The organism is Pseudomonas sp. NPDC089758 (genome assembly GCF_044748705.1).
GTDB classification, from domain to species: domain Bacteria; phylum Pseudomonadota; class Gammaproteobacteria; order Pseudomonadales; family Pseudomonadaceae; genus Aquipseudomonas; species Aquipseudomonas putida_X.
Map to the genome: position 1 here is coordinate 1 of NZ_JBIVGN010000011.1, position 57,113 is coordinate 57,113.

General features: G+C 63.5%; 48 protein-coding genes and 2 pseudogenes (1 of these 50 running past the window's edge). 36 read left to right on the plus strand and 14 right to left on the minus strand.

Going from position 1 to position 57,113, the window contains the following annotated elements; all coding sequences use genetic code 11:
- Nucleotides 1–185: 185 nt before the first annotated feature.
- On the minus strand, nt 186–1,679 hold the full coding sequence (locus ACIPZH_RS15890; RefSeq protein WP_241806144.1) for a CoA-acylating methylmalonate-semialdehyde dehydrogenase: 1,494 nt from the start codon (nt 1,677–1,679) through the stop codon (nt 186–188).
- Between the two features lie 73 nt (nt 1,680–1,752).
- On the minus strand, nt 1,753–3,099 hold the full coding sequence (locus tag ACIPZH_RS15895; RefSeq protein WP_267818938.1) for an aspartate aminotransferase family protein: 1,347 nt from the start codon (nt 3,097–3,099) through the stop codon (nt 1,753–1,755).
- A gap of 118 nt (nt 3,100–3,217) precedes the next feature.
- On the opposite strand from ACIPZH_RS15895, the gene ACIPZH_RS15900 reads away from it, so the two are divergent.
- The 5 genes from ACIPZH_RS15900 to ACIPZH_RS15920 all read left to right on the plus strand — a co-directional run bounded on the left by ACIPZH_RS15900 (nt 3,218) and on the right by ACIPZH_RS15920 (nt 7,585).
- Nucleotides 3,218–4,135, plus strand: a complete 918-nt coding sequence (locus ACIPZH_RS15900) for a LysR family transcriptional regulator (protein WP_267818940.1) — start codon at nt 3,218–3,220, stop codon at nt 4,133–4,135.
- 90 nt (nt 4,136–4,225) lie between these two features.
- On the plus strand, nt 4,226–4,888 hold the full coding sequence (locus ACIPZH_RS15905; protein WP_241806147.1) for a TetR/AcrR family transcriptional regulator: 663 nt from the start codon (nt 4,226–4,228) through the stop codon (nt 4,886–4,888).
- A 9-nt stretch (nt 4,889–4,897) separates the two neighbouring features.
- Nucleotides 4,898–5,482 carry an IMPACT family protein gene (locus ACIPZH_RS15910; RefSeq protein WP_400636843.1) on the plus strand — a complete coding sequence of 195 codons (585 nt, stop codon included), beginning with the start codon at nt 4,898–4,900 and terminating at the stop codon, nt 5,480–5,482.
- A 362-nt stretch (nt 5,483–5,844) separates the two neighbouring features.
- A complete protein-coding gene (locus ACIPZH_RS15915; RefSeq protein WP_400636844.1) occupies nt 5,845–6,531 on the plus strand; it encodes an SDR family oxidoreductase in 687 nt (228 codons plus the stop codon).
- Nucleotides 6,532–6,637: 106 nt separating this feature from the next.
- Complete coding sequence (locus ACIPZH_RS15920; protein WP_267818949.1) at nt 6,638–7,585, plus strand: adenosine deaminase; 948 nt, start codon at nt 6,638–6,640, stop codon at nt 7,583–7,585.
- An 18-nt stretch (nt 7,586–7,603) separates the two neighbouring features.
- On the opposite strand, the gene ACIPZH_RS15925 is transcribed toward ACIPZH_RS15920, so the two are convergent.
- Nucleotides 7,604–8,311, minus strand: a complete 708-nt coding sequence (locus tag ACIPZH_RS15925; RefSeq protein ID WP_241806151.1) for a helix-turn-helix transcriptional regulator — start codon at nt 8,309–8,311, stop codon at nt 7,604–7,606.
- A gap of 489 nt (nt 8,312–8,800) precedes the next feature.
- Here ACIPZH_RS15925 and ACIPZH_RS15930 point away from each other — a divergent pair, with 489 nt between their 5' ends.
- Complete coding sequence (locus ACIPZH_RS15930) at nt 8,801–8,998, plus strand: hypothetical protein (RefSeq protein ID WP_267818953.1); 198 nt, start codon at nt 8,801–8,803, stop codon at nt 8,996–8,998.
- Here the strand turns inward: ACIPZH_RS15930 and ACIPZH_RS15935 are convergent.
- Both ACIPZH_RS15935 and ACIPZH_RS15940 read right to left on the minus strand, forming a co-directional pair.
- Entirely contained in the window at nt 8,949–10,130 is a 1,182-nt protein-coding gene (locus ACIPZH_RS15935) for a multidrug effflux MFS transporter (RefSeq protein ID WP_267818956.1), read from the minus strand. The genes ACIPZH_RS15930 and ACIPZH_RS15935 overlap by 50 nt on opposite strands.
- Before the next feature lie 108 nt (nt 10,131–10,238).
- Nucleotides 10,239–10,436 carry a heavy-metal-associated domain-containing protein gene (locus ACIPZH_RS15940; RefSeq protein WP_241806154.1) on the minus strand — a complete coding sequence of 66 codons (198 nt, stop codon included), beginning with the start codon at nt 10,434–10,436 and terminating at the stop codon, nt 10,239–10,241.
- A gap of 144 nt (nt 10,437–10,580) precedes the next feature.
- On the opposite strand from ACIPZH_RS15940, the gene ACIPZH_RS15945 reads away from it, so the two are divergent.
- From ACIPZH_RS15945 to ACIPZH_RS15965, 5 genes and pseudogenes are all read left to right on the plus strand, one after another.
- Nucleotides 10,581–10,967 carry a hypothetical protein gene (locus ACIPZH_RS15945; protein WP_400636845.1) on the plus strand — a complete coding sequence of 129 codons (387 nt, stop codon included), beginning with the start codon at nt 10,581–10,583 and terminating at the stop codon, nt 10,965–10,967.
- Between the two features lie 52 nt (nt 10,968–11,019).
- Entirely contained in the window at nt 11,020–13,419 is a 2,400-nt protein-coding gene (locus tag ACIPZH_RS15950) for a heavy metal translocating P-type ATPase (protein WP_400636847.1), read from the plus strand.
- Nucleotides 13,416–13,820 carry a Cu(I)-responsive transcriptional regulator gene (cueR, locus tag ACIPZH_RS15955; RefSeq protein ID WP_241806157.1) on the plus strand — a complete coding sequence of 135 codons (405 nt, stop codon included), beginning with the start codon at nt 13,416–13,418 and terminating at the stop codon, nt 13,818–13,820. Before ACIPZH_RS15950 ends, cueR begins: the two co-directional genes overlap by 4 nt.
- Before the next feature lie 318 nt (nt 13,821–14,138).
- Nucleotides 14,139–15,071: pseudogene (locus tag ACIPZH_RS15960) on the plus strand (sensor histidine kinase); the annotation flags it as partial.
- A 129-nt stretch (nt 15,072–15,200) separates the two neighbouring features.
- Nucleotides 15,201–15,929 (plus strand): methyl-accepting chemotaxis protein, encoded by a 729-nt coding sequence (locus ACIPZH_RS15965; RefSeq protein ID WP_400629869.1) that lies wholly within the window; start codon nt 15,201–15,203, stop codon nt 15,927–15,929.
- Between the two features lie 55 nt (nt 15,930–15,984).
- Here the strand turns inward: ACIPZH_RS15965 and ACIPZH_RS15970 are convergent, their stop codons facing one another.
- Both ACIPZH_RS15970 and ACIPZH_RS15975 read right to left on the minus strand, forming a co-directional pair.
- The gene (locus ACIPZH_RS15970) at nt 15,985–16,764 is read right to left on the minus strand and encodes a helix-turn-helix transcriptional regulator (protein ID WP_241806159.1); all 780 of its coding nucleotides are present in this window, start codon (nt 16,762–16,764) and stop codon (nt 15,985–15,987) included.
- A 70-nt stretch (nt 16,765–16,834) separates the two neighbouring features.
- Entirely contained in the window at nt 16,835–18,112 is a 1,278-nt protein-coding gene (locus ACIPZH_RS15975; RefSeq protein ID WP_400629802.1) for an acetyl-CoA C-acetyltransferase, read from the minus strand.
- A gap of 118 nt (nt 18,113–18,230) precedes the next feature.
- On the opposite strand from ACIPZH_RS15975, the gene ACIPZH_RS15980 reads away from it, so the two are divergent.
- From ACIPZH_RS15980 to ACIPZH_RS16020, 9 genes and pseudogenes are all read left to right on the plus strand, one after another.
- Nucleotides 18,231–19,583: a 3-oxoacyl-ACP reductase gene (locus tag ACIPZH_RS15980; protein ID WP_400636849.1), complete on the plus strand. Its 1,353-nt coding sequence runs from the start codon at nt 18,231–18,233 to the stop codon at nt 19,581–19,583.
- Between the two features lie 2 nt (nt 19,584–19,585).
- Nucleotides 19,586–20,437, plus strand: coding sequence for a MaoC/PaaZ C-terminal domain-containing protein (locus ACIPZH_RS15985; RefSeq protein WP_241806162.1), 852 nt, complete (start codon nt 19,586–19,588; stop codon nt 20,435–20,437).
- Nucleotides 20,438–20,520: 83 nt separating this feature from the next.
- Complete coding sequence (locus ACIPZH_RS15990; RefSeq protein WP_241806163.1) at nt 20,521–20,826, plus strand: MazG-like family protein; 306 nt, start codon at nt 20,521–20,523, stop codon at nt 20,824–20,826.
- A gap of 15 nt (nt 20,827–20,841) precedes the next feature.
- Nucleotides 20,842–20,955 (plus strand): annotated as a pseudogene (locus tag ACIPZH_RS15995) (hypothetical protein); the annotation flags it as partial.
- Nucleotides 20,907–21,572 (plus strand): methyltransferase, encoded by a 666-nt coding sequence (locus ACIPZH_RS16000; protein ID WP_400629808.1) that lies wholly within the window; start codon nt 20,907–20,909, stop codon nt 21,570–21,572. The pseudogene ACIPZH_RS15995 and the gene ACIPZH_RS16000, both read left to right, overlap by 49 nt.
- A 21-nt stretch (nt 21,573–21,593) precedes the next feature.
- On the plus strand, nt 21,594–22,229 hold the full coding sequence (locus ACIPZH_RS16005; RefSeq protein ID WP_400636851.1) for a DUF4136 domain-containing protein: 636 nt from the start codon (nt 21,594–21,596) through the stop codon (nt 22,227–22,229).
- Nucleotides 22,230–22,248: 19 nt separating this feature from the next.
- On the plus strand, nt 22,249–22,818 hold the full coding sequence (locus ACIPZH_RS16010; protein ID WP_400629812.1) for a DUF4136 domain-containing protein: 570 nt from the start codon (nt 22,249–22,251) through the stop codon (nt 22,816–22,818).
- Between the two features lie 94 nt (nt 22,819–22,912).
- Nucleotides 22,913–23,383, plus strand: a complete 471-nt coding sequence (locus tag ACIPZH_RS16015; protein WP_241806167.1) for an A24 family peptidase — start codon at nt 22,913–22,915, stop codon at nt 23,381–23,383.
- A gap of 113 nt (nt 23,384–23,496) precedes the next feature.
- Nucleotides 23,497–24,279, plus strand: a complete 783-nt coding sequence (locus ACIPZH_RS16020; RefSeq protein ID WP_400629814.1) for a response regulator — start codon at nt 23,497–23,499, stop codon at nt 24,277–24,279.
- Nucleotides 24,280–24,341: 62 nt separating this feature from the next.
- Here ACIPZH_RS16020 and ACIPZH_RS16025 read toward each other — a convergent pair whose 3' ends face one another.
- Nucleotides 24,342–26,000, minus strand: a complete 1,659-nt coding sequence (locus tag ACIPZH_RS16025; RefSeq protein ID WP_400636853.1) for a ShlB/FhaC/HecB family hemolysin secretion/activation protein — start codon at nt 25,998–26,000, stop codon at nt 24,342–24,344.
- 92 nt (nt 26,001–26,092) lie between these two features.
- Nucleotides 26,093–28,447, minus strand: coding sequence for a peptidoglycan glycosyltransferase PbpC (gene pbpC, locus ACIPZH_RS16030; protein ID WP_400636854.1), 2,355 nt, complete (start codon nt 28,445–28,447; stop codon nt 26,093–26,095).
- Nucleotides 28,448–28,524: 77 nt separating this feature from the next.
- On the opposite strand from pbpC, the gene ACIPZH_RS16035 reads away from it, so the two are divergent.
- Nucleotides 28,525–28,818 (plus strand): hypothetical protein, encoded by a 294-nt coding sequence (locus ACIPZH_RS16035; protein ID WP_241806171.1) that lies wholly within the window; start codon nt 28,525–28,527, stop codon nt 28,816–28,818.
- 129 nt (nt 28,819–28,947) lie between these two features.
- Here the strand turns inward: ACIPZH_RS16035 and ACIPZH_RS16040 are convergent, their stop codons facing one another.
- Nucleotides 28,948–33,849 (minus strand): alpha-2-macroglobulin family protein, encoded by a 4,902-nt coding sequence (locus tag ACIPZH_RS16040; protein ID WP_400636855.1) that lies wholly within the window; start codon nt 33,847–33,849, stop codon nt 28,948–28,950.
- 132 nt (nt 33,850–33,981) lie between these two features.
- On the opposite strand from ACIPZH_RS16040, the gene ACIPZH_RS16045 reads away from it, so the two are divergent.
- The gene (locus ACIPZH_RS16045) at nt 33,982–35,319 is read left to right on the plus strand and encodes an MATE family efflux transporter (protein WP_400636857.1); all 1,338 of its coding nucleotides are present in this window, start codon (nt 33,982–33,984) and stop codon (nt 35,317–35,319) included.
- A gap of 43 nt (nt 35,320–35,362) precedes the next feature.
- Here ACIPZH_RS16045 and speA read toward each other — a convergent pair whose 3' ends face one another.
- Together speA and ACIPZH_RS16055 are read right to left on the minus strand one after the other, a co-directional pair.
- Nucleotides 35,363–37,276: an arginine decarboxylase gene (speA, locus tag ACIPZH_RS16050; protein ID WP_241806174.1), complete on the minus strand. Its 1,914-nt coding sequence runs from the start codon at nt 37,274–37,276 to the stop codon at nt 35,363–35,365.
- A 149-nt stretch (nt 37,277–37,425) separates the two neighbouring features.
- Complete coding sequence (locus ACIPZH_RS16055; protein ID WP_241806175.1) at nt 37,426–37,797, minus strand: translation initiation factor Sui1; 372 nt, start codon at nt 37,795–37,797, stop codon at nt 37,426–37,428.
- A 243-nt stretch (nt 37,798–38,040) separates the two neighbouring features.
- Between ACIPZH_RS16055 and ACIPZH_RS16060 the strand changes: the two genes are divergently transcribed.
- On the plus strand, nt 38,041–38,652 hold the full coding sequence (locus tag ACIPZH_RS16060; protein ID WP_400636858.1) for a transferase: 612 nt from the start codon (nt 38,041–38,043) through the stop codon (nt 38,650–38,652).
- On the opposite strand, the gene ACIPZH_RS16065 is transcribed toward ACIPZH_RS16060, so the two are convergent.
- Together ACIPZH_RS16065 and ACIPZH_RS16070 are read right to left on the minus strand one after the other, a co-directional pair.
- Nucleotides 38,643–39,179: an NUDIX hydrolase gene (locus ACIPZH_RS16065; protein ID WP_241806177.1), complete on the minus strand. Its 537-nt coding sequence runs from the start codon at nt 39,177–39,179 to the stop codon at nt 38,643–38,645. The genes ACIPZH_RS16060 and ACIPZH_RS16065 overlap by 10 nt on opposite strands.
- Nucleotides 39,180–39,181: 2 nt before the next feature.
- Entirely contained in the window at nt 39,182–40,249 is a 1,068-nt protein-coding gene (locus ACIPZH_RS16070; protein WP_400636859.1) for a DUF2333 family protein, read from the minus strand.
- Nucleotides 40,250–40,494: 245 nt separating this feature from the next.
- Here ACIPZH_RS16070 and ACIPZH_RS16075 point away from each other — a divergent pair, with 245 nt between their 5' ends.
- The 13 genes from ACIPZH_RS16075 to ACIPZH_RS16135 form a co-directional block, all read left to right on the plus strand.
- Nucleotides 40,495–41,874 carry a diguanylate cyclase gene (locus tag ACIPZH_RS16075; RefSeq protein ID WP_400629829.1) on the plus strand — a complete coding sequence of 460 codons (1,380 nt, stop codon included), beginning with the start codon at nt 40,495–40,497 and terminating at the stop codon, nt 41,872–41,874.
- A gap of 227 nt (nt 41,875–42,101) precedes the next feature.
- Entirely contained in the window at nt 42,102–43,949 is a 1,848-nt protein-coding gene (locus ACIPZH_RS16080) for a methyl-accepting chemotaxis protein (protein ID WP_400636945.1), read from the plus strand.
- Between the two features lie 76 nt (nt 43,950–44,025).
- Entirely contained in the window at nt 44,026–45,807 is a 1,782-nt protein-coding gene (locus ACIPZH_RS16085) for a protein-disulfide reductase DsbD (protein ID WP_400636861.1), read from the plus strand.
- A 179-nt stretch (nt 45,808–45,986) separates the two neighbouring features.
- A complete protein-coding gene (aroQ, locus tag ACIPZH_RS16090) occupies nt 45,987–46,439 on the plus strand; it encodes a type II 3-dehydroquinate dehydratase (RefSeq protein ID WP_241806182.1) in 453 nt (150 codons plus the stop codon).
- Between the two features lie 101 nt (nt 46,440–46,540).
- Nucleotides 46,541–47,002: an acetyl-CoA carboxylase biotin carboxyl carrier protein gene (accB, locus tag ACIPZH_RS16095; protein WP_241806183.1), complete on the plus strand. Its 462-nt coding sequence runs from the start codon at nt 46,541–46,543 to the stop codon at nt 47,000–47,002.
- 17 nt (nt 47,003–47,019) lie between these two features.
- Nucleotides 47,020–48,375 (plus strand): acetyl-CoA carboxylase biotin carboxylase subunit, encoded by a 1,356-nt coding sequence (gene accC, locus ACIPZH_RS16100; protein WP_241806184.1) that lies wholly within the window; start codon nt 47,020–47,022, stop codon nt 48,373–48,375.
- A 293-nt stretch (nt 48,376–48,668) separates the two neighbouring features.
- The gene (gene prmA, locus ACIPZH_RS16105) at nt 48,669–49,547 is read left to right on the plus strand and encodes a 50S ribosomal protein L11 methyltransferase (RefSeq protein WP_267819006.1); all 879 of its coding nucleotides are present in this window, start codon (nt 48,669–48,671) and stop codon (nt 49,545–49,547) included.
- Between the two features lie 42 nt (nt 49,548–49,589).
- A complete protein-coding gene (locus ACIPZH_RS16110; RefSeq protein ID WP_400636863.1) occupies nt 49,590–50,918 on the plus strand; it encodes a DUF3426 domain-containing protein in 1,329 nt (442 codons plus the stop codon).
- A 206-nt stretch (nt 50,919–51,124) separates the two neighbouring features.
- On the plus strand, nt 51,125–52,138 hold the full coding sequence (gene dusB, locus ACIPZH_RS16115) for a tRNA dihydrouridine synthase DusB (protein ID WP_241806187.1): 1,014 nt from the start codon (nt 51,125–51,127) through the stop codon (nt 52,136–52,138).
- A complete protein-coding gene (gene fis / locus ACIPZH_RS16120) occupies nt 52,135–52,455 on the plus strand; it encodes a DNA-binding transcriptional regulator Fis (protein WP_008093076.1) in 321 nt (106 codons plus the stop codon). The genes dusB and fis overlap by 4 nt, the downstream gene beginning before the upstream one ends.
- A gap of 81 nt (nt 52,456–52,536) precedes the next feature.
- On the plus strand, nt 52,537–54,144 hold the full coding sequence (purH, locus tag ACIPZH_RS16125) for a bifunctional phosphoribosylaminoimidazolecarboxamide formyltransferase/IMP cyclohydrolase (protein WP_241806188.1): 1,608 nt from the start codon (nt 52,537–52,539) through the stop codon (nt 54,142–54,144).
- A 167-nt stretch (nt 54,145–54,311) separates the two neighbouring features.
- Nucleotides 54,312–55,607: a phosphoribosylamine--glycine ligase gene (gene purD / locus ACIPZH_RS16130; RefSeq protein ID WP_400636865.1), complete on the plus strand. Its 1,296-nt coding sequence runs from the start codon at nt 54,312–54,314 to the stop codon at nt 55,605–55,607.
- Nucleotides 55,608–55,742: 135 nt separating this feature from the next.
- A protein-coding gene (locus ACIPZH_RS16135) for a response regulator (protein WP_400636867.1) crosses the window boundary here: on the plus strand, nt 55,743–57,113 show its beginning. The gene runs 1,401 nt beyond the window's last position; only the first 1,371 of its 2,772 coding nucleotides appear in the window; the start codon lies at nt 55,743–55,745; its stop codon lies off the right edge, out of view.

Genomic DNA, 57,113 nt, shown 5'->3' on the forward strand with positions numbered 1-57,113 from the left:
TCCAGCACTACCTGGATTAAGCAACTCATTGAATTTCAAGGAGTTTCTCGTTCCGACTACGCTGGAAGTGGGGCGCATTATAAGGGGATTCGAGAACGCGTCAAGGCTTAATTCCAATAAACTTCACAATCGCTGCAAAACAAAGCGGGGAGGCCTGCCGGCCTCCCCGCTGCGCTTCTCACACCTTAAAGGCTAGGGAAGGCAAATTGCGATGCCTCGTGGCTCGCACGTTGCGGCCACCGCTGGGTAATCGCCTTGCGACGGGTATAGAAGCGTACGCCATCCGGCCCATAAGCATGCAGGTCGCCAAACAGCGAGCGCTTCCAGCCGCCAAAGCTGTGGTAGGCCACCGGCACCGGCAGCGGCACGTTAACGCCAACCATACCCACTTCGATCTCATCACAGAACAGGCGTGCCGCTTCACCATCACGGGTGAAGATGCAGGTCCCGTTACCATACTCGTGGTCGTTGATCAGTTGCATGGCCTGCTCCAGGCTGTTCACGCGCACCACGCACAGCACTGGGCCGAAGATCTCTTCTTTATAGATGCGCATTTCTGGCGTCACCTTGTCGAACAGAGTGCCGCCCACGAAGTAGCCATCTTCATTACCCGCCACACGCAAACCACGGCCATCCACCACCAGCCTGGCGCCAGCAGCAACACCCTCATCGATGTAGCCCACTACCTTGTCACGGGCTGCGGCAGTCACCAGCGGCCCCATGTCCAGGCCACAAGAGGTGCCAGCACCGATCTTCAGCGCCTTGATCTGCGGCTCCAGCTTGGCGATCAGCGCATCGGCAACCTGGTCGCCCACACACACCGCCACCGAAATAGCCATGCAACGCTCGCCGCACGAACCGTAGGCCGCGCCCATCAGTGCGCTGACCGCGTTGTCCAGGTCGGCATCGGGCATCAGCACTGCATGGTTCTTCGCCCCGCCCAGTGCCTGGACGCGCTTGCCGCGCTTGGTACCTTCGGCATAAATGTACTCGGCGATCGGGGTCGAACCGACAAAGCTCAGCGCTTTAACTTCCGGCGCCTCGATCAGCGCGTCCACGGCTTCCTTGTCACCGTGCACCACGTTGAGGATGCCCTTGGGCAGGCCGGCCTCCAGCAGCAACTGGGCGATGTACAGGGTGGAACTTGGGTCACGCTCGGACGGTTTGAGGATAAAGGCGTTACCGCAAGCGATGGCCAACGGGTACATCCACAGGGGGACCATGGCCGGGAAGTTGAACGGCGTAATACCGGCGACCACACCCAGCGGCTGGAAGTCGGACCAGGCGTCGATGTTCGGGCCGACGTTACGGCTGTATTCACCCTTGAGCACCTCAGGTGCCGCACAGGCGAACTCGACGTTCTCGATACCGCGCTTCAGTTCGCCCGCAGCGTCTTCCAGTGTCTTGCCATGCTCTTCGCTGATCATCTGCGAGATGCGTGCCTCGTTCTGCTCCAGCAGCTGCTTGAAACGGAACATCACCTGGGCGCGCTTGGCCGGGGGGGTGTTGCGCCAGGCAGGGAAGGCTGCCTTGGCAGAGTCGATCGCTTCCTGCACGGTCGCGCGGCTGGCCAGTTCGACCTTGCGCACGGCCTGGCCGGTGGACGGGTTGAAGACATCGGCGGTGCGCTCGCCCTTGGAAACCAGCTCGCCGTGGATCAGGTGCTGAACAATGCTCATGCAAAACTCCAGATAAAGAAGGTTGATGCTGGCGCGCTAACAGCTCGCGCGCCTTACGTCAGAATCAGAAAGATCAGTCGATCTTGTTCAGCGCTTCACCGACCGCGTCGAACAGGCGGTCCAGTTCCTGCGGCTGGGTATTGAAGGTTGGGCCGAACTGCAGGGTATCGCCGCCGAAGCGTACATAGAAGCCGGCTTGCCACAGCTTCATCGCGGCTTCATACGGACGCACAATGGCATCGCCATCCCGGGCCGCGATCTGGATCGCGCCGGCCAAGCCGTAGTTGCGGATGTCGACGATGTTCTTGGTGCCCTTGACGCCGTGCAGCAGCTTCTCGAAGTGCGGTGCCAGTTCGGCGGCCGACTGCACCAGATTTTCCCTTTGCAGCAGATCGAGCGCGGCGATACCCGCAGCACAGGCAACCGGGTGGGCCGAGTAGGTGTAGCCGTGGGGGAATTCCACAGCATATTCCGGGGTCGGCTGGTTCATGAAGGTCTGGTAGATCTCGCTGCTGGCGATCACTGCGCCCATCGGAATGGCGCCATTGGTGACCTGCTTGGCGATGCACATCAGGTCAGGGGTCACGCCAAAGGCCTCGGACCCGGTCATGGCGCCCATACGGCCGAAGCCGGTGATCACTTCGTCGAAGATCAGCAGAATATTGTGCTGGGTGCAGATTTCACGCAGGCGCTTCAGGTAGCCCTTAGGCGGCGGCAGAACACCCGCCGAACCTGCAAGCGGCTCGACAATCACAGCTGCGATGTTCGAAGCATCGTGCAGTTCGATCAGCTTGAGCATCTCATCTGCCAGGGCAATGCCGCCCTCTTCCGGCAGGCCTTTGGAGAAGGCATTGACCGGCAGCACAGTGTGCGGCAAATGGTCGACGTCCAGCAGTTGGCCAAACATCTTGCGGTTGCCGTTTACGCCACCCAGGCTGGTACCGGCGATGTTCACGCCATGGTAACCGCGGGCTCGGCCAATGATTTTGGTCTTGGTGGCCTGGCCCTTCAGGCGCCAGTAGGCACGGACCATCTTCAGCGCGGTATCGGCGCACTCGGAACCGGAGTTGGTATAGAAGACGTGATTCAGGTCGCCAGGGGTCAGCGCGGTGATCTTCTCGGCCAGCTGGAACGACAGTGGATGACCGAACTGGAAAGCAGGCGAGTAATCCAGCGTTCCAAGCTGACGCGCCACCGCCTCGGTGATTTCCTTGCGGGTATGCCCGGCACCGCAGGTCCAAAGGCCCGACAAGGCATCGAAGATCCTGCGCCCTTTGTCATCGACCAGATAATTACCTTCGGCCGCCACGATCAGGCGTGGGTCGCGATGGAAATTGCGGTTGGCGGTGTAAGGCATCCAGTGCGCATCCAGCTTGAGCTGGCTTGCGATACCGGCAGGGGCGGTTTCGGGCATGTTCATCGGCGGTTCCTCGAAAAACGAATAGGCAACGATGGATGTTGTTGCAGCTAAATTCGCACGTGGATAAAGTCTGAAAAAGACTACTTTTCTAATCTTCAGGTAGCGCAAGACTAAACTTATGAGCCGACGCCCCGACCCACTCGCCCAAGTCAGCGATTTCGACATCCGCCTGCTGAAAATCTACCGCAGCGTAGTAGAGTGCGGCGGCTTCTCGGCAGCCGAAAACGTGCTTGGCATTGGCCGCTCAGCCATCAGCCAGCAGATGAACGACCTCGAACAGCGTTTGGGCCTGCGCCTGTGCCAGCGTGGCCGCGCCGGCTTTTCGCTGACCGAGGAAGGCCGCGAGGTCTACCACTCGGCGCTGCAACTGCTCAGCGCCCTGGAAACCTTCCGCACCGAAGTCAACGGCCTGCACCAGCACCTGCGCGGAGAACTGAACATCGGCCTGACCGATAACCTGGTGACCCTGCCGCACATGCGCATCACCCATGCGTTGGCCGAGCTCAAGGATCGCGGCCCCGAGGTACGCATCCAGATCCGCATGATCGCCCCAAGCCAGGTCGAGCAGGGTGTGCTCGATGGCAGCCTGCATGTCGGCGTGGTGCCGCAAACCAGCCCGCTATCGGGCCTTGAGTACCAGCCGCTGTACAGCGAACGCTCGCTGCTCTATTGCGCGGTCGGCCACCCGCTGTTCTATGCCGACGATCAGCAGATCGATGAAGCCCGCCTCAACAGCCAGGAGGCGATCGCTCCGACCTTCCGTTTACCCGCCGAAATCCAGGCGCTTTATCAGGCCCTGAACTGCACCGCCAGCGCCTCGGACCGTGAGGGCATGGCATTTCTGATCCTTACCGGCCGCTACATCGGCTACCTGCCCGACCACTACGCCACGTTCTGGGTCCAGCAAGGCCGGCTGCGCGCCCTCAAGCCCTCACAGCGCTTCTATGACCTGAGCCTGAGCTGGGTAACCCGTAAAGGGCGACGGCCGAATCTTGTGCTGGAAAGCTTCCTCGAGAGCCTGGCTGCGACACGCTGATGCCTGCTTGTGACGCTAATGCTTGTTACTTGAGCGCAGGAAGGTAATCTTGTCCGACATCCGTTGCCACAGACCTGTACGGAATCGTCCATGACCCTAGAAGTCCCTGCGCATCGCCTTTCCGCCTCGGGCAAGCCCGCCGGCCGCATCCGCCAGAAGAACGAACAGGCCATCATCCAGGCCGCCGAAGACGAGTTCGCCCGCCATGGCTTCAAGGGCACTAGCATGAATACCATTGCGCTCAAAGCCGGCTTGCCCAAGGCCAATCTGCATTACTACTTCACCAACAAGCTCGGCCTGTACATTGCCGTGTTGAGCAACATCATCGAGCTCTGGGACAGCACCTTCAACGCCTTGAGCGTCGATGACGATCCAGGCGTTGCGTTGAGCCATTACATCCGCACCAAGATGGAGTTCTCCCGGCGCAACCCGCAAGCTTCCCGGATATTCGCCATGGAGGTGATCAGCGGCGGCAGTTGTCTGACCGAGTACTTCAGCGCCGACTACCGCGAGTGGTTCCGTGGCCGGGCGGCGGTATTCGAGGCGTGGATCGCAGCAGGCAAGATGGACCCGGTAGACCCGGTTCATCTGATATTCCTGCTCTGGGGCAGCACCCAGCACTATGCCGACTTCGCCACCCAGATCTGCCAGGTTACCGGCCGCAGCCGCCTGACCAAGCAAGACATGGAAGATGCGAGCAACAACCTTATCCACATCATCCTCAAGGGGTGCGGCATCACGCCGAGTGCCTGACATCTACTTATGCCTTCTACCCTGCTCGACCTCTGCGAGTTTCGCGAGGAAATCCGCAAGAGCCGCTTCATCACCCTCGCCGGCCCGATATCCAGCGCCTCCGAGGCGATGAGCTTCATCGAACGCCACAGCGACTTGGCTGCCACCCACAACTGCTGGGCCTGGAAGCTGGGCGGGCAGTACCGCAGCAGCGATGATGGCGAACCTGGCGGCACGGCCGGCAGGCCAATCCTGGCTGCCATAGAAGCCCAGGACTGTGACCAGGTCGTGGTATTGGTGATCCGCTGGTACGGGGGCATCCAGCTAGGCACCGGCGGCCTGGCCCGGGCGTATGGTGGCGGTGCCAACAAGTGCTTGCAGCAGGCGCCGAAAAGGCTGCTGGTGCAACGAAGCGAGTACAGCTGCAGTTGCAGCTTCAGCGAACTGGCCCTGGTCAAACTGCGCCTGGCCGAAGTCGACGGTCTCGTGCTGGAAGAGCGGTTCACCGCCAATGGGGTCGACCTGCACATTGCGGTCGGCGAGGCGCACACCGGCGCGCTGCAACAGCAACTGGCCGACCTCAGCCGCGGGCGCATCCTCTTGGAAGCCCACTGACCTTTGCCCACAACAACTGTGGGCCTGCCTGTGGATAAGCTTGGGGCACTCCGATGCAGGCCACGCCCTTCATGGCCTGCAGAGCATTGAGCATTTTTTGATCATAGTACGATAAAAGGCTCGGTGGGCTGAGCTTGGGTGAGTTATCCCCAGTCATGAACCCTCTATAACCAAGGCCGCCTGGCATCTTGCGCACATTAACTGTGGAACAGCCTGTGGATAACCCGTTAGCCAACGAGCGAAGCCCCCGGGCACGCACGGCCAAACACCATTGATCATTTCTTGACCACTCGTGATGCGGCGCATGACGCCAGTCTGCAGTATGCTCAAATCCTTTTCCCTACTGCGACAGGAATGTACCTATGACGACTCCAAGAACTGCCCTCATCATCGGTGCCTCCCGCGGGCTTGGCCTTGGCCTGGTGCAGCGCCTTCACGAAGATGGCTGGAACATCACGGCCACGGTGCGTGACCCGCAAAAACCCAGCGCTCTCGATAACGTGCCAGGGGTACGCGTCGAACAGCTGGAAATGAACGACACCGCACAGCTCGATGGCCTGAAGCAGTGCCTGCAAGGCGAAGTGTTCGACCTGGTGTTCATCAATGCCGGTGTCATGGGGCCGCTGCCGCAGGATTTGGAAACCGTACAGCGCAATGAAATCGGCGACCTGTTCATGACCAACGCCGTCGCGCCGATCCGCGTTGCCCGGCGCCTTGCCGGCCAGGTGCGTGAAGGCTCGGGCGTGTTGGCGTTCATGAGCTCGATCCTGGGTAGCGTGACCATCCCCGACGGTGGCGAGGTCTGCCTTTACAAGGCGAGCAAGGCTGCGCTGAACTCGATGATCAACAGCTTCGTGGTCGACCTGCAGCGGCCTGACCTCTGCGTATTGGCCATGCACCCGGGTTGGGTCAAGACCGATATGGGCGGCGAGAACGCCGAAATCGACGTGCTCACCAGTACCCAGGGCATGCTCGAACAGATCAAGGCGCAAAGTGGCAACGGCGGGCTGCGCTTCATCAACTACAAAGGCGAATCGCTCGTCTGGTGAGTCGGATCTGATCGGTGGTTGAAACGATGCAAGGCCAGGCCGGGCGCAATACCCGGCCTGGCCCTGTAGAATGGCGGCAACCGTATCTGATTTGAGAACACCCACTATGTATGAATGGTTGAACGCCCTGCCCAAGGCTGAACTGCACCTGCACCTGGAAGGCTCACTGGAGCCGGAGTTGCTGTTCGCCCTGGCCGAGCGCAACAAGATCGCCCTGCCCTGGAACGACGTCGAAGCCCTGCGTAGCGCTTACGCCTTCAACAATTTGCAGGAATTCCTCGACCTGTATTACCAGGGTGCAGACGTGCTGCGCAGCGAGCAGGACTTCTATGACCTGACCTGGGCCTACCTGCTGCGCTGCAAGGCGCAGAACGTCATCCACACCGAGCCGTTCTTCGACCCGCAGACCCACACCGACCGCGGCATCCCGTTCGAGGTAGTGCTCAATGGTATCAACCAGGCACTCAAGGATGGTCGCGAGCAACTGGGTATCAGCAGCGGCCTCATCCTCAGCTTCCTGCGCCACCTGAGCGAAGAAGAAGCACAGAAAACCTTGGACCAGGCCCTACCGTTCCGCGACGCGTTCATCGCGGTCGGCCTGGACAGCTCCGAGAAAGGCCACCCGCCGAGCAAGTTCCAGCGCGTCTTCGACCGTGCCCGCAGCGAAGGCTTCGTCGCCGTGGCCCACGCTGGCGAGGAAGGCCCACCCGAATACATCTGGGAAGCCCTCGACCTGCTGAAAATCAAGCGCATCGACCATGGCGTGCGCGCCATAGAAGACGAACGCCTGATGCAACGCATCATCGACGAGCAGATCCCACTCACCGTGTGCCCGTTGTCCAATACCAAACTCTGTGTGTTCGATCACATGAGCCAGCACAACATCCTCGACATGCTCGAGCGCGGCGTGAAGGTGACCGTGAACTCGGATGACCCCGCCTACTTCGGCGGCTACGTCACCGAAAACTTCCACGCCTTGCACACCCACCTGGGCATGACTGAAGATCAGGCCCGCCGCCTCGCGCAGAACAGCCTGGACGCACGCTTGGTGTGACCGGGCAAGGCGTTGCAGCTACCCCACTTGCAACGCTGGAACGCGGGCAATGCGATTGATCTGTTGAATCCCCAGTGCCGAGATCTGCAATGCCCGCGTGTTCTCCGCCTCGCGTATCCATCCCGACTGCAGGAACAACGTGAGCAAGGCCTGCCCCAGGCTGCCGCCAAGATGAGGCCCCTGGTCGCTCCACTCATTACAGTGGCAGATCACGCAACCGCGCTGCTGCTGAGGCGCCAGTGCATCGATATAGACGCCAATGCCAGCCAACTGCGCCCGGCCCTCCTCACTGACCATCATCTGGTGCACGCTGCCCTCCAGCCAGCCTGCTACCACCAACCGATGATAGAGCTCACCGGCCAGCTCGCCGCCCAGGTGATCACCGCAACGACGGGCCCGGCGCGTCGACATCGGCATTGGCAGCGGCTTGGCCTGCACGCCCCGGTCGGTACCCAGCTGCACGCTGGCCAAGGCTTCCACGGCCGCCCCCACTTGTGGCGTCGCCAGCCGGAAGTAACGCTTGCGACCGCGCGCCTCAAGCCTGAGCAGGCCTGCCGACGACAGCAATGACAAGTGGGCGCAGGCCGAGGAGGACGTCAACCCAGCCATCATCGCCAGCTCATCGGTCGGTCGCGGCGTGCCATCGATCAACGCCCACAACATGGCGCTTCGCTTGGGGTCGGCCATCAGGCCGGCAATCTGACTGATACTGCTGACTGTATTCATGTCCCTTCAACTCCCTGCAAGATCCGAATTCCAATGGCCAACATTGGTAACGCCGATGGCCCCCTAGCTGCTACCGGCCTGGCACCGGGGTCAGTATAAGCCGCATGAACGGCCCGTCCGGCAGCCGCGCAGGCAGCCCAGGGGAGTCAAAGAGGGATGGGTAGGGCAACCCTTGACCGATTGGAATAGGCCAATGGCCCCGCGTCAGTTTTAGGTGACAGGCATCAGGCCGCGAAATAGAAGGGAAGAAACGACGCACGAGGAACAATGGCCCCGCGCGGGCAGAGACTCTGCCGACAGCGCCGTTCCATAAATAGCGCAAACAAAAGTGAAGGTTCTACACCCTCCAGCCATTGCATCTGGAAGCGTCTGACGCCCCTGCCGGAAAATGCCCTGACCGCCAGTCAGGACGCCCACTCATACCCTGGCACCCCGTAACCGCAGCGCTACACTTGAGCCGCTCTCCCCACCCTTCGGAGGTATGCCGCGATGGAGATTATCGTCAGTGCGTCTAACCGTAACCCCAACTGCCCCTGGGAAGTCAGGCTTGACCAGCATGTGGTGAGCTTTCGCAGCGAAGCAGAAGCACGCGCCTTCGTCGTCACACTGGAAGCTCGTCTGCGCGCGCCTCACCCACTCAAGCCGCAGGCGTGGCCTGCAAGCGCCGGGTCAACAGCGCAACACTGACCACCAGCGCCCCGCACAGGCTGATTACCAACGCCATGGGCACTGCACTGCCATCGTGCAGCAGGCTGACCAGCGCCGCCGCGCCTGCGGCGACGCTGAATTGCAGGCAGCCCATCAAGGCCGAGGCGCTACCGGCGCGTGCGCCCTGCCCGCTCATGGCGCACGCCGAAGCATTGGGGATGATGCAACCCAGGCTGGCGATGCAGATGAACAGCGGCACCAGCAATGGCCATAGTTCAGCTGGGCGCAGCGCTGCCACACCGAGCAACGCCAGCCCCGCAGCCAGGTACAGCCAGACTGCACGCACCAGCAGGAAGGCCGGCCCACGCTTTGCCAGCAGACGCGCGTTGATCTGCGCCACCAGGATGAAACCTGCCGCATTGGTACCGAACAACCAGCCGTAGTGCTCGGCCGGCACACCGTAGAGCTTAATGAACACGAACGGTGAACCGGCGATGTAGGCAAACATACCCGCGATGGCGATCCCTCCGGTCAATGCATGGCCAAAGAACGTGCGGTCAGCCAACAACCGAAGGTATTGACGCAAAGCGCCCGACAACGGCTGACGCGGCATGTGCGCAGGTAAGCTCTCTGGCAACCCCAGGCCGACCGCCAGCAAGCAAGCAGCACTGAACAGGCTCAATGTCAGGAAAATCGACTGCCAACCCGCCAGGTTCACCAGTACGCCGCCGAGCATCGGTGCAAGAATTGGCGCCAACCCCATCACCAGCATCAGTTGTGAGAACACTTTGGCCGAGGCCACCGGGTCGCACTTGTCACTGACGATGGCCCGTGACAACACCATTCCGGCGCAGCCGCCCAGCGCCTGGACGAAGCGCGCCAAGATCAGCGTGTCCAGGTTTGGCGCGTAGGCGCAGGCCAACGACGCCAGGGTAAACAGCGTGACGCCAAACAGCAGCGGCTTGCGCCGGCCAAAGCGATCGGCCACCGGCCCATACGCCAGTTGCCCGAGCGACAGGCCGAGGAAGTAGGCGGCCAGCGTGGTCTGGACGTGTTTTTCGTCGGTGGCGAACGCCTGCGCCATGGCCGGGAAGGCGGGCAGGTAAAAGTCGATCGCAAGGGGCCCAAACGCACTGAGTGCGCCCAGGATCAGCACCATTCGCAGGTTCATCAGGAATCCATAGCAGGCTAAGCAAGTGCGTAAGTCTACCTGCAAGCGACGCCATCAGCATGAAAACATTTGCAACAAAACAGGGCCGCAGAAGCGGCCCATTCGACTTCAGGCCACGTCGGCCTGGTAGCCCTCTTCACGAATCGCTGCCAGCAACTGCTCAGCAGCCAGAGCGCTCTGCACACGCACCTGCCTGCCGGCCAGATCGACCTCGACCTTGGCGCTCGCGTCCTGGTCCTGTACCGCGCGGGTCACCGCCTTGACGCAATGGCCACAGGTCATGCCTTGTACGTTGAACACTTGCATGGGTGTTGCCTCCTTCAGGGTTTGGCGCAGTTTCAAGCTTGCCATCGGGGCAAGGTCAAGTTCTGCATCGAACGGCCGGGCTGGAAATCCCTACCAACCTCGGCCAAGCTGCGCCTTTACGATTCGGCAAGCAGGAGATTCTTCATGTTCAGGACAGCAGTGGGCGTTGTCGGGCTATTGGGCACGCTGGCAGCAGTGCCACCGGCAAGCGCCGAAGGCAACTCGGACTACAGCGTGCTGATCATTTCACGCGAACGCCTGGAAGTGGCCACCAGCTGCGAAATCGGTGTCTATCTCAACGACCAGCTCTCCGGGCGCGTGTTCCAGGAACAGTCGACCTCCTTCAACCTGCCGCCCGGCCCTGTTGACGTGCGCTTGCGCCTGCTGCCGGGGCAGATGCCCGGCTGCGCGCCCGGCCTGGAAGACCAGCGTAGCACCCGGCTGACCCTGCAAGCGGGCCAGATCAACAAGTACCGCATTGCCATGGGCCACAATGGGCTGGTACTGAGGCGAGCCAGCCTGGACTATTGACCTTCCCCACATGGCAAGGTTGATGCTGGTGGCCTGTCCAAGGAGGAGAGCCATGCCCGCATCCACTTCATTCGACCTGCCGATCTCCGGCATGACCTGCGCCAGCTGTGCTGGCCGCGTCGAGCGCGCGCTGCGCAAGGTCAATGGCGCTGAACAGGTCAGCGTCAACCTCGCCAACGAACAGGCCAGGGTCCAAGCCCCGGCCGGCAGCCTGCCGGCCCTGGTCGAGGCCGTGCGCAGCGCCGGGTACCAGGTACCGACCCGCACCCTGGAGCTACGCATCGATGGCATGACATGCGCCAGTTGCGTCGGCCGTGTGGAGCGCGCACTCGGCAAACTACCGGGCGTCGAGCAGGTGAGTGTCAACCTTGCCAACGAACGTGCCCACCTTCAGGTGCTGCAGGGCCTTGATGACAACCTGTTGCTCGGCGCGGTCGAAAAGGCCGGCTACGGTGCCAGCCTGCCGCTGCCGGCCGACAACGATCAGCAAGCCGTCCAGCGCCGACTGCGCAACGAACGTCTGGCCGTAGGCACCGCCCTTGTGTTGGCCCTGCCCCTGGTGTTGCCGATGCTGCTGCAACCCTTTGGTGTGCACTGGATGTTGCCGGCGTGGGCGCAATTCGCGCTGGCCACCCCCGTGCAGTTCATCCTTGGTGCACGCTTTTATGTGGCGGCCTACAAGGCTGTGCGCGCTGGCGCCGGCAATATGGACCTGCTGGTCGCGCTGGGCACCAGTGCCGGTTACGGCCTGAGCCTGTACCAATGGGCCAAGGCACCGGCCGGGATGGCCCCGCACCTGTACTTCGAGGCGTCGGCGGTGGTGATCGCCCTGGTGTTGTTGGGCAAGTACCTGGAAAGCCGCGCCAAACGCCAGACCGCCAGCGCCATCCGTGCCCTCGAGGCGCTGCGCCCAGAGCGCGCCGTGAGGGTGGTCGATGGCCACGAAGAAGACGTTGCAATTGCCCGGTTGCGGCTCGGTGACCTGGTGCTGGTCAAGCCCGGGGAGCGCTTCCCGGTCGATGGTGAAGTGGAAGAAGGCAACAGCCACGCCGACGAAGCCCTGATCAGCGGCGAGAGCCTGCCAGTGCCCAAGCAACCGGGCGATAGCGTCACCGGCGGCGCGATCAACGGCGAGGGCCGGCTGCTGGTGCGTACCCGGGCGTTGGGTACAGAAACCGTGCTGGCCCGCATCATCCGCCTGGTCGAAGATGCCCAGGCTGCCAAGGCGCCCATCCAGAAACTGGTAGACCGGGTCAGCCAGATCTTCGTGCCGGCCGTGCTGTTGATCGCACTGCTGACCCTGATCGGCTGGTCACTGGCCGGCGCCCCGCTGCAGACTGCGCTGATCAATGCCGTCGCCGTGCTGGTGATTGCCTGCCCTTGCGCCCTTGGCCTGGCCACACCTGCCGCGATCATGGCGGGCACAGGCGTTGCCGCGCGCCACGGCATCCTGATCAAGGACGCCGAGGCACTGGAGCGCGCCCATGCGGTGAACCGCGTGGTGTTCGACAAAACCGGTACGCTCACCTCTGGCAGCCCGCGCGTTGTCCACAGCCAGGCACTGGTAGGTGAGAAAGCCGAATTGCTTCGCTTGGCCGCTGCCCTGCAACGGGGCAGCGAACACCCCTTGGCGAAGGCAGTACTCGATGCCTGCACCGGGCAGGGGCTGGAGGTGCCTACGGTAACCGGCAGCCAGTCCCTTACCGGCCGCGGTATCGCTGGCCAGGTGCAAGGCCGTGACCTGGCCTTGGGCAACCGGCGCCTGCTCGACGAATGCAACCTGCAACCCGGCGCCCTCGCCACACAAGCACAGGCCTGGGAAGCCGAAGGCCGTACCCTGTCCTGGCTGATTGAACGGGGCCCACAGCCTCGCGTGCTAGGGTTGTTCGCCTTCGGCGACAGCCTCAAGCCAGGTGCCGAACAGGCTATCTCAGCCCTGCACCAGCGCCATATCAGCACCCACCTGTTGACCGGCGACAATCGCGGTAGCGCCAAGGTGGTCGCCGACACCCTCGGCATCGACGATGTACACGCCGAAGTGCTCCCGGCCGACAAGGCCGCCACGGTAGCCGAGCTGAAAAAGGGTGGTGTAGTGGCGATGGTCGGCGACGGTATCAACGACGCCCCAGCGCTTGCCGCCGCCGATATCGGCATCGCCATGGGGGGCGGCACCGACGTGGCCATGCAGGCTGCCGGCATCACCCTGATGCGTGGTGACCCGCGCCTGGTGCCTGCCGCCCTGGAAATCAGCCGCAAGACCTATGCGAAAATCCGCCAGAATCTGTTCTGGGCATTCATCTTCAACTTCATCGGCATCCCGCTGGCCGCGCTGGGTTATCTGAACCCAGTAGTGGCCGGCGCCGCCATGGCGTTGTCCAGCGTCAGCGTGGTAAGCAACGCCTTGTGGCTCAAGACCTGGAAACCCACCAGCACCTCGCAGGAGGCCCCATGAATATCGGCCAGGCCGCCCGCCGCAGCGGGCTCAGCACCAAGATGATCCGCTATTACGAAGCCATCGGCCTGCTCAAGCCGGCCACCCGCAGCGACAGCGGGTACCGCCTGTACCAGCCAGAGGACCTGCACAGCCTTGCCTTCATCAAGCGCTCACGCGACCTGGGGTTTTCCCTGGAAGAGGTGGGCAAACTGCTGACCCTGTGGCAGGACCGGCAACGCGCCAGCGCCGACGTGAAGGCGCTGGCGCTGCAACACATCGATGAGCTGAACCGGCGTATCGAGGAACTGGCCAGCCTGCGTGACACCTTGAGCGAACTAGTAGCGCACTGCAAAGGCAATGACCGGCCTGACTGCCCGATTCTCAAAGATCTCGCAAAAGGGAGTGAATGCTGCAGTTGAGCCCACGCTTGGTATGCCATATTAGCCTGGAGCCGACCGAATAGTCGCCAAATGCGCCTTTGCCCAATAAATACGGGCATTTTCACTCAAAAAAACCCGGACGCCGCCGATACAGTTTCTACCTGCCTCGCGTGTCGAAAAAAATAAATTCCGGGAGCGTCGATGAACATCAAACAGAAACTGACCTGGGCATTCGCGGTCATCGCCGCACTGCCCATCGTCCTCGTAGCCACCTTGGTGGTCATCAACCTGCGCGGCGAAGCCCGCGACGATTTCCTTGACGGCAGCAGCCGGGAAATCCGCCAGGTCAGTAACGCGATGAACCTGTTTTTCCAGGGCATCACCCAAAACGTCGACTACCTGGCCAGCCTCCCCCAGGTCACCGGTAGCGGCGACAACGTCAAGAAACACATCAGCGCCGACGCTGCGCAAATCACACCCAGCGATCAGGACAAGACACTGTACGAACTGTTCACGCGCCTGGCCAAAAGCCATCCGGACTACGCCTACGTATCCTATGGCCTGCAAGACGGCGGCTACGCCTTCTGGCCAGGCGATCCGAACATGAGCAACTACGACCCGCGCACCCGCCCCTGGTACCAGGCGGCCATGGCCAACCCTGGCAAGACCCTGCGCACCGCCCCCTACTACTGGGCCGGCGACGATGCCGTACTGGTCAGCACTGTGCGCACCGTTGCCAACCAACTGGGCAGCCCCGGTGGCGTGGTCAACATCGACGTATCGCTCAAGGGCCTGACCGAGATCGTCCAGCAGATCAAACTAGGCGAAAGCGGCTACCTGATCCTCATGGAAAACAACGGTAACGTGATGGTCGACCCACGCGATGCCAGTCACAATTTCAAACAGCTGGCCAGCTTTGGCGACGGTTATGCCGAGCTGGCCAAAGCCGGCAAGGGCTTGGCTGAGGTCGAAATCGGCGGCGTGCGCTACATGGCCAACGTCTACCCCGACGAAAAACTCGGTTGGACCTTCATAGGCCTGATCCAACAAAGCGAAGTGATGCAGACCACCACCCGCCTCACCTGGCTCATCGGCGGCGTCGCGCTGGTGCTGGCTGCGCTGTTCGCTGTGGTCGGCGCCACGTTCGCCAAACTCATCGTACGCCCCATCAACAGTGTTTCCAGTGGCCTGGAGGACATCGCCCAGGGCGAAGGCGACCTGACCCGCAACCTGGAAGTCCGTGGCCGTGATGAAACCGCGCAACTGGCCGGTTGGTTCAACCAGTTCCTCGGCGCCATCCGCAGCCTGATCCAGCATATCGGCTCGGCGGCGGGCAAGATCCTCAGCACCTCCACCAGCTCCACTCAGGTCTCCAGCGACATGGCCGAGGCCGCCGGGCGCCAGCGCGAAGCAGTGGACATGGTGTCCACCGCATTCCACGAAATGGTCGCCACCGCCAACGAGGTTGCCCGCTCCTGCAGCCAGGCCGCGCAGTCGGCCGACAGCGGCCAGCAACAGGCCCGCGAAGGCCAGCAGCAGATCGATGCGGCCGTCAACAGTGTCGACCGGCTGAGCCAGGAGATCGAGCAATCGGCCCAGTCGATCCAGCAATTGGAGCGCGACAGCAATGCCATTCAGTCGATCCTCGGTACCATTCGCTCGATTGCCGAACAGACCAACCTGCTGGCGCTCAATGCCGCGATCGAAGCCGCCCGCGCCGGCGAACAGGGCCGCGGGTTTGCGGTAGTGGCCGACGAGGTCCGGGCGCTGGCCAAGCGCACCGCCGACTCGACGGCTGAAATCGATGGGCTGCTTGGCAACCTGGCCAGCCGTACCGCCGAAGTGGCCGAGCAGATGCATGCCAGCCTGGAAGTGTCGCAGCAGTCGGTCAACCGCATTGGCCTGGCCCGCGACAGCTTTGGCCAGATACGCGAGTCGGTGGACATCATCCGCGACATGAACACGCAAATCGCCACCGCGGCAGAAGAACAGCACCAGGTTGCCGAAGACATCAACCGCCATATCAGCCAGATCCACGGTGATGCGCAGTTGGTGGCCGACCTGGCGCAGGCGGCGCGGCAGGACTCGGAAAGCCTGGCCGGGTTGTCCAATGAGCTGGATTCGCTGGTACGACGCTTCCGCACCTGACCGGCAGGCTGCACCGGCCTCTTCGCAGGTTCCCCGAGAAGAGGCCGGCCCCCCGCTACAACGTCAACTCACCCGGTGTAGAGCCAAACAATTGCTTGAAGGCGGCGATGTAGGCCGACGTCGAGTCATAGCCGCAGCCCAGCGCCGCGTCTGTCACACTCGCCCCCGTCTCCAGCAACGCCAGCGACGACAATAACCGCATGCGTTGACGCCAGTTGCGAAAGCTCAACCCCGTCTCGCGCTGAAAAAGGCGCATCAGGGTCTTTTCCGAGCACTGCAATTGGCCGGCCCACTGCTGCAGGGTTTGCACCTGATCCGGCGCGGCAATCAAGCTGTTGCACAGCGCCAGCAAGCCGGCATGCCGGGGCAGCGGCAGGGAGAACCCCACTTCAGGCAAAGTACGAAGCTGGTCGAGCAGCACCGAGACCAAGCGGCCTTCGACGCTATCGCCTTCGGGATAGTGCGGTGGGAAAACACAGAACTGCTTGATCAACTCACGCGCCAGCGGTGTCACTTCCAACACCCGGCACTGCGCCGAAGCCCAAGGGCAAGCGTCGCGGCGAATGTACAGGCTGCGCATTTCCGCCCGTCCGGACGTCACCACTTCGTGTTCAGCGTCGGCAGGAATCCACACACCCCATTGCGGTGGGGCGAAATAGCTGCCATCACGCGTGTAGACACCCAGCACACCGCTGATCGCATAGGAAAACTGCACCCAGTCGTGGCTGTGGCGAGTGGTCCAGGAGCCGGCCCCCAGGCTTTCAGCACGGGCATAGAGCGGCCTGGGCAAATGGACCAGGGCTGGAATGGCGCGGGGGTGTCCGATACTCGGCATAGTGAGTTCTTGTGGTTCTGACCAGACAAGCCTAACACCGGCCACAGGCACCCTGCAGCCCTGCAGGCGGTCACCGCTCGACGATCACTGTCACCCCTTGCCCGCCCGCCGCGCAGATCGAAATCAAGCCGCGCCCCTTCCCCGCCGTCGCCAGCAGTTTGGCCAGGTTGGCCAGGATCCGCCCCCCGGTCGCCGCGAACGGGTGCCCTGCCGCCAATGAGCTGCCCTTGACGTTGAGCTTGCTCCGATCGATCGCGCCCAGCGGCGCCTCCAGCCCCAGCCGCTCGCGGCAGTACTCGGCACTCTCCCAGGCCTTGAGCGTGCACAGCACCTGGGCAGCGAATGCCTCATGGATCTCGTAATAATCGAAGTCCTGAAGGCTAAGGCCATTGCGCGCCAGAAGCCGCGGCACCGCATAGGCCGGCGCCATCAGCAGCCCTTCCTGCCCTTTGACGAAGTCCACCGCAGCCGTCTCGCCATCGACCAGATAGGCCAGCACCGGCAGGCCCTGTGCCTGCGCCCACTCCTCCGTGCCCAGCAGCACCAGCGACGCACCATCGGTCAGCGGTGTGGAGTTGCCCGCTGTGAGTGTGCCCACGCCGCTGCGGTCGAAGGCGGGCTTGAGCTTGCTCAACTGCTCGAGGGTCAAGTCCGGCCGCAGGTTGTTGTCGCGCGTGAGGCCCAGAAAGGGTGTCAGCAGGTCATCCTGCCAACCCTCGGCATAGGCCGCTGCCAGATGCTGATGGCTAAGCAGCGCCAATTCGTCCTGCTCGGCGCGGTCAATCTGCCAGGCCTGGGCCATGCGCTCGCAATGCTCGCCCATCGACAACCCGGTACGCGGCTCGCCATTGCGCGGCAGCTCGGGTTTCAGATGCCCCGGGCGCAGTTGCAGGAAGGGCTTTAGCCGCTCGCCCAGGGTCTTGCCACGGTTGGCCTGCAGCAAGATGCGCCGCAGCCCCTCATTGACCCCGATCGGGGCATCGGAAGTGGTGTCGACGCCACCGGCGATACCGCTGTCGATCTGCCCAAGGGCAATCTTGTTGGCCACCAGCAAGGCCGCCTCCAGCCCGGTGCCGCAAGCCTGCTGAATATCGTAGGCCGGCGTCTGTGGCGAGAGCCGCGAACCCAGCACACATTCGCGCGTCAGGCTCATGTCGCGAGAATGCTTGAGCACCGCACCGGCCACGACTTCACCCAGGCGCAAACCGTGCAAGCGGTACCGTTCTGTCAGCCCCTCCAGCGTGGCCGTGAGCATTGCCTGGTTGCTGACAGTGGCGTAGGTGCCGTTGGAGCGGGCAAAAGGTATTCGGTTGCCGCCCAGAATCGCGACCCGGCGAAGTGAACGCATGCGTAGATTCCTCCTGAAACATCTCGATCCGAACAGCCTAGGTGTTTTTGCCGCATTCGAACGACCTTCCTACAAAGTTGGTCCACACTTCAATGCTTGCCTTCAGGGAGACCCGCACATGAGCGACCGCTATCTCGACTTTGCCAACTCCAACCTCGGCCGCCGCCTCATCGATGCCGTCGGGCTGCCACACCCGGCACCGCTGGAACGCTGGCAGGCAGGCCGCCTACGCCCGGTGGAAGGTGCGTTGGTGATCGGCGGAGGGCCTTTGGCAAATCAGGTCGAAGCCATCGCTCCCCGCCTGACCAGCGAATGCTACAGCTTCAATGGCGCAAGCCTGCAGGCGCCGGCATGGGTGGCGGGCCTGGGGCCCAAGCTCAAGGCTGTGGTATTCGATGCCAGTCATCTGTCCGACAGCGATGAGCTGAAGCAGTTGCGCGAATTCTTCCAGCCGTTGCTGCGTAGCCTGGCGCCCTGCGCCCATGTGGTCATACTCGGGCGCCCTCCGGAAGGCATCGACGACCCGCTGACCAGCGTCGCCCAGCGTGCCCTGGAAGGCTTCAGCCGCTCGCTGGCCAAGGAGCTGCGCAACGGTGGGACGGCGCAGCTGTTGTACCTGGATGAAGCTGCCGACAGCCAGCTCGAAGGCGCCTTGCGCTTCTTTCTGTCACCCAAGAGTGCGTTCATTTCCGGCCAGGTGCTGCGCTTGCAAGCCTGTGCCAGCGAGGTCGAAGACTGGACGCGGCCGCTGGCCGGGCGCCGGGCACTGATCACCGGTGCTGCGCGCGGGATCGGCGCAGCCATTGCCGAAACCTTGGCGCGTGATGGTGCCGAGGTGATGCTGCTGGACGTGCCGCAGGCCCAACAAGACCTCGATGCCCTCGCCGCCCGCCTGGGCGGCAAGGCGCTGGGCCTGGACATCTGCGCCAGCGACGCCGCTGAGTTGCTGCTCCAGGCTTTGCCCGGCGGCATCGACATCGTCGTGCACAACGCCGGCATCACCAAAGACAAGACCCTCGCCAACATGACCCCTGACTACTGGGACGCGGTGATGGCAGTCAATCTCAAGGCACCCCAGGTACTGACCCAGGCACTGTATGCAGGCGGCGCGCTGGGGGCGGACGCACGCATCACGCTGCTGGCTTCGGTCAGCGGCATCGCCGGCAACCGCGGCCAGGCCAACTATGCCGCAAGCAAGGCCGGGCTGATCGGTTTTGCCCAGGCCTGGGCGCCGAAGCTTGGCGCGCAAGGCGGCAGCATCAATGCCGTGGCCCCCGGTTTCATCGAGACGCACATGACCGCCGCCATGCCCATGGGCCTGCGCGAAGCCGGGCGGCGCCTGAGCTCGCTGGGCCAGGGCGGTCGCCCTCAGGATGTCGCCGAGGCCATCGCCTGGCTCAGTCAGCCCGGCTCCGGCGCGGTCAATGGCCAAGTGCTGCGGGTCTGTGGCCAGGCATTGATGGGAGCTTGACCATGAACCGCCCTTGGCACGACCTGAACAGCCCCGACTCACGCGCAAGCCTCTATCTGCGCGCTGCCAGCAAACGCAAGATCAGCGGCCAGGCGCTGCCAGCCGATGGCCTGCGCTGCTTCATGCGTGTGCAGCACGGCAATCTCGCAGCGTACCGGCATCTTTGCCACTTCACCGATGACGCCCGCTTGCCGGGCACCTACCCCCACATCATGGCGTTCACCCTGCAGTTGCAGTTGCTGACCGCCGACAACTTCCCCTTCCCGCTGCTGGGCCTGGTACACCTGCATAACCGCATCGAGGTGCTGCGCCCCCTGGGTGGCATCGACGGGCTGCACTTTGCGGTCTATGCCGACAACCTGCAGCCACATGCCAAGGGCGGCACATTCGACCTGATCACCGAAGCCGAAGATGGCTTAGGCCTGATATGGCGCGAAACCAGCCGGATGCTGGTGCGCGGTTTGAAACGTGAAGGGCAGCCCGAAGAGCGAGAGGAAAGCGAACCCCAGCCGTTGCCTGAAGCGACCCGCTGGTACGCCGACAGCGATATCGGCCGGCGCTACGCCAAAGTCTGTGGCGACTACAACCCGATTCACCTGAGCGCCACCAGTGCCCGGCTGTTCGGCTTCCCCAAAGCTATCGCCCATGGCATGTGGAGCAAAGCCATGGCGCTGGCAGCCCTGCGCGGGCACCTGCCAGACAGCGGATATGCCTTTGAGGTGGATTTCCGCAAACCCGTGCGGCTGCCCTCGGAGGTGGTATTGAGCGCCAGCGCGGCCGGCCCTGCCGGGGAACTGCGCCTGGATGGGCATGGCCAGCTGCTGCATATGGTCGGGCGCTGGGGGGCGCTGTGAAGGCCACAGGCTACCGTGGCCCCTGAATCCTCTTGCTTTGCGTTGGGGCTGCACGGAAGCTATGCGGCACTAGGAGACCCGCGATGAACCTGCAAGAACTCACTCAACGCCTGCACCAGATCCGTGACAACAACGACTGGCGCGGCTTCCACAGCCCGAAGAACCTGGCCATGGCGGCCAGTGTGGAAATGGCCGAGCTGGTGGAAATCTTCCAATGGCTCAGCGAGGACGAATCGCGCCAGCTGCCTGCGGACAAACTCGCCCACGCCGGCCAGGAGGTAGGTGACGTCGTCCTCTACCTACTGCTGCTGTGCAGCGAACTGGGCCTGGACATGGAGCAGGTGGTACGGGCCAAGCTGGCCGACACCGAAAGGCGCTTCGCTCGATGAACGACCGTCACTTCGATGAACTGGCCACCCGCTTCGCCGAGAAAATCTACGGTGGCGCCAAGGGCGCTATCCGCCTGGCCGTGCTGCAGGCCGACCTGGCCGAAACCCTCCCAGACCGCCCGCTACGGGTGCTCGACATCGGCGCAGGGCTCGGCCACATGGCGTTATGGCTGGCCGAGCGCGGTCACCAAGTGACCCTGGCCGAACCGGCCGCACCCATGCTCGAAGGTGCCCGCACGCGCTTTGCCGATGCCGGCCAGACCGCCACCTTCATCCAGGCGCCATGGCAGGACCTGCTCGGTCAACTCACCGAGCCCTACGATCTGGTGCTGTGCCACGCCGTGCTCGAATGGCTGGCCGAGCCAGAGAGCATCCTTCCGGTGCTGCACCAGCTGACCGCGCCCGGCGGTTGGTTGTCCCTGGCCTTCTACAACCGGGATGCGCTGGTTTATCGCAACCTGCTCAAGGGCCATTTCCGCAAGTTGCGCAGCAACCGCCTGGAAGGTGAAAAACAGAGCCTCACCCCGCAGAAACCGCTTGATCCGCGTGAGCTCAAGGTGCAACTTGATCCTCTATGGCAGGTCGAAACCGAGAGTGGCGTGCGAGTGTTCCACGACTACATGCCCAGGGAGTTCCAGGCCAAGGCGCAGATGCTCGACCTGCTGGAAATGGAACTGGCCCACCGCCGCCACCCAAGCTTTGCCGGGCTTGGTCGTTACCTGCACTGGATGTGCCGCCCTCGCTGACCTGCCCGCCGGGAGGACCTCATGCCGTACCGCCTGTTGTACCTGGCCTTGCTGCCGCTTGCCCTCAGCGCCTGTCAGGGCAGCAACCCGTACGTTGCCAGCAGCCGCCCCTTGCCACCGGCGCCCGCGCAGGCAGCCACCACCTTCGACGCCAGTGCCTACCCTGCCCCAGCGCGTGACTATGGCCGTTACCGCAGCTGGAGCTGGCGCAACGGCCAGTTGCCAAGCGGCACTGCCGACGCCGACCCGGGGCAACTGGCCGATGCCGTCAGTGGTGCCCTCGACCAGCATGGGCTACGCCCAGCCCGGGGCGCGACCGGCGACTTGCTGGTCAGTGCCGACATGCGCCTGGAGCGGCGTTTGCGCCAGGTACGCGACTATGACTACTACGACCCCTACTACGGCCCGTACCCCTATGGCGGTGTCGGTTTCGGCGGCTACCGCAACGGTTACGGCGCCTATGGCAGCGTGCCGATCGTACGCACCTACGAAGTTGAGGTGATGGTGGTGCGCATCGATCTGTTCGACGCTCGCAACGGCCAGCCGGTGTGGAGCGCGAGTGCTGAAAGCGGCAGCGACAAAAGCTCGCCACGTGACCGCGAAAGCGCCTTGCGCGAATCGGTACACAAGGCGCTCAGCGGCTATCCTCCCAGTTAATGCCTAACGGAGAACCATCATGATGCGTCGCTTCGTTCTACTGTCATTGGTACTGTTGCTTGCCGCCTGCTCCAGCAACAACGTCCAGCAGGATTTCGACGCCAGCCGAGACTTTGCCGCGTACCGCAGCTGGGCATGGCAAGAGCCGGCCCTGCACTACCGCCCGGATGACCCGCGGATCAAGAGCGACCTTACCGAACAGCGAATCCGCCAGGCCGTCGCCGACCAGCTCGACCAGCGCGGCCTGCGCCCGGTCCAGGGCAGTGCCCAGCCTGACGTCAAGGTCCGTGCTTATCTGATCGTCGAGCAACGCCAGCAGCAGATCACCACCAACTACGGCGGTGGCTGGGGCGGCTATTGGGGGGGCTATTGGGGCGGGCCGATGTACAACGAAACCCGTAGCGTCGATTACAAGGTGGCGACCATCCAGGTCGACATGTTCGATGGCCGTGACGGCAAGCTGGTCTGGCGCGGCAGTGCAGAGCAGATCATGAACAATTACCCGCCCAGCCCTGAGGAGCGCAACAGCGCCATCCAGAAGACGGTGAGCCAGGTACTGGGCAACTACCCGCCAGGCAGGGCCAAATGAGCATCGCATAGCCCGTTCGTCAGATCGCGTCTACCCTGTTGATAAACCTTGATGAACGGGTAGACGTGTTCAACGAATAAGGATCGACCTGCCAATGCAAAGCATTGTTCTGCTGATGTGGCTTGCCTTGTGCACTGAACAGGATATTCGCGAACGCCAGATCGCCGACGTCCTGACCTTGGGGGTAGCAGCGGGTGCCTTGGTCTGGCTGTTCTTCACCGGCCACACCTGGATTGGCGCCGAGGCCAGCGACGCCGGCTGGGCCTTGGCCATCGTCATGCTATTGACCTTGCCAGGCTACATGCTCGGCCGCTTCGGCGCTGACGACGTCAAGCTCATGGGCGCCCTGGCGTTGGCGACCAGCCATGAATATGTGCTCGGGACCTTTATCGGTGCAGGCGTCAGCGTGTTGCTCTGGCTGCTGACTCGCCGGCGCCTGTGGACCTTGTTCAACCCGAAGGTGAAGAAGAGGTTGCAGGCACTCACCGAACAAATGGGCGACAAACAAGCCTTCGTGCCCTATGTGCTGGCCGGCTTTCTGCTCACCGCGGTGTGGATCCAATGATCAATCCCGTTGTCCGAATACTTGTACATGCGTTGTACAGGTTCGCCAGCAGCGTCTATGGTTAAGCTGCCAGAGCGTCTGGCCCGGGAGCAGGGCCGCTTAGGAACAGGGAGGTGATCGTGACCAAGTCATTCAGTGAGGTGAAGGTTCTGGTGGTTGATGACCAGCCGCTGATCGTCGAACAGCTGTGTGAGTATCTTGAAAGTCAGGGCCATCATTGCGTGGCCGCGCATTCGACAGACGAAGCCATCGAGCGCTATGTGGCAGATGAAGCCATTGGCCTGGTGTTGTGCGATCTGCACATGCCCGAGCGCGATGGCATTGAACTGATGCGCGAGCTGAAAGAAATTGCCGGGCGCCAGCGCGTGTTCGAAGCGATCATGCTCACTGGCCGCGCCGACAAGCAGGACGTGATTCGTGCGTTGCGCGAAGGCTTCACGGATTACTACCAAAAACCCGTGGACCTCGACGAACTGCTGGAAGGCGTGCGTCGCCAGGAGCAGGTTTTGCTGGAGCGCAGATCCAACTTCCAGGATTTGGGCAGTCTCAACAAACGCTTGCAAGACTTGGCTGGCTGCATCGATGAACTTTACCAGGACCTGGAAAAAGCTCGGGGCCAGGGCGTTCACCGCCGCGCCAGCGATGTCGAAGAGGGTGAGAGCGACCTGCCTGCCGCGTTCGAGAAACTCTCACCACGCCAGCTGGAAGTGGCACGGCTGGTGAGCAAAGGCAAGACCAACTACCAGATTGCCTGTGAACTCGGGATTACCGAAAACACCGTGAAACTTTATGTGTCGCAAGTGTTGCGGCTGACCCATATGCACAACCGCACGCAACTGGCGCTAGCACTGACACCCAGTTCGTCGCCGGTGCACCTGCGGTTCACCACCCATTGATTGAAGCTGCCTTCACAGGCCCTATCACCGGCAAACCGTCGATAGGGCCTAAAGCCGGTGGCTCAATCCAACTGATAGCTGACACTCAGCATCAGCCGCGGCCCACGGTTCAGGCTGTCCAGTGCCACATCCGCCAGCGGCTTGGCGACCTCCAGCGCCACATTGCCATACCGCGCGCCTGCCAGGCGCACGCCCAGCGCTACTGAACTGAGGTGCGCATCCTCGAAAGGCCCGCCGTTGTACCAGGCGTGCGCTGCATCGAGTACCGCATAGGGCTGCACCCGTTGCAACCAGGCACGGCCAGGCCTGATGCTGTAGTTGAGCTCGTAAGCCACACCCCAGCCCTTGTCACCCGCAGCCTGGTCGCTTGGGTAGCCGCGGCCGAAATGCTGCCCGCCAAACGCCGCCCGCTCACTCTCGGGCAGCCTGTCGTCACTCCAGTGCACTGCGGCCGCCACCACGCTCTGCCAGTTGTCAGACAGTTGGTCGCTCTGCAGCCCAGCGATTCGAAAGCGCAGAAAGTCCATGTCGTAGTCCGCATCGCTGCGCGCCCCCAGATAGTCCATACCCTGGTAGACCCCGGCACTGGCGATACGCAGGCGACGGTGGTCAGCCTTGCGCCAATCGCCTTCGAATGACAGCGCGCGAACAGAGGAGTCGTACTCGGGTAAGCCGCCGGACCGATACTCGATGTGCTCCCCGACCGAATAGAAACGCCCGGCCACGTTCACCCATTCGTTCGGCGCAATCATCAGCGGCTGGCCGAGACCAACTGAATAACGCTCACTCTCGAGCCGCTGATCGATGTCGGCACCGTGATCCAGGCGCACGCGTGTACGCGGCTCGCTGCGGTACCGCGCTACGGCTAACAGCAATTGGCTGCCCTGAGCGTCCAGAGGCTGGCTGTAATCCAGGCGCTGGTAATCAACGTGGTCGCCACCGGGCGATAGCAGAAAGCTCGCAGCCAGTTGCTCGGCAAAGCGCGTCTGGCCATTGCTGGCGAGTTTGAACAGCGCCTGCGGCCCTCCGCGGCTGCCGTCACTCAGGGTCACGCCAGCATCAACGGGTCTGTGCCATGCACGTACCCTCAGACGGTTTGCCTCTTCAGGGGCGCGCCCTACCACCACCTCCGCCTTCACATTGATACCCGGTATCCGCTGCGCCGCGCCGACATAGCGCTCGAGCGTCTCCTGGGTCAGTGGCCGCTCGGCCAGCAGGCGTGCTGTCATCTGCTTGAGGTGGAGCGCAGACGGGCCGATATCACCCAGCAGCTCATATTCTTTGATGTACCCTTCCACCAGCACCACCTGCACACGGCCCTCGGCAAAGTCCTGAGGTGGCAGGTAGGCATACGACAGCGGGTAGCCATCATGCTGGTAACGCTGGGTCAGTCGCTCAGTGAATTGCTGCAGATCGCCCACGGATATCTGGTGCCCGATCAATGTTTGATAGTGCTCACGCAATTCACTCAGCGGGTAAACCGTACCGCCTTCAAAACGCACCTTGTGCAGCACGAACCGGGCTTCTGACGGCACGCGGGTGGGGGCAGTGGGCAACACGACCTGCAGCGCCGGTGTCACGGGGCGATAGGTATCCACCGGCAGGTTGGCGGTCGGCAGACGGCGCTCGTATTCCTGGGTGTCGAGAAACGCCGGCAACGGCTCGGCGAGGGCCAGGCTGGCCCAGGTCAGCAGCAACGGGGGCACGACCGCAAGACGCATAGGACGCTCCACAATCCCTTGGGCGCCGGGGCGTCGGCCGGCCACACCCATCACCAGCAAGCGTAGGTGCTGCCCCGCTAAACGTCGACCGGTTACTCGCTGACCTGAAATGCCACCCGCGCAGTTTCACCGCTCTCATCGAGTGCGCTGAGCTCATTCTGCCCAGCCTGTTCGAAGCGTACCCGCATGCTGCCCTGCCCCTCGGTCTGGCCAAGGGGCTGGCCGTTGAGGAACCACCAGCGTCGCCCACCCCCACCCAGGGCCGAAACCTGCAGTTGCAATGGCTCGCGGCTGGTGGCCGGGCGGCGCAGGTTGTCGCCTGGGCGTACACCGACGATCGATAGGGGCGGTGCTGTGGCAGGCACCTGCGGCGGGCAGCTGGGGTCCACGGCCGGCAACCGCGCCGCACGCCGCTCGACCCGCGCCAGCCAAGGCTCGAGCGGGGCTGGCCAAAGGGCTATATCGCGCGCGTGGGCACCCGGGCAAGTGCCATCCACCCGCAGCCCCTGCGCGTTGACCCAGACCTGCTCATGCAAACCCAGCCCAAGCGGTTGATCGGCTGCCTGCAGAGTCGGCGGAGTGGTGCCGTCCAGGGTCCAGGCGAAGCGCTGGCGCCTGCAGTTGGGGTCTTGCCGGCTCATTGGCTGGCCCAGCGGCCAGCAGATCGCGGCCACGCCAATGCTGGCAGGCACGTGCTCGACCGGCACGCCAAGGCCCCGCTGGCTATCGCGGTTGGTCAGCAGGTCGTGAATCTGCAGCATCAGCGGCGCTGCCGAGGCCAGGCCGAACTGGCCGGGTACTGGCGTGCCGTCGGGCCGGCCAATCCACACGCCAATCAGGTAACGCGGCCCCACGCCGATCGACCAGGCATCGCGAAAGCCATAGCTGGTACCGGTTTTCCAGGCCAACTGTGGGCGCTGCAGCCACTGCGCGTGCGGATCACGGTCCGGTCGCGCCTGGCCGCTGAGAATCCGCCGGATGATCCACGCCGCCCCCGGCGACAGCAGGCGCCGCTCCAGCAGTGGGTCCTGCGGTTGCAAACGCACCCGCGCACTGTTGCCGCCGCGGGCCAATGCCGCATAACCACCCACCAGTTCCTCCAGGCGGCTGCCTGCGCCACCGAGGATCAACGACAGGTTAGGCTCGGCCAATGGCGGCAGCGCCAGCGGCATACCGGCCATGCGCAGTTGCGCGGCAAAGCGCTTGGGCCCGTACGCTTCGAGCAACTGCACCGCCGGCAGGTTCAGCGACAAGGCCAGCGCCGAACTGGCCGAGACCGGGCCGCTGAAACCCATCGAGAAGTTGCCAGGCCGGTAATCACCATAGCGGCGCGGCACATCCTGCAGCAGCGATTCGGAATGGATCAGGCCGTCGTCCAGGGCCATGCCATAGAGGAACGGCTTGAGGGTCGAGCCTGGTGAGCGCAAGGCGTGGACCATGTCGACGTGGCCGAAACGGCGCTCATCGGCAAGGTCGATCGAGCCCAGGTAGGCGCGCACGGCCATGCTGTGCGCATCCACCACCAGCACGGCTGCAGAAGTACGCTCGGGCAAGCGAGCACGCCAGCCCAGCAGCAGGTCTTCCAGGCGCCGTTGCAACGAGGCATCGAGCGTGGTGCGGATCAATGGCGGGCTACCGGGAGTGTTCAGCCGGCGCGCCAGTAGTGGTGCCAGGGCTGGCTCGTGACGCGGGGCCAACAACAACGCTTCTTCGGCAGCTTCCTTGATCTGCCAGGCGGGCCATACCTGATACTCGCCCAGGCGCTGCAGCACCTTGTCCCGGGCACGCTGGGCGCGTGCGGGGTGACGGTCGGGGCGCAACCGGCTGGGTGCCTGGGGCAATACCGCCAGCAGCGCCGCTTCGGCAGGTGTGAGGTGCATCGGTGACTTGCCGAGGTACGCCCAACTGGCCGCCGCCACGCCCTGCAACGTACCGCCGAAGGGCGCCCGGTTGAGGTAGATCTGCAGAATGTCTTGCTTGGACAGGTGCCATTCCAGCTGCGCCGTACGCCACAGTTGCCGCAGCTTGCCTGCCAGCGTGCGGTCGTGAGGATCGAGTAGGCGCGCCACCTGCATCGACAGCGTGCTGCCACCTGAAACAACACGCCCACCGCGCACGTTCAGCCATGCCGCGCGCACCAGCGCCAGGGGGTTGACCCCTGGGTGGTGGTAGAACCAACGGTCCTCGTAGGTCAGCAGGGCCTGCAGGTACAAAGGCGAAACCTCTTGCGGGCTGACCGGGTAGCGCCACACGCCCTGGGCATCGGCGAAGCGCCACAAGGGCGTGCCGTCTTCGGCCAGCACCACCCGCGCCAGGTCATCTGCCGGCATGGGCAATGGCCAGATGCGGTCAGCCAACCACAACAGGCCGACCAGCCCCACCAACGCCACCACGCTGGCGCGCAGGATCCTTGCCGCGCGGTGGCGCGGCCGCGCTAAGCTAGGCATCGGGAACCGACCGGGCCAGGTGATGGCCAAAGGCTTGGGGACGGCAAACTCGCCGATTCGTACATCAGGAAGCAACTATGCATGTAGAAGGTTTTTTCGAGTGGCTTGGCCAGGCACTGGGTTCGTTGATCCGCTTCATCGTCGATGCGTTGAGCGGCTTGTTCAACCTGCTGGCCAATGCCGGGGGCAACTTCATCGATGGTCTTGCGCGCACTCTGGGCATGGACACCTCACTGATCAGCATTCTTGCCCTGATCGTCGGCCTGCTGCTGCTGTACTCGGCAATCCGTGCCTTCATGCGCGCCTCGATCATCCTCGGGATCATCTGGCTGGTGCTCGGGTTGTGGGTGATGAGCTGGGTCATTCGCTGAGCTGCGAGCCGGAAGCTGCAAGCTGCAAGCTTCAAGCTGCAAGAAAAAGCAGGCACGACGCCGATCCGCTTTGCTTGTAGCTTGTAGCTTGTAGCTTGTAGCTTGCAGCTTGCAGCTTGCAGCTGCGCGTCAGCGCCCCCCAACCGTCAGGTCGCCTTGGCCGTCGCCAACCGCCTGGAGGTTCGGGCGGTACATTGACTCCACTTGCGGCGGCGGTATGCGGTAGGTGCCTGGGGTCACGGCTCGTGCCAGGTACAACAAGTGAGTGGTGCCATAGCCGTCAAGCTTGAGCGCTGCCACGTACCGGTCATCACGGTACTCCTGGTGCACCACGCCGGCATTGAGCATCGACTCACGCCACTGCTTCACTGCGCTGCTGGCATTGTTCAGGCTGGCAGCGCTCTGCGCCAGGTTCTGATTCTCCAGCTCAAGGCCCGCCGGCAACAGGTCGACCACCAGTGCATCCGGAACCCGCTCCGTGGCCTTGACCGCCAGATGCACCAGCACCAGGTCGCCACTGCGCAAACTGTGCAGGTCCAGCGGCTGGCCGTTCATCCCCAGGTATTCACGGCGGATCTGCATGCCGTTGCCGCCCGCGGTAGGCGCCTGGCGTGGATAGCCCGAGAGGGTCAGTTGCTGGTAGACCGTTTCGCTACCCTCGTTCTGCACACTCAGCGGCGAGGCCAACAGCGGGCCTTCGAGCTTCATGCCAGCGTCAGCATTGCTGAACTCCCGCACCTCGCCGGCACTGTCCAGGCGCGCCTTCCACGGGGTCTCGGGCTTATCGAGCAAACTACGGCCGGCCAGGTACAGCGCATTGCGCTCCTGCGTCGATAACCAACGGTTGGCTGCCAGCTCATCAGACAGCGCGAACAACCGCTGATCGACCTGGTTGCTGCCCAGACCACTCTCCTGCAGCAACGCCAGGATCAGTGCCTGGTCACGCAGGCTGCTGCCGTAATCGGCCATCCAGCCGTTGCTGCGGCTGATACCCAGGCCCGCTTGCAGTGCTTGCTGCGAACGCGGCTTGTCGCCCATCTTGTCCAGCGCTACCGCCAGTTGCACCAGCGGCAGGCCAGAGCGCGCATCGGCGCGCCGTTCATACAGGCTGCGCAAGGCACCCAGCGGCGCCTGCTGGCTGCGGGAAAGTACCAGCGCGGCGTAGGCCTGTACGGCAAACCGGGTGTGTTCGGCGTTCTCGCTGTAGTCGACCTCGATCAGGTTACGCTCCTGCAGGTAGCGCAACAGGCGTTCATTGGCTTTCTTCAGCGCCTCGGCCGGCACGCCGTAGCCTTGGTCACGCGCCCTGAGCAGGAAGTCGGTGACATAGGCGCTCAACCAGTACTCCTCCTCGCCGTCCGAACTCCACAGGCCGAAGCTGCCGTTGTAACGCTGCATCCCTAGCAGGTGTTCGATGCCCATTTCGATCTTGCGCTTGCGCACCTCGGCCGGCTCGCCCTTGATCCCCAGCCGCTTGAGGCTCTGCGCATCGGCGTACAGCGAAGGGTACAGGCCGCTGGTGGTCTGCTCCAGGCAACCGTAGGGGTAGGCTTCAAGGGCACGGATCTGCTCGGCCAGGTTCAGTGGCGGGCGGCTCGACAGCGCCAGGCTGGCTTCCAGCCCGGCAGGTTCGAATGCTGCCAGGTCGGCTTCAGGCAGCGTCCAGGGCTGGTCCTTGAGGGCCACACGGTAATGCTTGAGCATGGCCGGATACGCCGGGCGTACGCCCAGCGTCCATTCACGTTCGAAGGTGTTTTGCGGCTCGCCCGGCAACTGCAGGCCATTGACCCGCACATGCACCTTGCCCTGGCCCAAGCCACCCTGCGCCTGCACCGGGATCATCAGAGTGGTGCGCTGGCCCTCGGCCAGGGCAACACGCTGCTGAGCGTCCCCTGTTAGGCTCACCTGCCCTTCGCTGCTGATATCGACAGTCAGCTGCTGGGCCAGGCCGGAAAGATTGGCCAGGTCCAGCGCCAGGCGGGTGCGGTCGCCGCCGGCGAGGAAGCGCGGCGCCGAGAGTTCGGCAATCAGCGGGGCCGCCACCACGGTCTTGCCCTCGGCCATGCCGAAGTGGTCCTCGGTCCAAGCCTGGGCCATCAGGCGCAGTTCGCCATTGAAGTCGGGAATATCCACGCTCGCCTCGCCCTCGCCCTGCTCGTTCAGGGCCACCGGCACGCTCTGCCGGGCAACGATGGTGACCGTCGTGTTGGGGCGCTTGCCACCCTTGGCCATGGCTGCGTCACCGCCGAAGGCCAGGCTGGCCAGGCGCCCCTGACCGGCTTCGATCAGTTGGCCATAGATGTCCAGCTGGTCGGCGCCGTAGGCCTTGCGGCCGAACAGGCTGGCGTAGGGGTCAGGGGTTTTGAAGTCGGTGATGTTGAGGATGCCGACATCCACCGCGGACAGCAGCACATGCGCCTGTTTTGGAATACTGCCATCGGCATTGGTGGCCTTGATCCTGACCTTCAGGGGTTGCTTGGGGCGCATTTTTTCCGCTGCCTGCAGGCTGACCGCCAGTTTGCGCTCGGCGCGGCCCAGCGGCAGGTGCAACACACCAATGGCCCGCTTGGGCGTGGCATTGGCCTTGCGCTCGCCGGGGCGGATCACCAGGGCACTGATGTACAGGTCGTGACGAGCCCACTGTTTGTCCAGTTGCACATCGAAGGTCTTGCCTTCGGCGGGCACATCGATCGCCTGCCACCACAGCGGGCCATCACTGGATTCGATCATCAGGTAGCCATTGCCGGCAGCTGGCGGGGTTACCGTGACCTTCGCAGTCGCGCCGTCAGCGTAAGCCGGCTTGTCCAGCGCCAGCTTGACCTGGTCAGGGCGCACTGCGCCGCCTTCGGCATTGTCCTGGGCGCGATATCCCGCCCAGAAGCGTTGGCTGGACACCAGGCCCGTCTCCGGGTCTTCCACTTCTACGCGGTAGGGGCCCCACTCGACCTGAAAGGTCAGCTTGGCGGTAGAGCCCGCTTGCACGTTCACCTGCTCCTCGCTCTGAGTGAGGAATTTTTCGTTGTAGTTGTAGCTCCAGCCGTCGCTTTGCGAGTAGTTCCAGTAGTAGTCGCGGCGCTCTCGAATCAGCCGTACCTTGAGGCCGCTGGCGGCGAGCTTGTTGCCGTCACGGTCGGCCACCAGGAACTCGAATTCCACCGGGCCGTCGCTGTCGGTTTCTTCACCCTCGACCACGCCACGCAGGCCAGGCAGGCGGCCGGCAGGCCAGATCGGTTGTTCGAGACGACGGGTGATCGGACGGCCACCGGACTCCTGCAAACTGGCCTGGACGGTCAACTGCAACGGCGAGCGCGCTTCGGCCCAGCGGCTTTCGATAGCGATCACGGCCTTGCCGGCCTGATCGAGGGTCACTTCATCCAGCTCCAGATCCTGGTTCAGCTCGGTTTCGGTAACCGAACCGAACTGGTACCCCGGCAAAGCAGGCACCGCTTCGCGCAGGGGGCGCACGTACGCCTGCCCGCTCAGCCGATTGCCCGCCGCCGGCGCACCGTAGAGGTAACGGCCATTGACCTGGACCTGCGCCGTTTGCTCGGGCGAGAGCGGTGTGCCGCTGCCCTTCAGTTCAAGCGCCAGGCGTTCAGGAAGGAAGTCTTCGACGAGGAATTCATAGACCTGCTTGCGCCCCCCTCCCAAGTCGAGCAACAGTTGCCAACGACCGGTCGGCGCTTCTGTGGCCAGTTGCAACTGGTATTGATAGAGGCCACTGGCATCGGCCTCCCAGACAAACTTGCGGCTGACCTGCTCATCCGGGCGGCGCACCTCGACGCTGACCGGCTGGGCCTTCACCGGCTTGCCATCCTGGTCGCGCAAGAGGCCGTTGAGCAGCACCGTCTCACCCGGGCGATACAGGTCGCGCGGGCCAAAGATGAAGAACTGCAGAGGGTTTGCCTGCGGGCCGGTGATGTCGAATTCGGCCAGGTCCAGCGCTGCAGTGTTCAGGCGTAGCAGTGTGGTATGCACACCCTGGGTCGCGATCAGGGTATCGGCCTTGGCCGTGAGCGGCAGTTGGGCATGGCCTTGGCCATCGGTCTTGGCCTGGGCCAGCAGCTTGCCCTTGTCGTCACGCAGCTCGAGGTTTACCTCCTTGAGCGCCTTGCCGCCCTCCAGGGCTTGGGCAAACACGTCAAGGCGGTCGCGATAGCGGTGGGCCGATACGCCGATGTCGCTGAGGGTGAACAACGTCGCCGGCTGCGAATAATCGTAGGTCCCCGACGCGCGCATCACTGCCAGGTACACGCCCGGCTCCTGCAGCGGCTTGATCCCGGCGATCGGCAGCAACACGGTCTCACGGGTATTGCGCGCCGGGTTGAGGTCGAACCGGCCGCTGTAGACCAGGTCGGCCAGGGCCAAGGTTTCCTTGGACTGGTAGTCGTAGAGGCTGCTGTTGCGGCCCCAGTTGACCAGGAAGGTCGAGAGCATGTCCGGCTTGACCCGGAAAAACTCGACATCGACCTTGTCGACGTTCAGGGCAATCACCGGCAGGCCCTCGGCCAGCCGCGCCGGCAGCAGCGAACCACGGCTGGCGAAGCCGATGGTCGGTTGCATGTCGCGGGTTTCCAGACGGGTCACCGATTCGCCTTCTAGCTGCTTGCCGTTGACGGCGAGCAGGCCCTTGTCGACGGTCAGCACCAGTTTGCGCTGCGGCTCGAGGTGCCGCAGGCGCAGCTCCATGTGGTTGTCGGCAAGCTCCCAGGCACCGTCGACCTTGCCTTTGACGGTATCGACCAGATGCAGCTTGGCAGCGAAGTCCTGCTTGGCGTCCAACGGCGCGGAAAAACTGACCGAGAGGGCACTGGCGCCGTCGAGCTGCACTTCCGAGACATCCAGCACGCTGAGCTCACGGCCCTCGTAGCGTTTGGCCAGTTCGGCAGTGTCCTCAGGCTTGGGCGCCGCAGATTCGGCTGCGGTGCTTGCCGCCGGTTTTTCGGTAGCGGCAGGTTCGTCTGGCGTGGAGGAATCACAGGCACTGAGCAGGGCCAGCGCGCAGGCCAGCAACAATCCTTTGTTGAACATGGAGTGGGGACTCTAAATAGGCAGCGTAGGCGTGAAGGCAGCAACTATAGCGCAACGGCAGGTGGCTGGCCGGTACAATGCGGCCTCTCGATCCAGAAGGGCACATAGCGGCCTGCTTTCTCAGGAACACAAATGTCGCAAATTGCCACCGACTGGCGCCACCGCCTCACCCACCGCAACGTCTGGGCCCTGGCCGCGCCGATGATCCTGTCCAACATCTCGGTGCCATTGGTAGCCTTGGTAGACAGCACGGTTATCGGTCACCTGCCCCACGCCCATCAGCTTGGCGCAGTGGCCGTGGGCGCCACGCTGTTCACCTTCATGGTCGGCCTGATGGGCTTCCTGCGCATGGGCTCCACCGGCTTCGCTGCCCAGGCCGCAGGGCGTGCCGATGGTGCTGCGTTGCGCCAGGTACTGGTGCAAGGCCTGCTGCTAGCGGTGGGCTTTGCCGTGCTCATCGGCCTGCTCGCCCTGCCCTTCAGCCAACTGGCGCTGCACGCGATGCAACCGAGCCAAGCCTTGCAGCAATCGACCGAGGCCTTCTTCCATACCCGCCTGCTCGGCCTGCCAGCGGCGCTGGCCAGCTACGCGCTGGTCGGCTGGTTCCTCGGCACACAGAATGCCCGCGCGCCGCTGGCCATTCTGCTGACCACCAACCTGCTGAACATCGTTCTCAACCTATGGTTCGTGCTTGGCCTGGAGTGGGGTGTGCTGGGGTCGGCGCGGGCGTCGGTGATCGCCGAGTGGGCGGCCGCACTGCTTGGCCTGGCCTTGACCCGCCCTGCCCTGCGCGCCTACCCCGGGTATATCGCCTGGGCGGCACTCAAGCGCTGGCAAGCCTGGCGGCCGTTGCTTTCCGTCAACCGCGATATCTTCCTACGCAGCCTGGCCCTGCAGCTGGTGTTCCTGCTGATCACTGTGCAAGGCGCACGCTTGGGCGAAGCGACGGTGGCGGCAAACGCACTGCTGCTCAACGGCCTGCTGCTCACCGCCTACGCCCTGGACGGGCTGGCGCATGCCGTGGAGGCCCTGTGCGGCCATGCCATCGGTGCCCGCGATCGGGACACCCTGCGCCGCTCACTGGTCGTGGCCTGTGGATGGTCATTGATCACCAGCCTGGGGTTTGCCGGGCTGTTCCTGCTGGCCGGGCATGTGTTCATCGACCTGCAGACCGACATCGACAGCGTGCGCGCGGCGGCATACCCGTACCTGCCGTACCTGGCGGTGCTGCCATTGGTTGCGGTGTGGAGTTACGTGCTGGACGGGCTGTTCATCGGTGCGACGCGGGCGCGGGAGATGCGCAATGCGATGCTGGTTTCGGTGCTGATGGCATTGCCGCTGGCGTGGGCCATGAGTGGGTTTGGCAACCACGGATTGTGGTTGGCGTTTCTCGGGTTCATGGCGTTACGGGCGGTTACGCTGGGTTGGACAGGCTGGCGCCTGCAACGAAAAGGGCTGTGGATTCACTGATGCCAGGCTGCTCCTGCTGCGGTAGCAGGAGCAGCCTGGCCAGTCACGACGACAAGTACGAAGACCGGGTCAGCCCCAGGCGCAGTGCATCGAGGAACTGGGTCCGCTCGCGCGCAGTGATCTTGGCGCTGGCCACTTTGTCGCGGTAGTGGGTCATCAACTCCTCCGGCGACAAGTGCACGTAGCGCAGCATGTCTTCGATGGTGTCGTGGGTCTCGATACCGGCGTGGTACACGCTGCCGTCGGCGTGCTGGTAGATGTTCACCGAGTCGGTGTCACCGAACAGGTTGTGCATGTCACCCAGAATTTCCTGGTAGGCGCCGACCAGGAACACCCCCAGCAGGTAGTCCTCACCGTCCTTGAGCGAGTGCACCGGCATGCTGGTCTCGATGCTCTGCTCGTCGACGTACTGGTTGATCTTGCCGTCGGAGTCGCAGGTCAGGTCCTGCAGCACGGCGCGGCGCAGCGGCTCTTCGTCCAGGCGGTGCAGCGGGATGATCGGCAGTACCTGGCCAATGGCCCAGGTGTCCGGCAGGCTCTGGAATACCGAGAAGTTGCAGATGTACTTGTCGGCCAGCTTGTCGTTCAGTTCATCCAGCACCTGGCGGTGCGAGCGCTGGCGGGCCTTCAGCGAGTTGTGCAGGCGGCGGCACACAGCAAAGTAGCACTGCTCGGCCAAGGCCTTTTCGCTCAGGCTGATCTTGCCATCGGCGTACTGCGCCGCCACGTCACCCATGTAGTGCGTAGCGCGCCAGTAGGTCTCGGTGACCATCTCGATGTCGGTCGGGCCGAGCAGGTCGGCCAGCCACTGCACGGTCTCGGGCAGGCTTTCCTTGTTTTCGATGGTCGGCACGTCGTCGTTGTGTTTCTCGACGTCGGTCACCTGGATCACCAGCATGGCGTGGTGCGCAGTCAGCGAGCGACCACTCTCGGAGAAGATGTGCGGATGCGGCAGGCCCTGGGCGTCACAGAACTCCTTGAGCATGCCCACCACCACGCCGGCATAGTCGTCCATGTCGTAGTTGATCGAGCTGGCGTTGCGCGAGTGGGTACCGTCGTAGTCCACACCCAGGCCACCACCTACATCGATATGGTCGACCGGCAGCCCCAGGGCACGGAGCTCGCCGTAGTAGCGGATGGCTTCCTTGAAGCCGTGCTGGTAGTCGGCCAGGTTGGCGATCTGCGACCCCATGTGGAAGTGCAGCAGACGGATGCCCTGGTCCAGCCCGGCATCGCGGAAGCGCTGCACGACCGAAATCAACTGGGCAGCAGAAAGGCCGAACTTGGACTTCTCGCCACCGGTGTCTGCCCACTTGCTCGAAGCCAGCGACGACAAGCGGACGCGCAGCCCAACCTGCGGCTTGACCTTGAGCTCGGCGGCCTCTTCGATCACCAGCGCCACCTCGGACTCTTTCTCGATGACGATGAACACGTTGTGGCCGAGCTTTTGCCCCATCAGCGCCAGGCGGATGAACTCACGGTCCTTGTAGCCGTTGCAGACGATGGTGCCGCCCTTCGGTGCCAGCGCAAGCACCGCCAGCAGCTCAGGCTTGGAGCCCGCTTCCAGGCCGATGGAAACGTTCTGCGTGGCGATGATGTTCTCTACCACCGCTTCCTGCTGGTTGACCTTGATCGGATACAGCGCGGTGTACTGGCTCTGGTACTCGAGGCGCGCGATGTTGGCGTCGAAGGCACCGGTCAGCTGGCGCACGCGGTCCTGCAGAATATCGGGGAAGCGCACCAACAGCGGCAGCGACAAACCGCTCTGGCGCAGCTCATCGACCTGCTCGAACAGGTCGATCGGCGCGCTTTGAGGGCCGTTGGGGCGCACTTCGACGCGCCCGGCTTCATTGATGGCGAAATAACCAGCGCCCCAATGGCGGATGCCATAAACACTGCGGCTGTCGGCCACGGTCCATTGGCTACCATCGTCTTTGCGTGTGCGTCGTACGGACATTCAAGTCCCCTATAAAGTCGAAGACACTGCCCCACATGGTGGCGGGCGCAGTGTAAAAGCTGGAAATGACGATTCATCCGTGCCCAGGAATAGACCCTGGTCGCGGGAACGAGTTTAGAAAGCGCTGGGCAAAAACTCGCGGGATGGCCTCAGCCCCCGGACTTTTTCGCCTTGAAACCCTGTTTGGTCAGCTCGCCGATCAACAGCTCGACATGGTCGCCCTGGATCTCGATTACCCCGTCTTTCAGGGCGCCGCCGGTACCGCAGCGGCGCTTGAGCGTGGTGGCCAGCGCTTTGAGCTGGTCTGGCGGCAGCGGTACACCGGTGACGGTGGTCACGGTCTTGCCACCACGGCCTTTGCTCTCACGGCGAACACGGGCGATGCCGTCGCCTTCGGGGAGGGTTTGCTGCTTGCAGATGCAGGCATCCACCGGCTGGCTGCAGTCGGGGCAGTGCCGACCGGCGTCGGTGGAGAACACGAGACCGCCAAGGGCGGAAAAGGAAGAAGCTTTCTTGGCCACTTTTGTTCCTCTGTGCTGAGGACAAAAACTGGTCGGCAGGTGCCGACCGCGAAGCCCCACTCTGGCAGGGGCGGCGCTACTGCCGCAAGACCTGCGGCAGCCCGAAAAGGGCGCGCAGTGTAACGATAAAATAGGCAATTGCTAAGTACTGGAATGCGCCATTATGCGAATGTTTTGCGACTTCGCCGCCTGTCGGCGCCTGCGTTGATGCAAACTGGCGGGTCTTACCCAGGAGACAGGCCCATGACGACACCTCAAATCGGTACGTTCATCGCCAGCTGGCACGAGCTGGGCGTAGCCGTGCCCACCCCATGGGGCGTGACCCAGGCATGTGAAAGCCAGGTCCTGTCCCTGATGACGCGCCTCGACGCAGGGTATCGGCGCCAGGGTGATCATGCCATTCATCACACCGCCGTCGTCGAGCCCGGGGCAGTGCTGAAAGGGGCAATCATCATTGGCCCCGGGGCCTTCGTGGCTGCGGGTGCCTACCTGCGAGGCGGCGTCTACATCGCCAGCAACTGCATCGTCGGGCCAAGCTGCGAGGTGAAAAGCAGCTTCATGCTCGATTCGAGCAAGTTGGCCCATTTCAACTTCGTCGGCGACTCGCTGATCGGGGCCAACGTCAATATCGAAGCCGGGGCGATCATCGCCAACTACCGCAATGAACTGGAGGGGGCCGTCATCAGGATTCGCCACGCACAGGCGACCCTCGACACCGGGGTGCGCAAGTTCGGCGCCTTGATAGGCGATGGTTGCAGGATAGGTGCGAACGCGGTCATCGCCCCTGGCGCAGTGCTCGAGCCCGGTACCCGGGTGCCGCGCCTGGGGCTGATCGACCAGTTCGCCTACGACTGAGCAGCCTTGTAGCGCGCCAGCGCTGCCAAGGAGTCAGGGCAGTAAGGGTAGATATGCTGATCTTCTGCGACCTGTGCGAGGCTGACGAAACGCGCTTCGCTCACCTCCTCCGGCTGCAGCCGCAAAGGCGCATCGGACACCGCCGAATACACCGCGCACCACAGGCGGTTATCCGGCTGGTCGAAATAGAACCGCTCATGAAATTGCAGCGCCACGCCTTCGATACCCAGTTCCTCGGCCAGCTCGCGGGCTGCCGAGACGGCATACGACTCGCCCGCGGCCACCATGCCGCCTGCTGCCACATCCCAGTAACCTGGGTATAGCGCCTTGCTCAAGGTACGCCGGTGTACGCAGAGTTGCCCTGCGCCGTTGAACAGCAGAATGAAGGTACACCGGCCGATCAGGCCCCGCTCACGCAGCTCGGCCCTTGGCAGCGCACCAAGCACCTGGTCGGCTTCGTCCACCCAGGCAACCAGCTCTCGGTCGGAGGCCGCCCGGTGGGCGGCCTCTTTGGGGCTGATGGCCATATTCAACCCTGCGACAGCAGCTGGCGCAGATCGATGACCGCAGCGTTGGCCCGGGAAATGTAGTTGGCCATGACCAGCGAGTGGTTGGCCCACATGCCGAAACCACTGCCATTGAGCACCATCGGACTCCACAGCGCCTCTTGCGAGGCCTCCAGTTCACGGATGATCTGGCGCACGCTGACGGTGGCATTCTTCTTCGCCAATACGTCAGCGAAGTCCACCTCGATAGCCCGCAGCAGGTGCGACAGCGCCCAGGCTTGGCCACGGGCCTCGTAGAACACGTTGTCGATCTGCAGCCATGGGGTCTCCACCACCTCCTCGTCCACCTGCGGCGCCTGGCCGGCAACCACCGACTCGGTCTTCAGTGTGGTGTTGAGCTTGACCCGGCCGACGCTGGCCGACAGGCGCTGCGACAGCGAGCCCAGGCGCGTGGCGACATCGCCCAGCCAGTTGTTCAGGTTGTCGGCACGGGTGTAGAAGATCGCGCCCTTGTCGCCTGCAGCCAGGCGAGCCTGATAGCGCGCAAGCGATTTGATGCCCTCTTCGAACTCAGACTCGCTGGATGGCAGGATCCAGCTCTTGTTATCGAAGTTGAAGCGCGGCTCCGCTTTGGCCAGGTCCGCGTCCTCGGTAGATTGCGACTGCGAGCGGGCGAAGTCTTTGCGCAAAGCGCGGGACAGGTCACGCACCTGGACCAGCACGCCGTATTCCCAGCTCGGCATGTTGTCCATCCACAACCCCGGCGGGAAGCGATCGTTGGAAATGTAGCCGCCCGGCTTGTTCAGCAGGGTTTCGGCCACAGTCTTGAGCGTTTCGATGGTGGTGTAACCAATCACCATCTGTTGGCCATTGCGCTCGGCGGCTGCCTGGGCGGTCTGCTGCACCGGGAACAGCTCCGGTTCCTGGCTCCAGTACCAGCCCAAGCCGATGCAGACCAGCAGGTACAACCCGATCAGGGTTCCCAGGGCTCGGCTCCAGAGGCCACCCAAATAGCCACGGGCGGCAGCACCGCGGCCATCGACACGCTCACGGGGCTCGGCCTTGGCCTCGCGGTTTTTCCAGTCCAGCATGGCTTTGTCCTTATCAGTCACGACGGTTCAGGGCTTTTGACCACAGGCCAATGCCAGGGTGCCACGGCAAGCCCATGTTGCTGCACTATAAAGCAGACACCACCGTACGCATAAGCGACCAATCAGTCAGTAACTGAATATTCGTCATCAAGGCTTTGTTGATCCGCCGCACTCGCATGGGTGAAAAGAACTGCTAGCATAGAGCCATCATCGCACCTGCACATCCCACTATAAGTAGTCAGGACATGACCCAAGCCGCGGAGCCGAGCCAAGAGCGCCTCAAGCAGGAGCTCGATCAACTGCTGCAACGCCTGTCGCGCACAGGTTTGCGCAAGGGCGACCAACTTGACCAGTTGACCCTGCCACCTGCCCGCAGGCCGGTGTATCTGCTGCTGCGCGACCACGAACGTGCCGAGCGTCTGGCCCAGCAGCTGGAGTTCTTCGGCCTGAGCGTGCAACCGCTGTTCAGCGTCGACGCGTTGCTGGCCTCTGTGGCAGAGCTGGGGCCATCTGCCATCGTGATGGATGTCGACTTCGGCGGGCCGGGTTGCGGCATGCAACTGGCGGCGCAGGTGCAGTCGGGGCTGGAGCAGCCGATCCCGCTGTTGTTCTTCAGCCTGAACGAAGCGGACACGCCAACGCGTCTGGCCGCGGTGCGCGCAGGTGGCCAAGCGTTTCTCACCGGCACACTGGAGGCCTCCAGCCTGCTTGAGAAGCTCGAGATCATGACCAGCACCGCGCCGCTTGAACCACTGCGCGTGCTGATCATCGACGACTCACGCACCCAGGCGCTGCACACCGAACGCGTGCTGGGCAGCGCCGGGATGATCACCCGCAGCCTGACCGACCCGATCCGCGCCATGGCCGAGCTGGCTGATTTTCAGCCCGACCTGATCATTCTCGACCTCTACATGCCCGCCTGCTCCGGCCCGGAACTGGCCAAGGTGATCCGCCACAACGACCGCTACGTCAGCGTACCGATCATCTACCTGTCCGCCGAGGACGACCTGGACAAACAGCTCGATGCCATGAGCGAGGGCGGCGACGACTTTTTGACCAAGCCAATCCGCTCACGCCACCTGATCACCACCGTGCGCAACCGCGCTGCACGTGCGCGCCACCTCAAGTCGCGCATGGTCCGCGACAGCCTTACCGGCCTGTACAACCACACGCACATCCTGCAACTGCTGGAGGACTGCAGCTTTCGCGCCCGTCGCGAGGGCCAGCCGCTGAGCTTTGCCATGCTCGACATCGACCACTTCAAGAAGATCAACGACCGCCATGGCCACCCCATGGGCGACCGGGTGATCAAGAGCCTGGCGCTTTTTCTCAAGCAACGGCTGCGCAAGACCGACTTCATCGGCCGCTATGGCGGCGAAGAATTCGCCATCGTCATGCCCAACACCGCATTGGATGCCGCCCACAAGGTGCTGGACGAGATCCGCCGACGCTTCGCCGAAATCCTCTACCCCGCGCAGCCCTGCGACCTGCAGTGCACCTTCAGTGCCGGGATCGTGCAACTGGACGATGAGCTCGATGCATTGAGCATGGCCAGCACCGCAGATGAGGCGCTGTATCGGGCCAAGCATGCCGGGCGCAACTGTGTGGTACGGGTCGAGCCCTGAGCGGCCGACCCGCGCCAACAAGATAGCCTTGAGCCACCATCGTCATCACCGCGTCACAAAATAGCAATAACTTCAGGCACCTACCTCCCCACCCCCGCAGGAAGTTAGCGGCTATGCGCCTGAAGTGGCTGACCAATTTCAATACCCTGTTACTGGTGACCGTGTGTATCGCGCTGGGTGCAACCCTGTGGTGGTCGCAGCGTGCCCTGGAGCGCCCCTATCAATTGATGGAACGCTATCTGGGCCTGTCGCAGCAGTTCCAGAATCAGGCCGCGCGCAACATCCAGGCCTATCTGGGCAGCGGCGACGCCCTGCGCCATGCCGCGGCGCTGGAGGCCAACCAACAGCTTGCGCAGGCACTGGCCGACTGGCCTGAAGCGCTGGCCGGCCAATTGCGCCCAAGCCTTGATAGCCTGCAAGCATTCACAGCCAACGAGCTGCTCGCGGCCGGCAAACTGGCCGGCGACCCTCAAGCCCTGCTGTTGCAGGCCGAACGTGAACTGGGCGCCAATCTCGAACAGCTGGCCAACTATGCCCGCGACAGCGCCAGCAGCGAGGCTAGCCGTTATCTGCTGCCGCTGTTCGACGCCAGCGTACACCTGGGCCGCCTGTCGCTGGCCCGTGACAAACTGGTCAGCAGCGGCCGCGCCGAGCTGGCCGACGAGGTGGAACGCGAGCTGCAATTGATCCGCGCCCAGGCTCAGGTCATCGACAACCTGCCGTTGCTGGGCGTGACCCGCGCCGCCGAATCCAACGCCGATGATTTCGCTGCCATGATGGGCCTGGAAACGCAGACCGCAGGGGAGCAGGAAGACGTTGCCGTGGGCCTCAAGCGCGAACTGCAAAGCCTGCTCAACCGCTACCCCGGCGAACTGCAACGGACCCGCGACCAGATCGAACGGCGTACCGTGCTGGCCGCCAGCACCAACGAACGGCTCGACGCCGTGCAAAAGGCCATTGCCAGCCTTGAGCCTGAAGTGCGCGGCCAGCATGCACGTATCGCCAGCGAAGTGCGCCTGATCCAGGGCCTGATGATCGGCCTGATCCTGCTGATCGCCCTGCTCATCGACACCCTGCAGCGGCGGCTGACGCGTACCCTGACTGGCTTGGCCCCGGCGCTGTCACGATGGGCCGAAGGCGACTTCGCCGCCCCCATCGTCCTGGGCAAGACCAACCGCGAGTTGCACGACATCCAGGAATCGCTCAACCGCCTGCGCCAGTACCTGGTAGAGCTGGTCGGCACCATCCGCCACAACGCCGAGCAGGTGGCCGGCAGCAGTCACGCACTGGCCGGCATGAGCGCTGCCCTGCATGACGGCGCAGAGCGCCAGGCGGGTGACACCGGGCAGATCCGCGATGCACTGGGCGAACTGGAGGCAACCATTTTGCAAGTGGCCGGTGATGCCAGCTCTGCGGCCGATGCCAGCCGCGCTGCCGGCCGCGCCGTGGAGCAAGGCCAGACGGTTATCGGCCAGAGCCTTGGCGGGCTGCGTACGCTGGTCGATGAAGTACAGGGCAATGCACGCATGATCGAACAGCTGGCCGAGGAGTCGGCCACCATCGGCGGTGTGCTCACGGTGATCAGGTCGATCGCCGAGCAGACCAACCTGCTGGCGTTGAACGCCGCCATCGAAGCCGCCCGCGCGGGCGAGATGGGCCGCGGCTTTGCCGTGGTCGCAGACGAGGTACGCTCGCTGGCGCAACGCACCACTGGCGCCACTGGCGAGATCCAGGCCTTGATCGACCGGCTGCAGCAGGCGGCAAGGGAATCGGTGACGGGCATGCGCGCGCAACTGGAACACGCCCAAGCTACAGCTGACCAGGCACAGGCTGCCGATGGCGCGCTGGACGAAATCGTCAACGCGATCCGCACCATAGCCAATACCGCAGTGCGCATTGCTGACGTCACGGCCCAGCAGAGTGATGCGGTGAGCGAGATCCGGGGGCACAGCGAGCGGATTCATGAACTGGGTGAAGACAACCTGCAGCGCATCGGTGAAGGGCGTGAGCAGGGCGAGCAATTGCTGACCCTTGGTGGCGAACTGAACCGGGCGGTGCGGGCCTTCAGGCTGTGATCGTTTGCCTGCCCCGCCCCCCAACGAAGGCCAACTCCGTTATCATGCCCGGCACGTTCCACCCCGCGAGGACGCCATGCGCCGCCTGTTTTTCCTGCTTTTCCTGCTGCTGGCCAGCCCTGCCTTCGCCACGGGCCTGCTCGACAACCGCCCCAGCGCCACCCTCGGCGCCGCCTCGCTGAGCAACAGCGCAGACTTTCTGCCAGTACACGAAGCCTTCAAGCTCAGCCTGGTCCAGGCTGATGCGCACACCCTCAAGCTGCGCTTCGTCGCCACCGACGGCTATTACCTCTACCGCCATCGCTTCCAGTTCCGCACCGAGCCGGCAGACATCGCCCTGGGCTCGCCGAACATTCCCAAGGGCGAGGCCAAACACGATGAGTTCTTCGGCGACGTTGAGGTCTACCACGGCGTACTGGACATCGAACTGCCGCGCACCGACGCTCGCGCCTTCACCCTGCTGGTCGGCTACCAGGGCTGTGCCGACAAGGGCCTGTGCTACCCGCCAGAGACGGCACGCCTGAGCATCGACGGCGTAGGGGGTAGCACCGCCGACGCCCCCGCGACGGCCAGCGAACAAGGCTGGAGCTGGAAATCACTGCTGCTGTTCTTCCTCGCCGGGGTTGGCCTGACCTTCACTCCCTGCGTGTTGCCGATGCTGCCGATCCTCTCTGGCGTGGTCTTGCGTGGCCAGGTCGGTGGCCTGCGCGGCCTGGCCCTGTCGCTGGCCTATGTGCTGGCCATGGCCGCCAGTTTCGCCATGCTGGGCGCATTGATGGGCCTGTTCGGTGCAAGCCTGAACCTGCAGGCGCGGCTGCAATCGGCGTGGGTGCTGGTGCCTTTCGCGCTGTTCTTCGTGCTGTTCGCCCTGGCCATGTTCGGCCTGTTCGAACTCAAACTGCCACAGGCCTTGAGCAATCGCCTCGATACCCTCGCCCACCGCACCAAGGGCGGCTCGCTGCTGGGCGCAGCGGTGCTGGGGGTGCTGTCCAGCCTGCTGGTTTCGCCGTGCGTCTCGGCACCTCTGGCCGGCGCCTTGCTGTATATCAGTGCCAGCGGTGACGCCCTGGGTGGCGCTCTCAAACTGTTCGCCCTGGGCCTGGGCATGGGCGCGCCGTTGCTGGTGGTGGCCACGGGGGGCGCGGCCTGGCTGCCAAAGAGCGGGCCTTGGCTGAACACCGTGAAAAACGCTATTGGTGTACTGCTGCTGGGCCTGGCCATCGGCCTGCTCAGCCGCGTACTGCCGGGGCCGGCGACCTTGTTGCTGGTCGGGTTCCTGAGCGTGGGCGTGGCCGTTTTCCTCGGGGCGCTGGAGTTCGTGGTCAAGGCGCCACGCCAACGTCTGGCGCAACTGCTGGGCCTGGCCCTGCTGGTGTACGGCCTGGCCTGCTGGTACGGCGCCCTGCATGGCCAGGGCGACCCGCTGCGCCCATTGCCAGCACCCGCGCCGGCAAGTGCCGGCAGTGGCCCGGCAGCCTCGGTGGATGCCTGGCAAACCGTCACCACGCCTGCTGCACTCGACGCGGCACTGGCCGAGGCGAAAGCGGCGGGGCAGCCCGTGTTGCTCGACTGGTACGCCGACTGGTGCATCAGTTGCAAGGTCATCGAGCATGAAGTCCTCAACGCAGCGCAGGTCCAACCCCAACTGAGCGCCTTCAAGTTGCTGCGTTTCGACATCACCGAAAGCAACGCCGAGCAACGTACCCTGCTCGACCGCTATCAGCTGTTCGGCCCGCCTGCACTGTTGTTCTTTGCCGCGAACGGCAGCGAAATGACCACCGATCGGGTCATTGGCGAGATAAACGCCGCCGAATTCGCGGGTATTCTGGCGCGCGTGCGCGGCAAACTCGGTCTATAACTTCCCGCGTGCCGGCATAATTCTGCGAAGGAGTGACCAGATTTAATTTTTTGGTCACATACTTCGCGCGAACCTCGGACATCGTGCTGGCTATTGCCGGGAACTGGACACTTGCGGTCGCTTTACGGCAAACTCGCCGCGCTGTGTCGAATTGCCCTACAAATCCAAGGAATCTGCAGATGGCAACGCTACTGGTGCTTCACGGCCCCAACCTGAACATGCTCGGGCTTCGCGAACCGAGCCACTACGGCGCCGTGACCCTGGCCCAGATCAACCAGGACCTGGAGCAGCGCGCGCGCGCCGCGGGCCATCACCTGCAATACCTGCAGAGCAATGCCGAGTACGAGCTGATCGACCGGATTCACGCCGCACGCAACGAGGGTGTGGACTTCATCCTGATCAATCCGGCTGCTTTCACCCACACAAGCGTCGCATTACGTGACGCATTGCTTTCGGTGAGCATCCCATTCATCGAAGTGCACCTGTCAAACGTGCACAAACGCGAACCGTTCCGTCACCACTCCTACTTCTCCGATGTAGCCGTAGGGGTGATCTGCGGTCTGGGCGCCAGCGGGTATCGCCTGGCCCTGGAGGCCGCACTGGAACAACTGGCTGCCAACGCACAGCCCTGATGATAGAAGCCCTGGCCTGAGTGGGCCGGGGTTCGAGAAAAACGTTTCAGATACGTTTTTAACTTATGCCCCCTGACCGAACCTTTGGGAGTTGATGATTAATGGATATCCGTAAAGTCAAGAAACTGATCGAGCTGCTGGAAGAGTCTGGCATCGACGAACTGGAGATCAAGGAAGGCGAAGAGTCGGTCCGTATCAGCCGTCATAGCAAGACCCCAGCCGCTCAGCAGTTCTACGCACCTGCGCCAATGGCTGCCGCACCTGCCGCTGCTCCGGTCGCTGCTGCTGCGCCGGCTGCCGAAGCTGCCGCCACTGCCCCGGCGCTCAAAGGCACCGTGATCCGCTCGCCAATGGTCGGCACCTTCTACCGCAAACCTTCGCCGACCTCGCCGAACTTCGCTGAAGTGGGTCAGAGCGTGAAGAAAGGCGACACGCTGTGCATCGTCGAAGCGATGAAGATGATGAACCACATCGAAGCCGATATCGGCGGCGTTATCGACGCCATCCTGGTGGAAGACGGTCAGCCGGTTGAGTTCGACCAGCCGCTGTTCACCATCGTTTGATTCGCGGAGAGCCAACGATGTCTGGGAAGCTGGAAAAAGTCCTGATCGCCAACCGCGGGGAAATTGCCCTGCGGATCCTGCGTGCCTGCAAAGAACTGGGCATCAAGACCGTCGCCGTGCACTCCACGGCCGACCGTGAACTGATGCACCTGGGCCTGGCAGACGAGTCGGTCTGCATTGGTCCTGCTTCGTCCAAAGATTCGTACCTGCACATCCCGGCGATCATCGCCGCTGCCGAAGTGACAGGCGCTACCGCCATCCACCCGGGTTACGGCTTCCTCGCAGAGAACGCCGACTTCGCCGAGCAGGTGGAGAAGTCCGGTTTTGCCTTCATCGGCCCGCGCGCCGACACCATTCGCCTGATGGGCGACAAGGTGTCGGCCAAGGACGCGATGATCAAGACCGGCGTACCGACCGTACCAGGTTCCGATGGCCCGCTGCCGGAAGACGAAGAGGTCGCCCTGGCGATCGCCCGTGACGTCGGCTACCCGGTGATCATCAAGGCCGCCGGTGGTGGTGGTGGTCGCGGCATGCGCGTGGTGCACAAGGAAGAGGACCTGATCGCCTCGGCCAAGCTCACCCGTACCGAAGCCGGTGCCGCCTTCGGCAACCCGATGGTCTACCTGGAGAAGTTCCTGACCAACCCACGTCACGTGGAAGTTCAGGTGCTGTCCGACGGCCAGGGCAACGCCATCCACCTGGGCGACCGCGACTGCTCGCTGCAGCGTCGTCACCAGAAAGTACTGGAAGAAGCACCTGCTCCGGGCATCGACGAGAAGGCCCGCCAGGAAGTCTTCAAGCGTTGCGTCGATGCCTGCATCGAGATCGGCTACCGTGGTGCCGGCACCTTCGAGTTCCTGTACGAAAACGGCCGTTTCTACTTCATTGAAATGAACACCCGTGTGCAGGTTGAGCACCCGGTCTCGGAGATGGTCACCGGTATCGACATCGTCAAGGAGATGCTCAGCATCGCCGCTGGCAACAAGCTGTCGATCCGTCAGGAAGACGTGGTGATCCGCGGTCACTCGCTGGAGTGCCGGATCAACGCAGAAGACCCGAAGAAGTTCATTCCGAGCCCAGGCAAGGTCAAGCACTTCCACGCCCCGGGTGGCAACGGCGTTCGCGTCGATTCGCACCTGTACAGCGGTTATTCGGTTCCGCCGAACTACGACTCGCTGATCGGCAAGCTGATCACCTACGGCAAAGACCGCGATGAAGCCATGGCCCGCATGCGCAACGCCCTGGACGAAATCGTCGTCGACGGCATCAAGACCAACATCCCGCTGCACCGCGACCTGGTGCGTGATGAAGGCTTCTGCAAAGGCGGCGTGAATATCCACTACCTCGAGCACAAACTGGCCAACCAGGAGTGATCGCGTTAGCGTGATGCAACCCCGAACCCCGGCCTTGTGCCGGGGTTTTTTGTGGGGCTTTTTCACGCCAACGGTCATGCAGCACCCCATTTACTGGCCCGATCGCGGGCAAAGCAGCGCCTTCGGTCAGATCACCACACTGAAAAACACTGAAGGGCCTAAGGAAGCCGGCTTGCCGGCCATTGGGCTGCAGGCAGCGCCTCAAGCCATCCACAAACACCCCGCACTCGCGTAAACTGCCAGCCTTCGCGCAGCCTCGGGCTGCCCCTCTCGATTTACCAAAGGTGCCCGCCATGCCTTGGCTGCAAGTACGCCTGGCCATCAGCCCGGAACAAGCCGAAACCTACGAAGACGCCCTGCTCGAAGTCGGCGCCGTGTCGGTCACGTTCATGGACGCCGAAGACCAGCCGATCTTCGAACCCGACCTCAACACCACGCCGCTGTGGTCGCATACCCACCTGCTGGCACTGTTCGAGGCCGACGCCGACCCTGAACAGGTGTTCGCTCACCTGCGCCTGCTGACCGGCACGCAGCTGCCGGAACACCAGGCCGAAGTGATCGAGGATCAGGATTGGGAACGCAGCTGGATGGACAACTTCCAGCCAATGCGCTTCGGCCGCCGCTTGTGGATCGTGCCAAGCTGGCACGAGGCGCCGGAAAAGGACGCCGTGAACCTGCTGCTTGACCCAGGCCTGGCCTTCGGCACCGGCACCCACCCAACCACCGCCCTGTGCCTGGAATGGCTCGACGGCCAGCAGCTCGAAGGCACCCAGGTCCTGGACTTCGGCTGCGGTTCGGGCATTCTGGCGATTGCCGCACTGTTGTTGGGCGCACGCGAAGCGGTCGGTACCGACATCGACGTGCAGGCCATCGAAGCTTCGCGTGACAACGCCCAGCGCAACGGCGTCGCCGACGAGAAGCTGGCGCTGTACCTGCCCGAGCATATGCCGGCCATGCAGGCCGACGTGCTGGTCGCCAATATCCTCGCAGGCCCTTTGGTCTCGCTGGCGCCGCAGCTGTCCGGCCTGGTACGCCCAGGCGGCCTGCTCGCATTGTCTGGCATCCTCGCCGAACAGGGTGAGGAAGTGGCCGCAGCCTACGCTGCCGACTTCGAGCTGGACCCGATCGTCGTACGCGACGGCTGGGTACGCATCAGTGGTCGCCGCCGCTAAGCGGGCCTAAAATACTTTTCTGCACAGCTCCCGGATCGCCGCATGACCGACAGTTTCGTCACCCAGTGCCCGCATTGCCAGACCAGCTTTCGCGTCACCCACCACCAATTGAGCGTGGCGCGTGGGGTCGTGCGCTGCGGCCATTGCCTGCAGGTGTTCAACGCGGCGAAGCAACTGCTGGAGCAGAACCGCGCCAGCGCCGCCCCGGCAGTGCCGCCAATCCCGGCGGTTGGGCCAGTCACTGCGCCCGAGCCACCGGTCAGCGAGCGCCCAGCCGCCGAGCCGCAAGACTGGGCAGCCACAGCTCAAGCCCTCGACGAACTTGACCTGGACCAGGAACTGGCCCGCCTCGAACGCCGTGGCAAGGCAGACGAGCCGCGCCCCGCCGCCCCTGTCGATGCACTACAGGCGCGGCGTAACGAGCCCGCCGCCGAGCCCCATGGCGACGAGCTGTTCGGTAATGCGACCGACGATCACCATGAGCCGCTGGAGCCCGAAGCGCCCACCCCGGTGCTGCTCAAGCCAGAGCCGCTGGACCTGGAGCCTGCCCCGGGCGATCGCACCGAGCCCACGCTGGACGGCAACCTGGACCTGGACTTCGATGATGAACCTGCCGTGCATCGGCCCGCCGAGCGCGACAACCCCAACGACTTCCCCGAGCGGCTGCCGCCAGATGACGAACCCGTTCACGAAAAGGGCCTGAGTGCCCGTGATGATGGCGATACGGATCTGCATCTTTCGGCGCACGATGACACCCCTGCCCCGGGGCTGACCGGCGAGCGCCTTGAACCTGGCTTCACCGCCAAGGCCTCGCGTGCATCACGCAAGGAGCCGCTCATCGACGTGGTCGACGACCCTTTGCAACTGGGCTGGGAAAAGCCGCACCCCCACTGGGGCAAGCGCGTGCTCTGGACCGTGCTCACACTGCTGGCCGCCGGCCTGCTGGCCTTCCAGTACGTGTGGTTCCATTTCGATGAAATGGCCCGCCAGGACCAGTATCGCCCGCTCTTCCAGCAGCTGTGCCCGATGCTTGGCTGTGAGGTGCCTACCCGCGTCGATATTGGCCGGATCAAGAGCAGCAACCTGGTAGTACGCAGCCACCCGGACTTCAAGGGCGCGCTGATCGTCGACGCGATCATCTACAACCGCGCCCCCTTCGCCCAGCCGTTCCCCCTGCTGGAGCTGCGTTTTGCCGACCTCAATGGCCAATTGATCGCCAGCCGGCGCTTCAAGCCGAGCGAGTATCTCTCGGGTGAACTGGCCGGCCGTGGCGAAATGCCCAGCCAGACGCCCATCCACATTGCCCTGGATATCCTCGACCCTGGCCCTAGAGCGGTGAATTACAGCTTGAGCTTCCGCTCCCCCGAATAGACGCCGAGCTGCAAGCGGCAAGAGAAGCGAGCCGACAACCGGTCTGCTCCCTCTTGCCGCTTGCAGCTTGCAGCTTGTAGCGCCTGGTCATAAGCCTGCAACTGTTCAGAATTTATCCAAATCCATCTTTATCCGGTCACCGAGAGCGGGTATTATGCCAACCCTTTTTCGACTCCAATGATTCGGCCCCACAACAGGGAACACCTATGTCGGCGGTACGCATCGGCCCATATACACTACGTAACAACCTGATCCTCGCGCCCATGGCCGGGGTCACGGACCAGCCTTTCCGTACACTTTGCAAGCGCCTGGGCGCGGGCATGGTGGTGTCGGAGATGGTCAGCAGCGACATGAGCCTGTGGAACAGCCGCAAGTCCAGCCTGCGCCGCATTCACGAAGGCGATCCCGAGCCGCGCTCGGTACAGATCGCCGGTGGCGATGCGCAGATGATGGCAGCGGCTGCCAGGGCCAACGTCGAAGCTGGCGCCCAGATCATCGATATCAACATGGGTTGCCCGGCAAAAAAAGTCTGCAACAAAGCTGCAGGCTCTGCTTTATTGAGAGATGAAGCGCTGGTCAGCGAGATTCTCCACGCCGTGGTCGGCGCGGTGGACGTCCCGGTGACCCTGAAGATCCGCACCGGTTGGGACCGGGCGAACAAGAACGGCCTGAACGTGGCGAGAATCGCCGAGCAGGCTGGCATCCAGGCGCTGGCGGTGCATGGCCGCACACGCGCCGACCTGTACACCGGCGAAGCCGAATACGACACCATCGCTGCCATCAAGCAGGCGGTGTCCATTCCGGTTTTTGCCAACGGCGATATCACTTCGCCAGAAAAGGCCCGGGCGGTGCTGGACGCCACCGGCGTCGACGGTCTGCTGATTGGCAGGGCCGCCCAAGGGCGGCCCTGGATCTTTCGCGAGATCGAGCATTACCTGGGGACGGGCCAGCATTTGCCGGCCCCGCAGCTGGACGAAGTGGAACGTATTCTGCTGGAGCACCTTGCCGCGCTGCACGCCTTCTATGGCGATGTGATGGGCGTACGTATCGCCCGTAAGCACGTCGGCTGGTACCTGGCAACACGACCCGGCGGCAAGGAGTTTCGCTCCCGGTTCAACGCTTTGGAAGACACACAAGCGCAGTGCGCCAACGTTCGAGCTTTTTTCAGCGAACGTCGACAGAGCCTTGAGACAGAGGACGGACAAGGGGTGGCCGCATGACGATGATGACCGAGACATTAGTGAGTGGAACAACGCCCGTGAGCGACAACGCCAACCTCAAACAGCACCTCAACACGCCGAGCGAAGAGGGCCAGACCCTTCGTGACAGCGTCGAGAAGGCGCTGCACAACTACTTCGCACACCTGGAAGGCGCTACCGTCACTGACGTGTACAACCTGGTGCTCTCCGAAGTAGAGGCGCCCCTGCTCGAAAGCGTGATGAATTACGTCAAGGGCAACCAGACCAAGGCCAGCGAGATGCTCGGGCTCAACCGAGGCACCCTGCGCAAGAAACTCAAGCAGTACGACTTGTTGTAAGCCAGAATCCCAATCAGAAAAGGCGGCTCCCTGAACAGAGGCGCCTTTTTTGCTGACTCCACCGCGTTATTGGAATCCGAAATGACCGACCAGACTACCCGCCTGCCAGTCCGCCGCGCCCTGATCAGCGTCTCCGACAAGACCGGTATCCTCGAATTCGCTCGTGAGCTGCAGCAGCTCGGTGTCGAGATCCTGTCCACCGGCGGCACCTACAAGCTGCTCAAGGACAACGGCGTGAACGCGGTGGAAGTGGCCGACTACACGGGCTTCGCCGAAATGATGGACGGCCGGGTCAAGACCCTGCACCCGAAGATCCACGGCGGCATCCTCGGCCGTCGCGGTGTCGACGACGCAATCATGAACGAGCACGGCATCAAGCCGATTGACCTGGTCGCCGTCAACCTGTACCCGTTCGAAGCCACCATTGCCAAGCCTGGCTGCGACCTGCCGACCGCCATCGAGAACATCGACATCGGCGGCCCGACCATGGTCCGTTCGGCTGCCAAGAACCACAAGGACGTCGCCATCGTGGTCAACGCCGGCGACTACGCCAGCGTCCTCGAAGGCCTCAAGGCCGGCGGCCTGACCTACGCCCAGCGTTTCGACCTGATGCTCAAGGCCTTCGAGCACACGGCGGCGTACGACGGCATGATCGCCAACTACATGGGCACCATCGACCAGGCCAAGGACACGCTGTCCACCGAAGCGCGCAGCGAGTTCCCGCGCACCTTCAACAGCCAGTTCGTCAAGGCTCAGGAAATGCGCTACGGCGAGAACCCGCACCAGAGCGCGGCGTTCTACGTTGAAGCCAACAAAGGCGAAGCCAGCGTTTCCACCGCCATCCAGCTGCAGGGCAAGGCGCTGTCGTTCAACAACGTGGCCGACACCGACGCCGCGCTGGAGTGCGTGAAGAGCTTCGTCAAGCCGGCCTGCGTCATCGTCAAGCACGCCAACCCCTGCGGCGTCGCCGTGGTGCCTGAGGACGAGGGCGGTATCCGCAAGGCCTACGACCTGGCCTACGCCACCGACAGCGAGTCGGCCTTCGGCGGCATCATCGCCTTCAACCGTGAACTGGACGGCGAAACCGCCAAGGCCATCGTCGAGCGCCAGTTCGTCGAAGTGATCATCGCCCCGAAAATCTCCCAGGCGGCCCGCGACGTGGTGGCTGCCAAGCAGAACGTACGTCTGCTGGAGTGCGGCGAGTGGCCAGCCGAGCGTGCCGCCGGTTGGGACTTCAAGCGCGTCAACGGTGGCCTGCTGGTGCAGAGCCGCGACAACGGCATGATCACCGCCGAAGACCTGAAGATCGTCACCAAGCGTGCACCGACCGAGCAGGAAATCCACGATCTGGTCTTCGCCTGGAAGGTGGCCAAGTTCGTCAAGTCCAACGCCATCGTCTACGCCAAGCAGCGCCAGACCATCGGCGTCGGCGCTGGCCAGATGAGCCGCGTCAACTCCGCGCGCATCGCTGCCATCAAGGCAGAGCATGCCGGCCTGCAAGTGCAAGGTGCGGTCATGGCGTCGGACGCGTTCTTCCCGTTCCGTGATGGCATCGACAATGCCGCTAAAGTGGGTATCAGCGCCGTGATCCAGCCCGGTGGTTCGATGCGCGATGCCGAGGTGATCGCTGCCGCTGACGAAGCCGGCATCGCCATGGTATTCACCGGTATGCGCCACTTCCGCCACTGATAGCAGCGGCAAGCTTTACGCTGCAAGCTGCAAGCAAGAGCAGGGCAAATTGCTCCTGCTTGCAGCCACAGCCCCTTGAATCCCTGAGTTGTGAGCACGTGAAAGGATCAGCGCCAACCGCTTTCTTTTGACGCTTGCAGCTTGCAGCTTCTCCGAAGGAGCCTGTAATGAAAGTTTTGATCATTGGCAGCGGCGGCCGTGAGCACGCCCTGGCCTGGAAAGTCGCCCAGGACCCACGCGTCGAGAAAGTATTCGTCGCCCCTGGCAACGCCGGTACCGCCATTGAAGCCAAGTGCGAGAACGTTGCCATCGACGTGACCGCCCTTGAGCAACTGGCAGACTTCGCCGAGAAGAATGTCGACCTGACCATCGTGGGCCCCGAGGCGCCACTGGTCATCGGTGTCGTCGACCTGTTCCGCAGCCGCGGCCTGGACTGCTTCGGCCCGACCAAGGGCGCGGCCCAGCTGGAAGGCTCCAAGGCATTCACCAAGGACTTCCTGGCTCGCCACAAGATCCCGACCGCCGACTACCAGAACTTCACCGAGATCGAGCCGGCCCTGGCCTACCTGCAGGAAAAAGGCGCGCCGATCGTGATCAAGGCCGACGGCCTGGCTGCAGGCAAAGGCGTGATCGTCGCCATGACCCTGGAAGAAGCCGAAGCCGCCGTGCGTGACATGCTCGCAGGCAACGCCTTTGGCGAAGCCGGTTCGCGCGTGGTGATCGAAGAGTTCCTCGACGGCGAGGAAGCCAGCTTCATCGTGATGGTCGACGGCCACAACGTGCTGCCAATGGCCACCAGCCAGGACCACAAGCGCGTGGGTGACCAGGACACCGGCCCGAACACGGGCGGCATGGGTGCCTACTCCCCTGCCCCAGTCGTTACCGCCGATGTCCACCAGCGCGTGATGGACCAGGTGATCTGGCCGACCGTGCGCGGCATGGCCGAAGAAGGCAACGTGTACACCGGCTTCCTGTATGCCGGCCTGATGATCGACAAGGCGGGCAACCCCAAGGTCATCGAGTTCAACTGCCGCTTTGGCGACCCGGAAACCCAGCCAGTCATGCTGCGCCTGGAATCGAGCCTGGTGCTGTTGATCGAAGCCGCTTTCGCCAAGGCGCTGGACAAGGTCGAAGCGCAGTGGGACCCGCGCCCGAGCCTGGGTGTGGTGCTGGCTGCCGGCGGGTACCCGGGCGACTACGCCAAGGGCGACGCGATCAGTGGCCTGGAGGCCGCAGCCAAGATCGAAGGCAAGGTGTTCCATGCCGGTACTTCGCTCAAGGACGGCCAGGTCGTGACCAACGGTGGCCGCGTGCTCTGCGCCACGGCCATGGGCAGCACGGTGGCAGATGCCCAGCAGCAGGCTTACCGCCTCGCCAAGGAAGTCACCTGGAGCGGTAGCTTCTACCGTACCGACATCGGCTATCGGGCCATTGCCCGCGAGCGCGGTGAACACCAGCAATAACCTTGACCGGATAGCCGCAGCGTCTTGCGCGTGCGGCTTTCGGCTCGTCGACATGGCCCCATCGGGGCCTTGCCTTCGACTTGGCGCGCCGCGCATAGTTACTCCACGGCACATCAGCTAGGAAGGGATCTCGTAGTGCGTCGGCTTCGGATTGCCACAGCTCTGATCGTCAGCTTGCTGACCCTGCTCTGCCTGCTCCCGGCTTCGGCCGACCAAGGCGGAGGCTGGTCCGTTTTGCTCGACGAACAAGCCAACCTGCAATTGAGCGACGTCCGCTCGGATCGCTATCGCAACCAGTTCAGCCCCACGACCCTGGGCGACCTCGATGCAGCACCGTCGCAACAGGCCCTGTGGCTACACTATCGCCTCGAACCGGGTGAGCAGGAGCGACTGTTGCGGGTCTTCGCCCCGGACCTTTCACGCCTGGATCTCTACGCCCTGGAGGGCGACAGGCTGCTACGCCAGCTGCACCACGGCCGCCAGGCCGGCAACGCCAGCCCGACCCTGCGTGGCAGCGATCACGTATTGCCCCTGCCGAACAGCCCGACCGCGGTGGACGTCTACCTGCGCCTGGTCTCCGAGCATCAACTGCGCCCGGCCATCACCCTGGAGCCTGCGGCGGTCGCCGCTTCAAACCATGGCCAGCCATTGCTGTTCGGCATGCTCTTCGGCGGCCTGGCCATGCTCATCCTGCACAACCTGATCCGCTTTCTATACACCCGCTCCAGCACCACCCTGGTCCTTGCGTTGTACCACGGGCTGATGCTGCTCAGCGGCCTGATCCTGCTCAACCTCAGCGGCCCCTGGTGGCACCTGTGGCACAGTGCGCAAACCCCGGCCGCCTACCTGACCCTGGTGTTGGCGGGCCTCGCGGGGCTTTATTTCACCCAGCACTTCTTCTCGCGCTGCAATTCACCGCAGCTCAATCGCTTGCTGCAGGGCGAAATGCTGGTGGCCGCGGTCAGCGGCCTGATCCTGCTGTTCGTCGATACCCTGCCGCTCAACCTGATGACCTACGCCCTGCTGGCCTTGGGCAGTGTGAGCATGCTGCTGGTCAGCAGCTACCACTGGTACAAAGGTTATGCACCGGCACGCCTGTTCAGCCTGGCCATGGTCGTGTTCAACCTGGGCGGGCTGGTGTTGCTGCCGGCCCTGCTCGGCCTGACTCGCACCTCGACGCCCTGGCTGCTGTGCATTCTGCTCGGCTTGACCGTGGCCAGCGGCCTGCTGCTCAACCTGGCGGTCAGCGAGCGCCTGCGGCGCATGAGCGAAGAGCGCTTCAGCGCCAGCCGCGCACTGGCGGCCAGTGACGCCGAAATCAATGCCAAGGCCGAGTTCCTGGCCAAGATCAGCCATGAAATCCGTACCCCCATGAACGGCGTGCTGGGCATGACCGAACTGCTGCTGGGCACGCCGCTGTCGGTCAAGCAGCGTGACTACGTGCAGACCATCCACAGCGCCGGCAACGAACTGCTCACACTGATCAACGAGATTCTCGACATTTCC

Excerpts from the sequence above, each read along its gene's own strand:
- ACIPZH_RS15890 (WP_241806144.1), bottom strand. The coding sequence starts at position 1,679 with ATGAGCATTGTTCAGCACCTGATCCACGGCGAGCTGGTTTCCAAGGGC.
- ACIPZH_RS15895 (WP_267818938.1), bottom strand. The coding sequence starts at position 3,099 with ATGAACATGCCCGAAACCGCCCCTGCCGGTATCGCAAGCCAGCTCAAG.
- ACIPZH_RS15900 (WP_267818940.1), top strand. The coding sequence starts at position 3,218 with ATGAGCCGACGCCCCGACCCACTCGCCCAAGTCAGCGATTTCGACATC.
- ACIPZH_RS15905 (WP_241806147.1), top strand. The coding sequence starts at position 4,226 with ATGACCCTAGAAGTCCCTGCGCATCGCCTTTCCGCCTCGGGCAAGCCC.
- ACIPZH_RS15910 (WP_400636843.1), top strand. The coding sequence starts at position 4,898 with ATGCCTTCTACCCTGCTCGACCTCTGCGAGTTTCGCGAGGAAATCCGC.
- ACIPZH_RS15915 (WP_400636844.1), top strand. The coding sequence starts at position 5,845 with ATGACGACTCCAAGAACTGCCCTCATCATCGGTGCCTCCCGCGGGCTT.
- ACIPZH_RS15920 (WP_267818949.1), top strand. The coding sequence starts at position 6,638 with ATGTATGAATGGTTGAACGCCCTGCCCAAGGCTGAACTGCACCTGCAC.
- ACIPZH_RS15925 (WP_241806151.1), bottom strand. The coding sequence starts at position 8,311 with ATGAATACAGTCAGCAGTATCAGTCAGATTGCCGGCCTGATGGCCGAC.
- ACIPZH_RS15930 (WP_267818953.1), top strand. The coding sequence starts at position 8,801 with ATGGAGATTATCGTCAGTGCGTCTAACCGTAACCCCAACTGCCCCTGG.
- ACIPZH_RS15935 (WP_267818956.1), bottom strand. The coding sequence starts at position 10,130 with ATGAACCTGCGAATGGTGCTGATCCTGGGCGCACTCAGTGCGTTTGGG.
- ACIPZH_RS15940 (WP_241806154.1), bottom strand. The coding sequence starts at position 10,436 with ATGCAAGTGTTCAACGTACAAGGCATGACCTGTGGCCATTGCGTCAAG.
- ACIPZH_RS15945 (WP_400636845.1), top strand. The coding sequence starts at position 10,581 with ATGTTCAGGACAGCAGTGGGCGTTGTCGGGCTATTGGGCACGCTGGCA.
- ACIPZH_RS15950 (WP_400636847.1), top strand. The coding sequence starts at position 11,020 with ATGCCCGCATCCACTTCATTCGACCTGCCGATCTCCGGCATGACCTGC.
- cueR (WP_241806157.1), top strand. The coding sequence starts at position 13,416 with ATGAATATCGGCCAGGCCGCCCGCCGCAGCGGGCTCAGCACCAAGATG.
- ACIPZH_RS15965 (WP_400629869.1), top strand. The coding sequence starts at position 15,201 with ATGGTGTCCACCGCATTCCACGAAATGGTCGCCACCGCCAACGAGGTT.
- ACIPZH_RS15970 (WP_241806159.1), bottom strand. The coding sequence starts at position 16,764 with ATGCCGAGTATCGGACACCCCCGCGCCATTCCAGCCCTGGTCCATTTG.
- ACIPZH_RS15975 (WP_400629802.1), bottom strand. The coding sequence starts at position 18,112 with ATGCGTTCACTTCGCCGGGTCGCGATTCTGGGCGGCAACCGAATACCT.
- ACIPZH_RS15980 (WP_400636849.1), top strand. The coding sequence starts at position 18,231 with ATGAGCGACCGCTATCTCGACTTTGCCAACTCCAACCTCGGCCGCCGC.
- ACIPZH_RS15985 (WP_241806162.1), top strand. The coding sequence starts at position 19,586 with ATGAACCGCCCTTGGCACGACCTGAACAGCCCCGACTCACGCGCAAGC.
- ACIPZH_RS15990 (WP_241806163.1), top strand. The coding sequence starts at position 20,521 with ATGAACCTGCAAGAACTCACTCAACGCCTGCACCAGATCCGTGACAAC.
- ACIPZH_RS16005 (WP_400636851.1), top strand. The coding sequence starts at position 21,594 with ATGCCGTACCGCCTGTTGTACCTGGCCTTGCTGCCGCTTGCCCTCAGC.
- ACIPZH_RS16010 (WP_400629812.1), top strand. The coding sequence starts at position 22,249 with ATGATGCGTCGCTTCGTTCTACTGTCATTGGTACTGTTGCTTGCCGCC.
- ACIPZH_RS16015 (WP_241806167.1), top strand. The coding sequence starts at position 22,913 with ATGCAAAGCATTGTTCTGCTGATGTGGCTTGCCTTGTGCACTGAACAG.
- ACIPZH_RS16025 (WP_400636853.1), bottom strand. The coding sequence starts at position 26,000 with ATGCGTCTTGCGGTCGTGCCCCCGTTGCTGCTGACCTGGGCCAGCCTG.
- pbpC (WP_400636854.1), bottom strand. The coding sequence starts at position 28,447 with ATGCCTAGCTTAGCGCGGCCGCGCCACCGCGCGGCAAGGATCCTGCGC.
- ACIPZH_RS16035 (WP_241806171.1), top strand. The coding sequence starts at position 28,525 with ATGCATGTAGAAGGTTTTTTCGAGTGGCTTGGCCAGGCACTGGGTTCG.
- ACIPZH_RS16040 (WP_400636855.1), bottom strand. The coding sequence starts at position 33,849 with ATGTTCAACAAAGGATTGTTGCTGGCCTGCGCGCTGGCCCTGCTCAGT.
- ACIPZH_RS16045 (WP_400636857.1), top strand. The coding sequence starts at position 33,982 with ATGTCGCAAATTGCCACCGACTGGCGCCACCGCCTCACCCACCGCAAC.
- speA (WP_241806174.1), bottom strand. The coding sequence starts at position 37,276 with ATGTCCGTACGACGCACACGCAAAGACGATGGTAGCCAATGGACCGTG.
- ACIPZH_RS16060 (WP_400636858.1), top strand. The coding sequence starts at position 38,041 with ATGACGACACCTCAAATCGGTACGTTCATCGCCAGCTGGCACGAGCTG.
- ACIPZH_RS16065 (WP_241806177.1), bottom strand. The coding sequence starts at position 39,179 with ATGGCCATCAGCCCCAAAGAGGCCGCCCACCGGGCGGCCTCCGACCGA.
- ACIPZH_RS16070 (WP_400636859.1), bottom strand. The coding sequence starts at position 40,249 with ATGCTGGACTGGAAAAACCGCGAGGCCAAGGCCGAGCCCCGTGAGCGT.
- ACIPZH_RS16075 (WP_400629829.1), top strand. The coding sequence starts at position 40,495 with ATGACCCAAGCCGCGGAGCCGAGCCAAGAGCGCCTCAAGCAGGAGCTC.
- ACIPZH_RS16080 (WP_400636945.1), top strand. The coding sequence starts at position 42,102 with ATGGAACGCTATCTGGGCCTGTCGCAGCAGTTCCAGAATCAGGCCGCG.
- ACIPZH_RS16085 (WP_400636861.1), top strand. The coding sequence starts at position 44,026 with ATGCGCCGCCTGTTTTTCCTGCTTTTCCTGCTGCTGGCCAGCCCTGCC.
- aroQ (WP_241806182.1), top strand. The coding sequence starts at position 45,987 with ATGGCAACGCTACTGGTGCTTCACGGCCCCAACCTGAACATGCTCGGG.
- accB (WP_241806183.1), top strand. The coding sequence starts at position 46,541 with ATGGATATCCGTAAAGTCAAGAAACTGATCGAGCTGCTGGAAGAGTCT.
- accC (WP_241806184.1), top strand. The coding sequence starts at position 47,020 with ATGTCTGGGAAGCTGGAAAAAGTCCTGATCGCCAACCGCGGGGAAATT.
- prmA (WP_267819006.1), top strand. The coding sequence starts at position 48,669 with ATGCCTTGGCTGCAAGTACGCCTGGCCATCAGCCCGGAACAAGCCGAA.
- ACIPZH_RS16110 (WP_400636863.1), top strand. The coding sequence starts at position 49,590 with ATGACCGACAGTTTCGTCACCCAGTGCCCGCATTGCCAGACCAGCTTT.
- dusB (WP_241806187.1), top strand. The coding sequence starts at position 51,125 with ATGTCGGCGGTACGCATCGGCCCATATACACTACGTAACAACCTGATC.
- fis (WP_008093076.1), top strand. The coding sequence starts at position 52,135 with ATGACGATGATGACCGAGACATTAGTGAGTGGAACAACGCCCGTGAGC.
- purH (WP_241806188.1), top strand. The coding sequence starts at position 52,537 with ATGACCGACCAGACTACCCGCCTGCCAGTCCGCCGCGCCCTGATCAGC.
- purD (WP_400636865.1), top strand. The coding sequence starts at position 54,312 with ATGAAAGTTTTGATCATTGGCAGCGGCGGCCGTGAGCACGCCCTGGCC.